42 protein-coding genes (1 of these 42 only partly in view) are annotated in these 57,671 nt (G+C 73.0%); 21 read left to right on the top strand and 21 right to left on the bottom strand.

The features are described 5' to 3' along the window. Positions 1-189: 189 nt before the first annotated feature. Positions 190-1,554 carry a cellulose-binding domain-containing protein gene (locus tag FED44_RS13160; RefSeq protein WP_138460804.1) on the top strand — a complete coding sequence of 455 codons (1,365 nt, stop codon included), beginning with the start codon at positions 190-192 and terminating at the stop codon, positions 1,552-1,554. Positions 1,555-1,696: 142 nt separating this feature from the next. Then, a complete protein-coding gene (locus tag FED44_RS13155; protein ID WP_117410201.1) occupies positions 1,697-2,281 on the top strand; it encodes a hemerythrin domain-containing protein in 585 nt (194 codons plus the stop codon). Between the two features lie 56 nt (positions 2,282-2,337). Here FED44_RS13155 and FED44_RS13150 read toward each other — a convergent pair whose 3' ends face one another. The 3 genes from FED44_RS13150 to FED44_RS13140 all read right to left on the bottom strand — a co-directional run bounded on the left by FED44_RS13150 (position 2,338) and on the right by FED44_RS13140 (position 4,788). Next, entirely contained in the window at positions 2,338-3,537 is a 1,200-nt protein-coding gene (locus tag FED44_RS13150) for a hypothetical protein (protein ID WP_138460803.1), read from the bottom strand. A 111-nt stretch (positions 3,538-3,648) separates the two neighbouring features. Continuing rightward, entirely contained in the window at positions 3,649-4,323 is a 675-nt protein-coding gene (locus FED44_RS13145; protein WP_138460802.1) for a DUF6766 family protein, read from the bottom strand. Positions 4,324-4,416: 93 nt separating this feature from the next. Further along, on the bottom strand, positions 4,417-4,788 hold the full coding sequence (locus tag FED44_RS13140; RefSeq protein ID WP_133306123.1) for a hypothetical protein: 372 nt from the start codon (positions 4,786-4,788) through the stop codon (positions 4,417-4,419). Positions 4,789-4,929: 141 nt separating this feature from the next. Here FED44_RS13140 and FED44_RS13135 point away from each other — a divergent pair, with 141 nt between their 5' ends. Further along, entirely contained in the window at positions 4,930-5,304 is a 375-nt protein-coding gene (locus tag FED44_RS13135; RefSeq protein WP_165900860.1) for an STAS domain-containing protein, read from the top strand. 277 nt (positions 5,305-5,581) lie between these two features. On the opposite strand, the gene FED44_RS13130 is transcribed toward FED44_RS13135, so the two are convergent. Beyond that, complete coding sequence (locus FED44_RS13130) at positions 5,582-6,706, bottom strand: MBL fold metallo-hydrolase (RefSeq protein ID WP_222867934.1); 1,125 nt, start codon at positions 6,704-6,706, stop codon at positions 5,582-5,584. Positions 6,707-7,099: 393 nt separating this feature from the next. Between FED44_RS13130 and hutU the strand changes: the two genes are divergently transcribed. Together hutU and FED44_RS13120 are read left to right on the top strand one after the other, a co-directional pair. Then, positions 7,100-8,776: a urocanate hydratase gene (gene hutU / locus FED44_RS13125; protein ID WP_138460944.1), complete on the top strand. Its 1,677-nt coding sequence runs from the start codon at positions 7,100-7,102 to the stop codon at positions 8,774-8,776. A gap of 106 nt (positions 8,777-8,882) precedes the next feature. Beyond that, complete coding sequence (locus FED44_RS13120) at positions 8,883-10,115, top strand: allantoate amidohydrolase (RefSeq protein WP_138460943.1); 1,233 nt, start codon at positions 8,883-8,885, stop codon at positions 10,113-10,115. 583 nt (positions 10,116-10,698) lie between these two features. On the opposite strand, the gene FED44_RS13115 is transcribed toward FED44_RS13120, so the two are convergent. Continuing rightward, entirely contained in the window at positions 10,699-13,116 is a 2,418-nt protein-coding gene (locus FED44_RS13115; protein WP_244301887.1) for a Tex family protein, read from the bottom strand. A gap of 228 nt (positions 13,117-13,344) precedes the next feature. On the opposite strand from FED44_RS13115, the gene FED44_RS13110 reads away from it, so the two are divergent. Next, positions 13,345-15,270 (top strand): APC family permease, encoded by a 1,926-nt coding sequence (locus FED44_RS13110; protein ID WP_138460799.1) that lies wholly within the window; start codon positions 13,345-13,347, stop codon positions 15,268-15,270. Positions 15,271-15,291: 21 nt separating this feature from the next. Here the strand turns inward: FED44_RS13110 and FED44_RS13105 are convergent, their stop codons facing one another. Further along, positions 15,292-15,546 carry a hypothetical protein gene (locus tag FED44_RS13105; RefSeq protein WP_138460798.1) on the bottom strand — a complete coding sequence of 85 codons (255 nt, stop codon included), beginning with the start codon at positions 15,544-15,546 and terminating at the stop codon, positions 15,292-15,294. 138 nt (positions 15,547-15,684) lie between these two features. Then, positions 15,685-17,433, bottom strand: coding sequence for a RecQ family ATP-dependent DNA helicase (locus FED44_RS13100; protein ID WP_138460797.1), 1,749 nt, complete (start codon positions 17,431-17,433; stop codon positions 15,685-15,687). 275 nt (positions 17,434-17,708) lie between these two features. Here FED44_RS13100 and FED44_RS13095 point away from each other — a divergent pair, with 275 nt between their 5' ends. Together FED44_RS13095 and FED44_RS13090 are read left to right on the top strand one after the other, a co-directional pair. Then, the gene (locus tag FED44_RS13095) at positions 17,709-18,662 is read left to right on the top strand and encodes a Ppx/GppA family phosphatase (RefSeq protein ID WP_117409324.1); all 954 of its coding nucleotides are present in this window, start codon (positions 17,709-17,711) and stop codon (positions 18,660-18,662) included. 129 nt (positions 18,663-18,791) lie between these two features. Then, positions 18,792-19,160, top strand: a complete 369-nt coding sequence (locus FED44_RS13090) for a hypothetical protein (protein WP_138460796.1) — start codon at positions 18,792-18,794, stop codon at positions 19,158-19,160. Positions 19,161-19,268: 108 nt separating this feature from the next. Here FED44_RS13090 and FED44_RS35755 read toward each other — a convergent pair whose 3' ends face one another. Next, positions 19,269-19,409, bottom strand: coding sequence for a hypothetical protein (locus FED44_RS35755; RefSeq protein WP_165900859.1), 141 nt, complete (start codon positions 19,407-19,409; stop codon positions 19,269-19,271). A 127-nt stretch (positions 19,410-19,536) separates the two neighbouring features. Between FED44_RS35755 and FED44_RS13085 the strand changes: the two genes are divergently transcribed. From FED44_RS13085 to FED44_RS13070, 4 genes are all read left to right on the top strand, one after another. Beyond that, positions 19,537-20,028 (top strand): metallophosphoesterase family protein, encoded by a 492-nt coding sequence (locus FED44_RS13085; RefSeq protein ID WP_138460795.1) that lies wholly within the window; start codon positions 19,537-19,539, stop codon positions 20,026-20,028. 73 nt (positions 20,029-20,101) lie between these two features. Beyond that, positions 20,102-20,659, top strand: a complete 558-nt coding sequence (locus FED44_RS13080) for a DUF5709 domain-containing protein (RefSeq protein ID WP_138460794.1) — start codon at positions 20,102-20,104, stop codon at positions 20,657-20,659. Positions 20,660-20,919: 260 nt separating this feature from the next. After that, positions 20,920-21,333, top strand: coding sequence for a PH domain-containing protein (locus FED44_RS13075; protein ID WP_208758954.1), 414 nt, complete (start codon positions 20,920-20,922; stop codon positions 21,331-21,333). 84 nt (positions 21,334-21,417) lie between these two features. Further along, positions 21,418-21,834, top strand: coding sequence for a DUF3592 domain-containing protein (locus FED44_RS13070; RefSeq protein ID WP_138460793.1), 417 nt, complete (start codon positions 21,418-21,420; stop codon positions 21,832-21,834). 126 nt (positions 21,835-21,960) lie between these two features. Here FED44_RS13070 and FED44_RS13065 read toward each other — a convergent pair whose 3' ends face one another. Further along, a complete protein-coding gene (locus FED44_RS13065) occupies positions 21,961-24,255 on the bottom strand; it encodes a glycoside hydrolase family 3 N-terminal domain-containing protein (RefSeq protein WP_138460792.1) in 2,295 nt (764 codons plus the stop codon). A gap of 120 nt (positions 24,256-24,375) precedes the next feature. Beyond that, entirely contained in the window at positions 24,376-24,711 is a 336-nt protein-coding gene (locus tag FED44_RS13060; protein ID WP_117409318.1) for a putative quinol monooxygenase, read from the bottom strand. A gap of 148 nt (positions 24,712-24,859) precedes the next feature. Here FED44_RS13060 and FED44_RS13055 point away from each other — a divergent pair, with 148 nt between their 5' ends. The 5 genes from FED44_RS13055 (at position 24,860) to FED44_RS13035 (ending at position 33,218) form a co-directional block, all read left to right on the top strand. Beyond that, positions 24,860-29,278: a glycoside hydrolase family 38 N-terminal domain-containing protein gene (locus tag FED44_RS13055; RefSeq protein WP_138460791.1), complete on the top strand. Its 4,419-nt coding sequence runs from the start codon at positions 24,860-24,862 to the stop codon at positions 29,276-29,278. A 196-nt stretch (positions 29,279-29,474) separates the two neighbouring features. After that, a complete protein-coding gene (locus tag FED44_RS13050; protein ID WP_138460790.1) occupies positions 29,475-30,407 on the top strand; it encodes a peptidylprolyl isomerase in 933 nt (310 codons plus the stop codon). Between the two features lie 130 nt (positions 30,408-30,537). Further along, complete coding sequence (locus tag FED44_RS13045; RefSeq protein ID WP_117409315.1) at positions 30,538-30,915, top strand: hypothetical protein; 378 nt, start codon at positions 30,538-30,540, stop codon at positions 30,913-30,915. Then, positions 30,912-31,373, top strand: coding sequence for a MerR family transcriptional regulator (locus tag FED44_RS13040; RefSeq protein ID WP_244301886.1), 462 nt, complete (start codon positions 30,912-30,914; stop codon positions 31,371-31,373). Before FED44_RS13045 ends, FED44_RS13040 begins: the two co-directional genes overlap by 4 nt. 210 nt (positions 31,374-31,583) lie before the next feature. Beyond that, positions 31,584-33,218: a WS/DGAT/MGAT family O-acyltransferase gene (locus tag FED44_RS13035; RefSeq protein ID WP_138460789.1), complete on the top strand. Its 1,635-nt coding sequence runs from the start codon at positions 31,584-31,586 to the stop codon at positions 33,216-33,218. 124 nt (positions 33,219-33,342) lie between these two features. On the opposite strand, the gene FED44_RS13030 is transcribed toward FED44_RS13035, so the two are convergent. After that, entirely contained in the window at positions 33,343-34,794 is a 1,452-nt protein-coding gene (locus FED44_RS13030) for a serine/threonine-protein kinase (RefSeq protein WP_208758953.1), read from the bottom strand. A gap of 162 nt (positions 34,795-34,956) precedes the next feature. Here FED44_RS13030 and FED44_RS13025 point away from each other — a divergent pair, with 162 nt between their 5' ends. After that, on the top strand, positions 34,957-35,556 hold the full coding sequence (locus FED44_RS13025) for a TetR family transcriptional regulator (RefSeq protein WP_138460788.1): 600 nt from the start codon (positions 34,957-34,959) through the stop codon (positions 35,554-35,556). 140 nt (positions 35,557-35,696) lie between these two features. Further along, positions 35,697-37,535, top strand: a complete 1,839-nt coding sequence (locus tag FED44_RS13020; protein WP_244301885.1) for an MFS transporter — start codon at positions 35,697-35,699, stop codon at positions 37,533-37,535. Between the two features lie 131 nt (positions 37,536-37,666). Here the strand turns inward: FED44_RS13020 and FED44_RS13015 are convergent, their stop codons facing one another. The 6 genes from FED44_RS13015 to FED44_RS12990 form a co-directional block, all read right to left on the bottom strand. Beyond that, positions 37,667-38,122, bottom strand: a complete 456-nt coding sequence (locus FED44_RS13015; protein WP_138460787.1) for a nitroreductase/quinone reductase family protein — start codon at positions 38,120-38,122, stop codon at positions 37,667-37,669. 5 nt (positions 38,123-38,127) lie between these two features. Continuing rightward, positions 38,128-38,766, bottom strand: coding sequence for a hemerythrin domain-containing protein (locus FED44_RS13010; protein WP_244301884.1), 639 nt, complete (start codon positions 38,764-38,766; stop codon positions 38,128-38,130). A 53-nt stretch (positions 38,767-38,819) separates the two neighbouring features. Then, the gene (locus FED44_RS13005) at positions 38,820-42,158 is read right to left on the bottom strand and encodes a BTAD domain-containing putative transcriptional regulator (protein ID WP_138460786.1); all 3,339 of its coding nucleotides are present in this window, start codon (positions 42,156-42,158) and stop codon (positions 38,820-38,822) included. Between the two features lie 76 nt (positions 42,159-42,234). Further along, complete coding sequence (locus tag FED44_RS13000) at positions 42,235-42,891, bottom strand: hemerythrin domain-containing protein (RefSeq protein WP_111698696.1); 657 nt, start codon at positions 42,889-42,891, stop codon at positions 42,235-42,237. 66 nt (positions 42,892-42,957) lie between these two features. Further along, entirely contained in the window at positions 42,958-46,299 is a 3,342-nt protein-coding gene (locus tag FED44_RS12995) for a BTAD domain-containing putative transcriptional regulator (protein ID WP_138460785.1), read from the bottom strand. Between the two features lie 168 nt (positions 46,300-46,467). Next, entirely contained in the window at positions 46,468-48,801 is a 2,334-nt protein-coding gene (locus FED44_RS12990) for a beta-L-arabinofuranosidase domain-containing protein (protein WP_138460784.1), read from the bottom strand. An 833-nt stretch (positions 48,802-49,634) separates the two neighbouring features. Here FED44_RS12990 and FED44_RS12985 point away from each other — a divergent pair. After that, positions 49,635-50,471, top strand: a complete 837-nt coding sequence (locus FED44_RS12985; protein WP_244301883.1) for a hypothetical protein — start codon at positions 49,635-49,637, stop codon at positions 50,469-50,471. 50 nt (positions 50,472-50,521) lie between these two features. Here the strand turns inward: FED44_RS12985 and FED44_RS12980 are convergent, their stop codons facing one another. From FED44_RS12980 to FED44_RS12965, 4 genes are all read right to left on the bottom strand, one after another. Then, positions 50,522-51,826, bottom strand: coding sequence for an amidohydrolase family protein (locus FED44_RS12980; protein ID WP_111698688.1), 1,305 nt, complete (start codon positions 51,824-51,826; stop codon positions 50,522-50,524). A gap of 112 nt (positions 51,827-51,938) precedes the next feature. Continuing rightward, the gene (gene mctP, locus FED44_RS12975; protein ID WP_111698686.1) at positions 51,939-53,531 is read right to left on the bottom strand and encodes a monocarboxylate uptake permease MctP; all 1,593 of its coding nucleotides are present in this window, start codon (positions 53,529-53,531) and stop codon (positions 51,939-51,941) included. Beyond that, on the bottom strand, positions 53,528-53,752 hold the full coding sequence (locus tag FED44_RS12970; protein WP_208758952.1) for a DUF3311 domain-containing protein: 225 nt from the start codon (positions 53,750-53,752) through the stop codon (positions 53,528-53,530). The genes mctP and FED44_RS12970 overlap by 4 nt, the downstream gene beginning before the upstream one ends. Before the next feature lie 184 nt (positions 53,753-53,936). After that, a complete protein-coding gene (locus FED44_RS12965) occupies positions 53,937-55,595 on the bottom strand; it encodes a CocE/NonD family hydrolase (RefSeq protein WP_187406091.1) in 1,659 nt (552 codons plus the stop codon). A 230-nt stretch (positions 55,596-55,825) separates the two neighbouring features. Between FED44_RS12965 and FED44_RS12960 the strand changes: the two genes are divergently transcribed. Beyond that, positions 55,826-57,671, top strand: partial view of an anthranilate synthase component I gene (locus tag FED44_RS12960; RefSeq protein WP_396700307.1) — the 5' portion only. Its footprint extends 323 nt past the window's final position; 1,846 of the gene's 2,169 nt are visible here — the first part of the coding sequence; the start codon lies at positions 55,826-55,828; the stop codon falls past the right edge of the window.

The raw sequence follows: 57,671 nt of genomic DNA, 5'->3' as shown, positions 1-57,671 counted from the left end.
AGCGTCGCGACCCGTGCGCCCGGCCAGGCCGGCCGGCGCCGCTCCCGTCGTCGCGCACGCGCGGCGTCCGCCCTGCCGCCGCCTCCGGCCGGCCCGGTCCGATCCGGGCTGATCCGCCGACCCGGGCGAGGCGGGCCGACGCGGCCGCGCCAAGCGCCACACGACAGATGCGCAGGAAGCGAGGTACGCATGAAGCAGTTCCGTCCCGCACCCGGTGACCGGCGTGCGGGCATCCGGAGGGGTGCGCGCGCCGGTCGCGGCCTGCCCGGCTCCCCGGCGGCGCGCCTGGTCGCGGCCCTGGCCGCGCTGGTGGCCGGGCTCGTGGTCGTGCTGGTGCCCACCGTCGCCTCCGCGGCCCCGGTCTGCAAGGTGGACTACACGGTCAACCAGTGGCAGGGCGGCTTCACCGCCTCGGTGCGGCTCACCAACCTCGGCTCCGCGGTGAGCTCGTGGACGCTGCGCTGGACGGCGGGCACCAGCCAGCAGATCACCAACGCCTGGAGCGCGCAGGTCAGCCAGTCGGGCACGACGGTGACCGCCACCAACGCCTCCTACAACGGGTCGCTGGCCACGGGCGCCACGGCGGACTTCGGCTTCCAGGGCACCTGGTCGGGCAGCCTCACACCGCCGTCGGACTACTACCTGAACGGCGTGCCGTGCGGAGGCACGTCCTCGCCGTCGCCCTCGCCGTCCCCGTCCCCTTCGGCGTCTCCGTCGGCGTCCCCCTCGCCGTCCCCGTCCCCGTCCCCGTCGCCCTCGCCGTCTCCTTCGGCCTCCCCGTCCGCGTCTCCGTCCCCGTCCCCGTCCCCGTCACCGTCCCCGTCACCGTCCCCGTCTCCGTCGCCCTCGACGACGCCTTCGACCGGCTGCTCCGGAAGCGGCCTGGTGGTCTGCTCGGGGTTCGAGGACCAGTCGGGCACGCCGTCGGGTGAATGGCAGGTCAGCACGCCGAACTGCTCGGGCAGCGGCACCGCCACGATCGACACCTCCACCGCGCACAGCGGCGGCAAGTCCCTGCGGGTCAACGGCGGCGGCAACTACTGCAACCACATGTTCGTCGGGACCACCAAGAACGTCTCGGCGATCGGGCCCGTGGTGTACGGCCGGATGTGGGTGCGGCACACGACCGCGCTCCCGGCCAACCACGTCACCATGATCACCATGGCGGACTCCCGGGACGGCGGCAAGGACCTGCGGATCGGCGGCCAGGGCAACGCGCTCCAGTGGAACCGGGAGTCCGACGACGCCACACTGCCCGAGCAGAGCCCGGCCGGCATCGCGCTGAGCGCCCCGCTGCCCACCAACCGCTGGGTCTGCCTGCGCTTCCAGATCGACACCAGCCAGCAGGCGATGCGTACGTACCTGGACGACCAGGAGATCGCCGGCCTGCGGGTGGACGGCACGCCCACCCAGAACGTGGACGCCCAGTGGCTGCGGCGCACCACGGCGCCGCGGCCCACGACCTTCCGCCTGGGCTGGGAGAGCTACGGCAGCGACTCGGACACGCTCTGGTACGACGACGTGGCTCTCGGCTCCAGCCCCGTCGGCTGCTGAACGAAGCCCTTGGTGACGGACGGTGACCGAAAAGGGTAAGTAGCTGAGTGCCCGCCGTGGTGCGGGACGGCTGACGGTCCCGTTCGTCCCGGCGTCCGGCCTCTTCCGGGAGGCCGGACGCCGCATCCGAGGGGAGAGATACATGACCGACGTGCACCCGGTGCCCGAACTGATGAAGGAGGGCGACGTCGTCGACCTCCTCGTCCACCAGCACGCCGTGATCAGGGACATGTTCGAGGAGGTGGAGCGGGCGGCGCCCGGCGAGCGTCACGAGCCCTTCCGGCGGCTGGTGCGGATGCTGGCCGTGCACGAGACGGCGGAGGAGGAGATCGTCCACCCCTACACCCGGCTGCGGGTCGACGGGGGAGGAGAGATCGTCGCCGACCGGCTCAAGGAGGAGCACGAGGCCAAACGCATGCTGGCCATGCTGGACGACCTGGGCCCCGAGCACTCCGAGTTCATGCCCAACCTCGACAGGCTGCGTACGGCCGTGCTCGCGCACGCGCGGGCCGAGGAGCGTTACGAGTTCACCCGGCTCCGCGCCGAGACGACGGCGGCCGAACGGCGTGCGATGGCCCTGGGAGTGCGGGCGGCGCTGGCGATGGCCCCCACACGGCCGCATCCCGGGGTGGAGTCGATGACGAGGAACCTGCTGTTCGGCCCGCCCGCGGCGATCGTCGACCGGGCCCGCGACCTGATCCGCCAGGCGCTGGGCCGGAAGGGCTGACGCCGGCCCGGCCCGGGTCCGTACGCGGTGCGTGCGGACCCGGGCCGGGCGCCCTGTCAGTGGGAGCGCAGGCTGTAGAGAGGGTGCCCGCCCTCGATCTCCAGGCGGTACTCCTCGCCCGACCTGGCGCGGTTGTCGTCGATGACCCGCTCGCTGGCCGGCTCGACGTCGTCGTGGACCTGCTCCTGCCAGCGCTGGAACCGTTCGTGGGCCTCCTGGACGTAGCCGGTGCCCAGGGTCGTGTGGTCGATCTGCGTGGAGATGAGCTCGCGCAGGTAGCCCTTGTTCGGCTCGAAGGTGACCGGCGTGGGCAGCGTGGGGGCCAGCACCTGCTCCGGGTCCCGGCCGTCGTGCTCGCGGAACAGCTCCGCGGCGATCCGCAGGTGTTCCAGCTCCATGTTCAGGTGCAGCTCCCAGATCGCCTTCACCTTGGGGTCCGACTCGGTCTCCATGAACGAGTGGTACAGGTAGCACTCGTTGTACTCGTGGTTGAGCCACTGCTCCCACCACGTCTCCCGCGGGTCGAGCAGCGACTCGTAGTGGGTGACGTGCTCCTCCTCGATGAGCCCGATCTCCTGGTACAGCTGCCGCGCGATCGGCTCCATGTACGTCGGGCCGACGTTCATGTAGAAGTTCATCGTCTGCTGCTCGGCGGACATGATCGTCAGCGCGTGCAGCTTCGAGACCGGCTTCGCCTTCTCCCGGTCGTAGTGCTCGCGGACGTTGTCGACGGGGTGGCGGTGGTGCATCTTCGTCGGCCGGCCCGGCATGACCTCGGTCAGCTGGTCGACGATCTTCTCGGCCTTGCGGTGCTCGATCATCTCGTACAGGTTGGCGTACCGGTACAGGTGGTCGAAGTCCTCCAGCACGCCGAACTCGTAGGCCTTCCTGAGGTAGGGGTCGGGCTCCATCCGCGCCACCCACGCCGTCAGGTCAACCGCGACCTGCTCGTAGGCGATGGTCGTCTCCAGCACCGAGGCGAGCCCCGGCAGCAGCCAGTTGACCGCCTTCTGCTGCTGCTGCTCGACGTAGCGCACCTCCGCGAGGCGCTGCCGGACGCCGAGGTCCGGGCAGCGGCGGGCGAAGTGGTGGCTGAACATGATCGATTCGATCTCGATGCCGTTCATCGTGATGATCCGGCACCGCGTGTAGGGGTCGGCATGGTCGGGGTCGATCGGCGTGACGTCCAGCTCACGCCAGTTCCGCACCTGCCGGTCCAGCGGGATTCCGCGCTCACGCAGTGGATTGAACGTCATCTCGGTGCTCCTCCCCACGATTCGCGCTGGGCGTACCCAGGCCATGGAATGCGACAAACGTGGCTATTTGGAGCTTTTGGCCGAGATTGGCATCCGGTGGCGTGCGGGGGATCAGCCGGACGGCGCCGTCGCGGAGTGCGGGTCGCCGACCTTCTTCGACTGCGGGGAGCCGCGCTCCCGAAGGAAGATCGCCAGCAGGACCATCGAGGCGACGGCCAGGAACTCCGACTGCCAGTTCTGCAGCGTGCGGTTCCAGAACTCGGCCGACATGACGTACCCGCCCCAGCCCACCGGGTCCTCCAACCGGGCCAGTCGCTCCTCGTCGTACGCGGCGAGCCCGGCGACCGACTGGGCCAGCCAGGACAGCAGGAAGATCAGGCCCATCGCGAGGCCGAGGGAGTGGCTGAAGAGCGTCCGGCGCCAACCGCCTGCCGCCGCCCACGCGGGGGACCCGGCGCCGGCGAACCGGCCGACCTTCTGCTCGGCGTCGGACTCCAGGCCCTCCTCGCCCCTCTTCTTCGACTCCGGCGAGCCGCGCTGGATCAGCCACACGGTGATGAGGATGTAGAGGAAGAACTGCAGATACTCCGACTGCCAGTTCTCGGCCACGTCCACGGCGAAGGTCGAGGAGGTGACGTACTGGAGCCACGTGACGGGGGCCCCGCCCTCCGCGACCTGGTCCTCGTTGTAGGCCGCCGTGCCCGCGACCGACTGCCCGGCCAGGCTGAGCAGGAACAGCAGCAGGAAGCACGCCGCGAGGGCGTTGTCGCGAACCAGGCGCCGCACCCCGCTACCTCCCCGCCAGCCCGATGAAGATCACGTATCCGAGGACCAGCGCGATCATCACCAGGAGCGCCCAATAGAGCGTGCGCGCGCCGTTCACGCCTCCACCTCGCATTCGTACGGCCGGCCCGGCCGGGGGTCGCAGCCCGCGGCCCGGATTCGCCAGCCTTCGGGGAACCGGTGCAGAAAGAGGGTGTCGCCGTCCAGCCGCACCCGCGCCTCGTCGCCCCAGACGTCGACCTCGCGTACGGCGGCGGGCCGCAGGCCGACGGAGACGATCTGCTTCTCACAGTCGTCCAGGGACCGCGCGGCCTTCGGCGCCAGGAGCCCGCAGGCCGGCCCGCCCTGGCCCTGGCCGGCGGCGGACAGGAACCGCTCGGCCGTCGAGACGACCGGGTCCTTCTCGGCGGACGCGCAGCCCGCGGTGATCAGTGCGAGGCAGACGACCACCATTGCTCGTGCAGCCATGGACCGGCACTACCCTGGAGACGGGTGTGAAACGAAGGCCGCGATTGGAACGGTCATATGGGATTAATCGCCTACAAAGCGTAATATGAGCGAGTCCCGAAGGTTCTCCTGAGGGTCGTCACTCCGACGGAGGTGGGACCCTTGCACGATTTCCAGGTCACGGTGACGCAGTCGCCACCGTTCACCGTGGTCACACTAAGCGGGGAACTCGACGTACTCACCGTGTCCAGGCTGCGGGACCACGTGGCCCCCCTGCTGGCCCGGCCCGCGACGCGCATCCTGTTCGACCTCGAGAAGCTGCGCTTCATCGACAGCGCGGGCATAAGAGTGCTCATCGACGCCTGCGTCCGGACGCCTCCGGAGGGCGGCGACGGGGCCGTGTGCGGTCTCAGCGATCACCTGCGGCATCTGTTCGGGATGCTCGGCCTCACCGAGCGGTTCACCATGTATCCGGCCCTCGCCGACGCCCTGAACCGCCCCGTGACCATCACGCGCCACGCCGCCCCTCTCCGCTGAGCAGCGCCTGCCGCTGAGCTGCGCCTGTCACTGGGCTGGGCCTGCCATTGAGCTGGGCCTGTCACTGGGCTGCGCCTCCCACACCGCTCGCCCGCGGCGCCCGCCCTGCGCCCGGCGGGCGGGGCCGCCGGGGCAGGGACGATGGACCAAGGCGCTGGGCCGAGGTGGTGGGTCGTGCCGCCGGGCAGGGACGGTGCGCCGATAGGGGGCTGAGGCGGTGGGCAGGGCCACCGGGGAGGGGCGGGAGGCAGGGGCGGTCGGCCGCGGGGCGCGGCCCTCACACGATCGTCTGCCACCACCCGTCGACCGCCGGCGGGTCGTCGACGGAGACCCGCTCGCCCGGTCGAGGGACCACCAGCCGCACGTCGCGCTCCTTCGCCTCCCGCCACAACTGGTCGATCGGCTCGCTCCACGCGTGCGGGGCGAGGGAGAAGGTGCCCCAGTGCACCGGCAGCAGCACCCGGGCGCGCACGTCCAGGTGGGTGAGGACGGCCTCTTCGGGCGTCATGTGGATGTCCGGCCAGCCCTTGCTGTAGGCGCCGATCTGGACCACCGAAAGGTCGAAGGGCCCGTGCGCCGCGCCGATCGCGGCGTACCCGTCGAAGTAACCGGAGTCACCGGTGTAGAAGACCTTCCTGCGCTCGCCCGCGATGACCCACGACGCCCAGAGGGTCTGGTCGCGGCGGAGGGCGCGGCCCGAGAAATGGCGCCCGGCGGTCGCGACGAAGCGGATGCCGGACACCGTGGTCTCCTCGTCCCAGTCCAGCTCGACGATCCGCGACGCCGGCACCTTCCACCGCTCCAGGTGGGCGCCCACGCCCAGCGGCACGAGGAACGGCGCGGTCTGCGTCCGGGTCAGCAGGCGCACCGTGGCCATGTCGAGATGGTCGTAGTGGTCGTGCGAGATGACGATCGCGTCGAGTTCGGGCAGTTCGTACACCGGCACCGGCGGAGGATGCAGACGACGGGGCCCGGTGAACGACGCCGGCGAGCAGCGCTCGCTCCACACCGGGTCGAGCAGCACCCGCCGGCCCTCGATCTCGATCAGAGCCGAGGAGTGGCCGTACCAGATCGCGTCGAGGTCTCCTCCGGCGGACGCACCCGGGGTCACCAGCGGCACCGGCAGCCGGGGCTTGCGCGGGGCCTTGCCGAACAGCAGGTCACGCACGACCTGCCGGGACGTCCCGGGCGGGAGGATCGACGTGGGCGCCGTGTTGCGGAACGCGCCGTCGCTGAACTGCTTGGAGCGGCGCACCCGCTGAGCCCGCTCGCCCGACGGTCGCGCCCCCAGCGCGGCGGGAACCTCCCGCAACGTCCATCCGACGGCCGCCAGGGCCGCCGCTCCCGCGAGCAGGCCCACACGACGGCCCCACGCACCGTTCTTCTGTCCACCGGTCTTCAACGGCAATCTCCTTGCTGGGTTCTGCCGATCAGCCTAGGCAATTCCGGCGCCCGCGCGCGCACCGCGTCTCCCGTCTGTGGACGACCACGCCATGAACGAGACCGTACGGACCGGTCCGCCGCAGAGACGTGACCGGCCGCGCGAGCGGGCGTCGGCCGGGGCGGCCGGCCTTGGAATGTCTCCCCCGTTGTGTTTCGCGCCGTCCCGCTCACCGCACAACAAGGGGAACGGGGCAGGGTAGGGAGGACCGAGAGCGTGAGACCGGACCCGCCGGACAGGACAGGCGAGGCCGGCGCGCAGGCGGAAGGAGCACTCGTGACCGACGACGACAGCACCTCGCCCCGGACCACAGGCCGGACCTTCACGCCGGCCCCCGATCCGGCCCCCGATCCGGTGGCCGGCCGTGGCCCCGTCCGGGCTCCCCGCGGCGCCACCCTGAACGCGCGCGGCTGGCCGCAGGAGGCGGCCCTGCGGATGCTGATGAACAACCTCGACCCCGAGGTCGCCGAGCATCCGGAACGGCTCGTCGTCTACGGCGGCAGTGGCAGGGCGGCCCGCGACTGGCCCTCCTTCGACGCGATCGTGCGGGAGCTCACCGCTCTGCGCGCCGACGAGACGCTGCTGGTGCAGTCGGGCCGCCCCGTCGGGGTGATGACCACCCACGAGTGGGCTCCCCGGGTGCTCATCGCCAACTCCAACCTGGTCGGCGACTGGGCGACGTGGCCCGAGTTCCGGCGGCTGGAACAGCTCGGGCTCACGATGTACGGCCAGATGACCGCCGGTTCGTGGATCTACATCGGCACCCAGGGGATCCTGCAGGGCACGTACGAGACATTCGCCGCGGTCGCGGCCAAGAGGTTCGGCGGCAGCCTCGCGGGGACGATCACCCTCACCGCCGGGCTGGGCGGCATGGGCGGCGCGCAGCCGCTGGCCGTGACCATGAACGGCGGCGTGGCCCTCTGCGTCGACTGCGACCCGCGCGGCGTCGAGCGCCGCATCGGCCACGGCTACCTGGACGTGCGCGCCGACGGCCTGGACGAGGCGCTACGCCTGGCGTACGAGGCCAGGGACGCGCGGCGCCCGCTGTCGATCGGCGTGGTGGCCAACGCGGCCGAGGCCGTGCCCGCCCTGCTGGCGCGCGGCGCGGAGATCGACGTCGTCACCGACCAGACCAGCGCCCACGACCCCCTGGCGTACCTGCCGCTGGGCGTCGCGTTCGAGGACATGGCGGCGATGGCGCGGAAAGACCCCGAGGGCTTCACCCGGCGGGCCCGGGAGTCGATGGCCCGGCACGTCGAGGCGATGGTCGGCTTCCAGGACGCCGGCGCGGAGGTCTTCGACTACGGCAACTCGATCAGGGGGGAGGCGAGCCTCGCCGGGTACACGCGGGCGTTCGACTTCCCCGGGTTCGTGCCCGCCTACATCCGGCCGCTGTTCTGCGAGGGCAAGGGCCCGTTCCGCTGGGCGGCGCTGTCCGGAGATCCGGCCGACATCGCCGCGACCGACCGCGCCGTTCTCGATCTTTTCCCGGACAACGAACCACTGGCGCGGTGGATCCGGATGGCGGGGGAGCGGGTGCGCTACCAGGGCCTGCCCGCGCGCATCTGCTGGCTGGGGTACGGCGAGCGCGACCGCGCGGGGGAGCGGTTCAACGACCTCGTCGCCTCCGGGAAGGTCTCGGCTCCCCTCGTCATCGGCCGCGACCACCTCGACTGCGGGTCGGTCGCCTCGCCGTACCGGGAGACGGAGGGGATGCTGGACGGCTCCGACGCGATCGCCGACTGGCCGCTGCTGAACGCCATGGTCAACGTGGCCTCGGGCGCGTCCTGGGTGTCGATCCACCACGGCGGCGGGGTCGGCATTGGCCGTTCCATCCACGCCGGGCAGGTCACCGTCGCCGACGGCACACCGCTGGCCGGCGAGAAGATCCGGCGGGTGCTGACCAACGACCCCGGCATGGGCGTGATCCGGCACGTGGACGCCGGGTACGACCGGGCCGCGGAGGTCGCGCGTGAGCGCGGCGTGCGGGTCCCGATGGCGGAGACGGAGCACCCCGATGCCCGCGCCTGACCAAGCCGCGGGCCCGGGCGGCGTCGACGACCCCGCGTGGCGGCACGGAGGGCAGGCGGCATGGCAGGCGGAGATCGCGGAGGAGGCCGGGGACGGGTTCCGCGCGATGTGGCGTGACCTGCTGCCCATCGGGCTGGACGCCGGGACCGGTGGCTACCGACGGCACGGGTGGACGGCGGCCGACGCCGACTGCCGTGCCTGGTTCGCCGGGCAGGCCCGGGCGCGAGGGCTGGCGTACGAGACCGACCGCAACGGCAACCAGTGGGCCTGGCTGGGCGACCCGGCGGCGGGCGACGCCGTGGTCACCGGGTCGCACCTCGACTCGGTGCCCGACGGAGGAGCGTACGACGGCCCGCTGGGGGTGGTGGGGGCCTTCGCGGCGCTCGACGCGCTGCGGGCCCGCGGCCTTCGTCCGCGGCGGCCGCTGGCCCTGGTGAACTTCACCGAGGAGGAGGGCGCCCGGTTCGGCCTGGCCTGCCTGGGATCGCGGCTGATGACCGGGGCCGTCGCGCCGGATGCCGCCCTGGCGCTGCGCGACGCGGACGGCGTCTCCCTCGCGGCGGCCATGGAGCGGGCCGGGCGCGATCCGGAGGCCGTGGGGCGCGACGACGAGCGCCTCGCCCGCGTCGGCGTGTTCGTGGAGTTGCACGTGGAGCAGGGCCGTCACCTCGCCGGCACCCCGCACCGGGTGGGCGTCGCCTCCGCCATCTGGCCGCACGGCCGCTGGCGCTTCGACTTCCGCGGCGAGGCCAACCACGCGGGGACCACCAGGATGGAGGACCGGCGTGATCCCATGCCGTCCTACGCGGCGGCCGTGCTGGCGGCTCGCGCCGAGGCCGGGCGCCTGGGAGCCCTGGCCACCTTCGGCCGGATCAGGGTGGAGCCCAACGGAACCAACGCCATCCCCTCGCGGGTGACCGCCTGGCTCGACGGCCGGGCGCCCGACCCGGATGTCCTGGACAGGCTCGTCGAGGAGACGGCGCGGGCGGCGACGGGGGCCGAGGTGACCCGGGAGTCCTACACCCCGGTCGTGACGTTCGACGGAGCGCTGCGCGAGCGTGCCGTCCGCGTCCTCGGCGGCGCGCCCACGCTGCCCACGGGCGCGGGACACGACTCGGGCATCCTCTCCGCCGAGGTCCCGGCCGCGCTGTTGTTCGTCCGCAACCCCACCGGCGTCTCCCACTCGCCGCGGGAGCACGCGGAGGAGTCCGACTGCCTCGCCGGTGTCGCGGCCCTCGCCGCCGTGCTCGCGGACCTGCTCACGACCCCGCCGACCCCGGCGGCGTCTCCCGCGCGGACCGCCGGGAGCCCGGCCGACGGTGCCCCCCGCGGCCGTTGACCCCCGCTGGTGTCTCCCGCGCGGACCGCCGGGAGCCCGGCCGACGGCACCCCCCGCGGCCGTTGATCCCCGCTGGTGTCTCCCGCGCGGACCGCCGGGAGCCCGGCCGATGGCACCCCCCCGCCACCGTTGACGCCCGACAGCGCCTCCCGCGCGGACCGCCGGGAGCCCGGCCGATGGCACCCCCCCGCCACCGTTGACGCCCGACAGCGCCTCCCGCGCGGACCTCCAGGAGCCTGGACGATGGCACCCCCGCCGCCGGCGCGACGCCGAACCCTCGTCACCTCCTCCCGCACCACCACAAGTGGCGAGCGGGGAAGGGGGAGGCTCCCGTGTGTGGGGCCGGACGGGCAGCGGAGGTGCGGCAGCCGTTCGTCGGCAGGGCGCCGCCGCTGCTGAGAGCGGCCTGCCGCTCTCAGCGCGAACGGCGTTCGTCAGTAGGGGCGCCGCTCGTGAGGCGGAGTGCCCTCGTCAGCGGGAGCGGCGCCGGTCAGTGACAGCGCCGCTCAGGAGTGGGAGACCCGTCGTCAGTGAGAGCGGCGCTGGTCAGTGAATGCGCCACTCGTGGGCGGGGATGCCCTCGTCAGCGGGAGCGGCGGTCGCCGCCGGAGTCGCCGAGACCGGCCCGGCGGAGGGCCTCGGCCATGGCTCCGCCGGCCGGTGCCCCGCCCGAACCACGGCCTCCACCCTGGCCTCCACCTTGGCCCGACCCACCTCGGCCGCCGCCCTGGCGGGGCTGGCCCTGGCGGGACTGGTTCTGCCCGCCCTGGCCGCGGCGGCCGTTCGGCCGGTCGTCGCGTGAGCCGTCGCGGGACTCGCCGCCGGGGCCGCCCCTGCGGCCGTTGCCCGCCGTCTCGTCGTCCAGGCGCAGCGTCAGGGAGATGCGCTTGCGCTGGAGATCCACATCGAGCACCTTGACCCGCACGATGTCGCCGGGCTTGACCACCTCGCGCGGGTCCTTCACGAACGAGTTGGACATGGCGGACACGTGGACGAGGCCGTCCTGGTGCACGCCGACGTCCACGAACGCCCCGAACGCGGCGACGTTGGTGACGACGCCCTCCAGGATCATCCCGGGAGACAGGTCGGACGGCTTCTCGACGCCCTCCTTGAACGTGGCGGTCTTGAACGCGGGCCGGGGGTCGCGGCCGGGCTTCTCCAGCTCTTTGAGGATGTCGGTGACGGTGGGCAGACCGAAGGTGTCGTCGACGAAGTCGGACGGCTTCAGCGTGCGGAGCGCCGAGGTGTTGCCGATCAGCGTGCGCAGGTCGCTCTTCGAGAAGTCGAGGATGCGGCGCACCACCGGGTACGCCTCGGGGTGCACGCTGGAGGCGTCGAGCGGGTCGTCCCCGCCAGGGATGCGGAGGAAGCCCGCGCACTGCTCGAACGCCTTCGGGCCGAGCCGCGGCACCCCTTTCAGCCCCGTGCGGGAGCGGAACGGGCCGTTGGCATCCCGGTGGGCGACGATGTTCTCCGCGAGCCCGGCGCCGATGCCGGAGACCCGGGTCAGCAGGGGAGCGGAGGCGGTGTTGACGTCCACCCCCACGGCGTTCACGCAGTCCTCCACCACCGCGTCGAGCGAACGCGACAGCTTCACCTCGGACACGTCGTGCTGGTACTGCCCGACGCCGATCGACTTGGGGTCGATCTTGACCAGTTCGGCCAGCGGGTCCTGCAGCCGCCGCGCGATCGAGACCGCGCCGCGCAGCGAGACGTCGAGACCGGGAAGTTCCTGCGAGGCGTAGGCCGAGGCGGAGTACACCGAGGCCCCGGCCTCGGAGACCACGATCTTGGTGAGCTGCGGCAGGTGCCTGACGAGCTCCCCGGCGAGCTTGTCGGTCTCCCGCGAGGCCGTGCCGTTGCCGATGGCCACCAGCTCCACGTTGTGCTCGGTCGCCAGCCGGGCGAGCACGGCGAGCGACTGGTCCCACTGCCGCCTGGGCTCGTGCGGGTAGATGGTCTCGGTCGCCACGACCTTGCCGGTGCCGTCGACCACCGCGACCTTCACGCCGGTGCGCAGCCCGGGGTCGAGGCCCATCGTGGGCCGGGCCCCGGCGGGGGCGGCCAGCAGCAGGTCGCGCAGGTTGGCCGCGAACACGCGCACGGCCTCCTCCTCGGCCGCCTGCCACAGGCGGGTGCGCAGGTCGATGCCGAGGTGCACCAGGACCCGCGTCCGCCAGGCCCAGCGGACGGTGTCGAGCAGCCACCTGTCGGCGGGGCGGCCCAGGTCGGCGACGCCGAACCGCCGCGCGATCCGCGCCTCGTAGTCGTTCGGCTCCTCGGCCTCCGGGTCGAGCGTGAGGGTGAGGACCTCCTCCTTCTCCCCCCGGAACATCGCGAGGATCCGGTGGGAGGGCAGCCGCGTGAACGGCTCGGAGAAGTCGAAGTAGTCGGAGAACTTGGCCCCCGCCTCCTGCTTGTCCTCCCGGACCTGCGAGACCAGCCGGCCCCGGCTCCACATGCGCTCGCGCAGGTCGCCGATCAGGTCGGCGTCCTCGGCGAAGCGCTCGACCAGGATCGCCCTGGCCCCCTCCAGCGCCGCGGCGGCGTCGGCCACGCCCTCGCGCACGTACGCCCCGGCGGTCGCCTGGGGGTCGAGCGAGGGATCGGCGAGCAGCGCGTCGGCCAGCGGCTCCAGCCCGAGCTCCCTGGCGATCTGCGCCTTGGTCCGGCGCTTGGGCTTGAAGGGCAGGTAGATGTCCTCCAGCCGGGCCTTCGAGTCGGCCTCCATGATGCGGGCTTCCAGGGCCTCGTCGAGCTTGCCCTGGGACCGGATCGACTCGAGGATGGCCGCGCGCCGCTCCTCCAGCTCGCGCAGGTAGCGCAGGCGCTCCTCCAGCGCGCGCAGCTGGGCGTCGTCCAGCGCACCGGTCGCCTCCTTGCGGTAGCGGGCGATGAACGGCACGGTGGCACCGCCGTCGAGCAGGTCGACCGCCGAGGCCACCTGGCTCTCGCGCACACCGAGCTCTTCGGCGATCCGCCGCTGAATGGACGTCGTCACGATCCTGATCCGCCTTCTTCCGGGCTCGCCCTCCCCGGGCCGGCCCTGTCCGGGGAGCTTCATTCTGCCGGATCCGGCCGACACTCTCGGTCCTCCTGTGGACGACCGGCACAGCGGCGTCCGGCCCGGCCGCCGCTGTGGACAACTCCGCGCGGACGCGCACGGGCCCCGCTATCGTCTGTCCCGCCGCTCCCGAATCCCCGGGGGCCGACGAGAAGGTGAGCCGGAGTGGCGACGTCCGCGCGGCAGGAGACGGAGGGCGGGAGCGGGCCGCTCCGCGCCTGGTTACTGGAGGGCCTTCAGCACGACCAGGGGACGGCGGGCTCCCATGCCGGGCAGCCGGGCAGCCGCCACCCGTGGTGGCAGGTGATGTGCCTCACCGGGGTCGACTACTTCTCCACGCTCGGCTATCAGCCGGGCATCGCCGCCCTGGCGGCGGGGGCGCTGTCGCCGATCGCGACGGCGTTGCTGGTGGCACTCACCCTGTTCGGCGCCCTGCCCACCTACCGTGCGGTCGCCGAGCACAGCCCGCACGGCATGGGGTCCATCGCGATGCTGGAGCGGCTGCTGCCGAGGTGGTGGGGCAAGCTCCTCGTGCTCGTGCTGCTGGGCTTCGTCGCCACCGCGTTCGTGTTCACCATCACGCTGTCGGCGTCTGACGCGACCGCGCACCTGATCGAGAACCCGTTCTTTCCCAAGGCCCTCGCCGGGCAGCGGGTCGTCATCACGCTGGTGCTGATCGCCATCCTCGGCGGGATCTTCCTGCGTGGCTTCAGTGAGGCCATCGGGCTGGCGGTGGTCCTCGTGGGGGCGTATCTCGTGCTGAACACGGTGGTCGTGGCGGTCGCGCTGCGCGAGGTGGTCACCCACCCGGACCTGGTGGCGGACTGGCACGGCGCGCTGACGGCCGAGCACGCGGGCCCGCTCGCGATGGTCGGCATGTCGCTGCTCGTGCTGCCGAAGCTGGCCCTCGGCCTGTCGGGGTTCGAGACCGGCGTCGCGGTGATGCCGCAGATCGACGGCGACCTGCGGCAGCGGATCGCCGGCGCCCGCCGCCTGCTGACGACCGCCGCGCTGGTCATGAGCGTGTTCCTGCTCGCCAGCAGCGTCGCGACCACCGTCCTCATCCCGGCCGCCGAGTTCCGGGAGGGCGGCAAGGCCGGCGGGCGTGCGCTCGCCTACCTGGCCCATCGTCTCCTGGGCGACTGGTTCGGCACGGCCTACGACCTCAGCACGATCGCGATCCTGTGGTTCGCGGGCGCGTCGGCGCTCACCGGGCTGCTCAACATCGTCCCCCGCTACCTGCCCAGATACGGCATGGCGCCCGACTGGGCCCGTGCCGTACGGCCCCTGGTGCTGGTGTTCACCGCTGTCGCGTTCGGCATCACGCTCCTGTTCGGCGCCCAGGTGGAGGCCCAGGGCGGCGCGTACGCCACCGGGGTGCTGGCGCTGATCCTCTCGGCCGCGGCGGCCGTGACCATCACCGCCTACCGGGAGAGCCGTCCGGTCGCCGCGGCCGCCTACGGCCTGATCTCGCTCGTCCTGGGCTACGCGACCGTGGAGAACATCAGGGAGCGGCCGGACGGACTGAAGATCGCCCTGCTGTTCGTCGTCGCGATCGTCGCGACGTCCTTGATCTCGCGGGCCACCCGGTCGACCGAGCTGCGCGCCACCCGGGTCGAGCTCGACGAGACGGCGAGGAGGTTCGTGCTGGGCGTCGGCGGGGAGCTGCGGCTGATCGCCAACGAGCCGGACGCCCGCGACCCGGCCGAGTACGAGGACAAGGACCGCGAGACGCGCGAGTACCACCACCTGCCCGAGGACGAGTGCATGATCTTCCTGGAGGTCACGCTCAGCGACGCCTCGGAGTTCGAGTCGGAACTGCGCGTCGCGGGGGAGGAGCGGCACGGCTACCAGGTGCTCAAGGTGGAGAGCCCCGCCGTGGCCAACACGATCGCCGCGGTCCTGTTCCACCTGCGGGACCTGACCGGCAAGCGGCCGCACGTGTACTTCCACTGGGCGGAGGGCAACCCCGTCGGCGCCCTGCTGCGCTATCTGATCTTCGGCGGCGGGGACGTGCCGCCGCTCACCCGGGAGGTCATCCGCAAGGCCGAGCCCGACCTCTCCCGCCGCCCCCAGGTCCACGTCGGCTAGAGACGCCGCCGTACGGCGCTCTCAGCGGGTCAGGTAGCCGGTGGGGAAGGTGGTCACGGTGCCGCATCCGCACCGGGGGCAGGTCGTCCCGGACCAGGGCGGCTGGACGGCGACGCCCTCCCGGGTCCACACCGCGACGTCGTCCACGTGCTTGTCCCCGTGCTCGCCGCCTTGCCCGTCGCCGGTGCGGCGGACGACGTACTCCACCTCCCAGACCAGCAGGCAGCGCAGGCACCTGAACGGCCACGTCTCGCCGGAGCCGATCGTCTCCCGCACCGGTACCACCCCCCACTGCCTCCGTCTTCGAGTCTCGGCAGGCGGCGAAACCACCGCAAGTGGCGGTGTGGACACGGGGAGTAATGTTTGCGCCGTGCGGCACCGTGCCCTGCCGTGCGCTGCCGGGCCGGGGGCGGATCAGAGCACTTCGAGCAGCTCGTCGACGACCCCGAGCGCCAGCGTCTTGTAGCCCACCGAGTCGAACAGCACCGTGATCCGGTCCTGCTCCCGGCTCATCACGATGCCGTGTCCCCATTCGGCGTGCCGGACGTTCGCGTGCATGGGGAACGGGCCGTCGCCGGCCGCCGGCGCGGCCACCGTCCCGGACCGGCAGGTGTCGCAGTCGCCGCACGCCCGCTCGTACGGCTCGCCGAAGTACTCCAGCAGGAAACGGCGGCGGCATCCGGTCGTCTCGGCGTAGCCGCGCATCATCTCCAGCCGGGAGTCCTCCATCCGGTGCCTGAGGTCGTCGAGCTCCACCGCGCGGGCGGCGGCCTCGTCCGGCGGCGGGCCGCCGGGGACGTACCGCAGCGCGCCGCCGTGGGCGACCTCGACCGCGCCGGTCCGCTCCAGCAGGTTGACCTGCGAGGCGAGCTTGGCGGCTCCCACGCTGAGCAGCTCGCGCAGCTCCGCGGCGTCCACCTCGCCGCCGTGCTCGCGGACCAGCGTCGCGACGCGCCGGATCAGGTCGCCGTCCGCCCGGCCGCCCGCGAAGAACCTGCGCAACCCGAGGTCCTCCGGCCGGTAGAACAGCACGACCTCGGCCGGGTTGCCGTCCCGCCCGGCCCGCCCGATCTCCTGGTAGTAGGAGTCGATCGACTCGGGCGGCGCCGCGTGCAGCACGTAACGCACGTCGGGCTTGTCGATCCCCATCCCGAACGCCGACGTCGCCACGACGGTGTCCAGGTCGTCGTCCTGGAACCGCTCGTGGATGCTTCGGCGTTCGGTGGTCTTCATCCCCGCGTGGTAGGCCTCGGCCCGGCGGCCCCGCTCCTTCAGCAGGTCGGCGTACTCCTCAGCCTGCCGCCGCGTCGCCACGTAGACCAGCCCGACCCCCTCCAGCCCGGCGGCGTGGTCGGCCAGGGCGGTGCGCTTGTCGTCCTCGCCGACGAACCGCCGCACCTCCAGATGGAGATTCGGGCGGTCGAAACCCCGGACGATCTGCTGCGCCCCGGTCAGGCCCAGCGACTCGACGATCTCCTCGCGGACCGTGGGCGCGGCGGTGGCCGTCATCGCGATGACCGGAGGGTGACCCAGACGCTCGATGACCTTGGCCAGGCGCAGGTACTCCGGCCGGAAGTCGTGCCCCCAGGAGGAGACGCAGTGCGCCTCGTCCACCGCGATCAGCGAGGGCCGGGCCGCGGCCAGGCGCTCCACCACCTCGGGCTTGGCGAGCTGCTCGGGCGACAGGAACACGTACTCGGCGTTCCCGGCGGTGACCTGATCGAGGCCCGCCTCCACGGAACCGGCCGAGTTGACCGCCACCGCGCCCGCGGCCCCCGCCTTGAGCAGGCTCATGACCTGGTCGCGCTGCAGGGCGATGAGCGGTGAGACGACGATCGTCGGGCCGTCGAGCAGCAGGCCGGGCACCTGGTAGACGGCGGACTTGCCGCCGCCGGTCGGCATCACGAGCAGCACGTCCCGCCCGGCGAGCAGGTGCTCCATCGCCTCCTGCTGTCCCGGGCGCAGCTGTTCCCAGCCGAATGCCTCTCTCGCCGTCGCGCGCAGCCGCCTGCCCCTGCGCCCGAAGCGGCGGCCGAAGCGGCCGCCCGCCCACCCCCTGGCCCAGCCGCCGGACCAGTCCCTCGACCAGCCGCCCGACGTCCCGCCGAGCCGGTCACCGGGCCTGCCGCCGGACAGGCCGCCGTACCGCTGCCTGACGCTCATGCCGCCGCTCCCTCGCCGATCGGGCTCCGTCGCCCGATCGGCGTGCCACTACCCGCCGCACATGGGTCGAACCGGAATGGCCCACGCCGCTCACGGAGGGCGCGCCGCGGGTGGGTGAGGAGGCCGGGCCGCCCCTTCGCCACCTCCCGCCGGAGCGCACGGCCGGGGGGCACGACGCGGTGCGGTCCGGAGTGATCGGAAAGGTGCCGCCGGCGTCGCCGCCGAATGATCAGCCGTGCGCGGGCGCGGCCGGGAGCAGGCTGTACGGTCAGGGCATGCGACTCGGAGTCCTGGACGTCGGTTCCAACACGGTGCACCTGCTGGTCATGGACGCGCACCAGGGAGCAAGGCCACTGCCCGCCTTCTCGCACAAGGAGGAGCTGCGCCTGGCCGAGCACCTCGTCGACGGGAACAGGCTCGGTGAGGAGGGGGCCGCGCGGCTGCGGGCCTTCGTGCGGGAGGCCGCCCGCATCGCGGAGGACAAGGGCGTGGAGGACCTCGTGGCCTTCGCCACCTCCGCCGTGCGCGACGCGGTCAACGGCGTGGACGTGCTGGCCCGCATCAAGGCCGAGACCAGGGTGGACGTCCAGGTGCTGTCGGGCGACGACGAGGCCCGGCTGACCTTCCTGGCCGTGCGCCGCTGGTTCGGCTGGTCCTCGGGACGGCTGCTGGTCACCGACATCGGGGGCGGTTCGCTGGAGATCGCCTCCGGCATCGACGAGGAGCCGGACGTCGCCGTGTCGCTCCCGCTCGGCGCGGGACGGCTCACCCGCGACTGGTTCACCGCCGACCCGCCCGGCCCCGAGGAGGTACGGACGCTGCGGCGGCACGTCCGCACGGAGATCGCCCGGACCGTCGGAACGGTGACCAAGTACGGCAGGCCGGACCACGCGGTCGCGACTTCCAAGACGTTCCGCCAGCTCGCCCGGATCGCGGGGGCGGCGTCCTCGACCGAGGGGCCGTACGTCAGGCGGACGCTGACGCACGAGCACCTGGTGGAGTGGACGGCCCGGCTGGCCGGGATGCCGGCGGCCCGGCGCGCGGAGCTGCCCGGCGTGTCCGAAGGGCGGGCCGGGCAGCTGCTCGCCGGGGCGATCGTCGCGGACGCCGCGATGGACCTCTTCGAGCTGCCGGTCCTGGAGATCTGCCCGTGGGCCTTACGAGAGGGGGTCATCCTGCGCAGGCTCGACAACCTGCCCATGGGGCGCTCCCCGGTGACCGATCAGTAAGGTATGAGCGCCCTCCAAACGGGGCAAGGCACCAATACTCGGCAATTTTTCCGCTCCTACCGCATGGCCGGTGATTGGACCGCCGGTCACTGGAGTGCCGTATCGGGGTCGACCTCTGGAGGAATCGGAATGGTGGAGCTGCTGGGAGCCGTGGTCTCCCTGGCGGCGGTGGCGGTGCTCGCGCTCGGTGCGTTGGTGACGATCGCGGTCGTGACCCTCGTCGCGCTGGGCGTGCTGGCGGCGAGCACCGGGCGCGAGAACTACGGCCGGGTGCCGCCCGTCCCGGCCGGTGAGGGCTCGGGAGAGCCGGCGCGCGGCGCGGTCTCGCGGGACGGCGCCGCGAGCGGTGCCGAACGTGGTGCCGAACGTGGTACTACGAGTGGCGCCGTTCGTGGCGCGAACAGCGCCGCGAGCGGAGCCGTGCGCGGCGCGAAGGGCGGTGCGGCGGTGCGTGAGCACCGCGTCCGTGCGAGTGCCGCCTCCGTACGCGGCGCGTGACACCGCGTCTGGCGCATAACTCACCCCTGCGTCCCCGTCAGGCCCCGCCTGGCGGGGACGCCTCGTTTCCCGGGGTCTCCGCGGAGCTTCGCGCGGCCCTTCGTCGGCTCAGCGGGTGTCGCCGCTCTGCCCGGACAGCTCCTTGACCAGCTGGGTGAGGCGGGCGACCTGGCTTTCCAGCCCGCGCACGCGCGCCTCCAGCTCGGTCAGCGTGGGGGCTTGGAAGCCGTCGGCGATCTGCCTGCTCATATGTCCTCCCGAACGGCGCCGGCGGGGAACCGGCATTGGGGGTGCGGGCCGAGGGTTGTCGGGGACCTGCCTTTCTATTCCCGGAATACGTCGCTTGGCACCTCTTCTCGCGGGTGAAGATGGAGAGATGAAGGTCGTCGTGCTGGCGGACACCCACGCTCCCCGGCGCTGGAAGTCGTGCCCGCCCGCCGTCGCGCGGCACCTGCGGGGGGCGGACCTGATCCTGCACGCCGGCGACGTCTGCACGGCGGAGGTGCTGGTGGAGCTGTCGGCCTACGCGCCGGTACGCGCGGTGCTGGGCAACAACGACAGCCCGGACGTGGCGGCCTGGGGGGCTCCCGAGACGCTCGAACTCGACCTCGGCGGCCTGCGGGTGGGGATGATCCACGACAGCGGCCAGACCACCGGGCGGACCGCCCGGATGCGGCGCCGCTTCCCCGGCGCGAATCTCGTCGTCTACGGCCACTCCCACATCCCGATGGACCTGACCGGCGACGGGGTGCGGGTGTTCAACCCCGGCTCGCCCACCGACCGCCGCCGCCAGCCGCACGGCACGATCGGCCTGCTCGACATCGCCGGGGGCGAGCTGCGGCGGGCCGAGATCGTGCCCGTCACCTGACGGACCGGCGGACCGCCCGGGCGGACTGCCGGGAGACCTGCCTAAGGACCGTACGGCGGGGCATGGGGCCGGTATGAGAGAGAACAGACCACAGCCCGATCCGCGGTCGCGGTTCGAGGATGAAGGCATTCCGGACCTGCAGGAGGGCACACCCGAGCAGCAGTGGGCGGCCGACCCGCAGGAGATGCCGCTGCCCGGCGACCGGCCCCTTGGCCTCGACGAGTACGGCACCACCCCGAACGAGATGCGCGAGGGTGAGTCCCTCGACCTCCGCCTGTCCCGCGAGGTCCCGGACACCGACGTGCGCTTCGGCCCCGATGACGGCCCTGATGCGGGCAGTGAAACGGGCGCCGAGGGCGGCGAGCGGCCGTACGACGAGTACGAGGAGCTGACCGGGGACGAGGCCGGCGGGTACGGGTCGGAGGACCCCGACGGCTACGCCACCGTTGACCTGGCCCAGGCGGGCAGGTACGGCACCGACGAGCCGGGCCGGGCCGGGCGGCTCGTCGACCCCGACGGCGGCATGGGCGTGGACACCGAGAAGGACATGATCGCCGAGGACGTGGGGCCGGACTTCGGCGGATACACCGCCGAGGAGCAGGCGATGCACGTGGAGGACGAGGGCCCCTGAGCCGCGCCGCCCCGGAACGATCGGCCCTGGGTGGCACGGAGCGTGTCGTGGCCCGGAGCGGGACCCGGTCTCGCGAATCGATCCGAGGCCGAGACCGAGACCGAGACCGGGGGCTATGCCTCGGGCCAAGGCCTCCGCCTCGCGGGCCTCGCCCGAGACCGGGGCCCGGAGTCGTGGCCCGGGGCCGTGCCTCGCCCCGGGCCCCGGGGTCGTGTCCGGTGGGGGCGGCGAGAGGACCCCTGATTCGTTACGCTGCCCCGATGGCGGATGTTCAGGAGACGCGGCACGAGTGGCGGGTGCCCCGGGGGATCGTCGCGCTGAAGGCCGCCGGCGCCGTGCTGTGCGCCGTGCTGGCGCTCACCGGCGACGGCTGGCTGCTGTTCCTCGCCGGTGTGGCCGCCCTGGGCTTCGCCGTGCTGGCCGGACGCGACCTGGTGGCACCCGTACGGCTCACGGCGGGGGAGGACGGGCTGGTCGTCAGCGGGCTCGGCGGCAGGGAGCGGATCTCCTGGAACGACGTCGACCGCATCCGGGTGAACACCAACCGCAGGTACGGCCTGACCACGGAACTGCTGGAGATCGACGCGGGGGAGCAGATCCACCTGTTCAGCCGGTTCGACCTCGGCGAGCCCGTGGTCGCCGTGGCCGAGGCGCTCATGCGGCTGCGCCCCTGACCCGGCCGCCCCGGGCGGTGCCCGGGGAAGGCGGGCGAAAGGGGTGCAAGCGGATGTCAAGCCAGGCGTCCTAGAGTCCGGTGCGTGTCACAAACCGCTCTTATCACTCTGATCCTGTCCGGCCTCGGACTCGTCTTCGGCCTCATCGGCGGAGGGATCACGGTCAACGCCCGGGAGTTCCGCCGCCGGGCGCATCGCGCCAGCGGCCTCGTCGTGGGGCTGCGGGCGAGCCATTCCGACGACGGCACCGTCTACTACCCGACCATTCGCTTCGTCACCCTGTACGGCCAGCAGGTCGAGGCCGAGAGCACGTACGGGAGCAACCCGCCGCCCGCGCGGCCCGGCGAGGAGGTGCCGGTGCTGTACGACCCGGCGAAGCCCACCCGGATCCGCATCGACAGCGCGGTGGGGAGCGGCACGCTGCTCGGCGGGATCTTCCTCGCGCTGGGCGTCGTCCTGTTCACCGTGGGAGCGGGCATCGCCCTCGGGCAGACGTTCTGAACACCCCGGAAGGCCGCGCCACACGGTCGTGCCCGACGGATCATGGCCTGCTGGCCGGGGCCCAGGGGGATGTCTCCTCCTGGACCCCGAGCGGCGGGCGGTCGGACTACGGCGCGGCGCGGCCGGTCACCCGGTGGCGCAGGCCGCGCCGTTCAGCGTGAACGCGGCGGGGGTGGCGTTGGCACCGCTGTAGGTGCCCTGGAAGCCGAAGCTCGCGGTGCCGCCGTTCGCGCCGATCGTCCCGTTGTAGGAGGCGTTCGACGCCGTGACCTGCTGGCCCGACTGGGTGACGACCGCGTTCCAGTAGCCGGTGATCTTCTGGTTCCCCGCGTACGTCCACTGGAGCCGCCAGCCGTTCACGGCGCTGGACGACCTGTTCGTGATCGTGACGTCCGCGGTGAATCCGCCGCCCCAGTCGTTCGTCCGGTAGGTCACCACGCATCCGCCGGCCGACGGGCTGACGCTCGGCGACGGCGACGGGCTGGGCGACAGGGACGGAGAAGGGGACGGGGACGGGCTGGGCGAAGGGCTGGGCGACGGTGACGGGGACGGGGACGGGGACGGGGAGTGCGGCGGCGGGACCGTGTAGTCGAGCCCGTAGCCGTACTTGAACAGGGCGTCCTTGCCGTCCCCGTCGTTGATCGGCTCCTGGTCGGCACTGCGCGGCCAGGTCATCGGCAGCCGCCCGCTCGGGGCGGAGTCGCCGAACAGCATGTCGGCCACGCCGCGCCCCTCGGTGCCCGGCAGCCAGGCCGCCACCAGCGCGTTCCACTGGTCGATCTGGCCCGCGATGTCCAGCGGGCGGCCGGAGACGAGCACCACGACCAGCGGCACGCCCGACGCCTTGAGCCGCTGCAGCGTCGCGAGGTCGGTGGAGTCGAGGCCCATCGACCCCGTCCGGTCGCCCTGGCCCTCGGCGTACGGCGTCTCGCCGACGACGGCGATCGCCGCGCGGTAGGACGAGTCGATGCCGCTGCCGTCGCGGTTGTAGGTGACCTGGGCGCCCGAGCCGACGAGGTCGCGGATGCCCTGCAGGATCGTGGTGCCGCCGGTGATGTTCCCGGACGAGCCCTGCCAGCTGATCGTCCAGCCGCCGCTCTGGTTGCCGATGTCGTCGGCGCTCTTGCCGGCCACGAAGATCTTGCCGCCGGTCTTCGCCAGCGGGAGCACGTCCCCCGCGTTCTTCAGCAGCACCAGCGACTTGCGCACGGCCTCGCGGGCGACGGCCCGGTGCGCGGCGCTGCCCACGGTGGAGGTGTAGGAGCGGTCGGTCAGCGGCTTCTCGAACAGCCCGAGCTCGAACTTCTTGGTCAGGATGCGCCGGTTGGCGTCGTCGATCCGCGACGTCGGGATGCGGCCCGCCTGCACCTCCTGCTTCAGGAGCGAGACGAACTTCTTGTAGTCGTTCGGCACCATCACCATGTCGACGCCCGCGTTGATCGCGGTGGTGATCTCGTTCGCGGTGAACCCGGTCTGGCCGTCGAGCTGGTCGATGCCCGCCCAGTCGGTCACCACGAAGCCCTTGAAGCCCAGCTCGCCCTTCAGCACGTCCGTGATCAGGTACTTGTTGCCGTGCATCCTGGCGCCGTTCCAGCTGCTGTAGCTGACCATCACGCTACCCACGCCGCGCTGTACGGCCGCCTTGAACGGCGCGAGGTGGATGGCCCGCAGGTCGGCCTCGCTCAGCTCGGTGTTGCCCTGGTCCCTGCCTCCCGTGGTGCCGCCGTCGCCCACGTAGTGCTTGGCGGTGGCGAGGATGGAGGCGTTCCCGGCCTTCTGGAACCCGTCCACGATCGTGGTCATCTGCGTGACCAGCTGGGGGTCCTCGCTGAACGACTCGTACGTGCGGCCCCAGCGGTCGTTGCGGGCCACGCACAGGCAGGGGGCGAAGGTCCAGTCGATTCCGGTGCCGGAGACCTCCTCGGCGGTCGCCCGGCCGACCCGTTCGACCAGGTCGGGGTCGCGGGTCGCGCCCAGCCCGATGTTGTGCGGGAAGATCGTCGCGCCCACGACGTTGTTGTGCCCGTGCACGGCGTCGATTCCGTAGATCATCGGGATGCCGAGCGGGGTGGACAACGCCTGCCGCTGGAAGTTGTCGTACATGTCGGCCCAGGACGACGGGGTGTTGGGAGAGGGAGCCGAGCCGCCGCCGGACAGGATCGAGCCGAGCCGGTACGCCGCCACGTCGGACACCGTGGTCAGGGCGCCCCGGTCGGCCTGGGTCATCTGGCCGGCCTTGTCGTCGAGGGACATCCGGGACAGCAGGTCGGCCACCCGGGTGGCCACGGGCAGGCTCGGATCCTTGTAGGGAGCGTCCGCCGCCCGTGCGACGCCGCGGCCGGCGGCCGGGACGGCGCCCAGCGCCGCGGCGAGCAGCGTCACGAGCGCGATGATCCACGGGGATCTCAGCCGGGATGTCATGGGTCCTCCCTCACATTCCTGCTGACCGTAGGAATCAAGGGATTTTCGGGTCAAACAACGTCGGCTACGGACACGCGCCACCAGCCGTGCGCCGGGAAACTTTCACGCCCGCGGCCCGCCTCACCGGGTGAAGCCGCCCAGCTCCTCGGCGAACTCGATCTGCGGCTCGGCCACGAGCAGCTCTCCGAACCGGGCCACGAATCCCGAGACGTACGGCGTGCCGAAGTGGGCGTCGCGCGCGGCGTCGTCCGCGTACTTCTCGTAGACGATGAACCTGTCCGCACCCTGCCGGTGGATCACGAAGGTCAGGGCGCCCTTCTCGTCCCGGGTGGCGTCGACGATGTCGCGGAGCGTCGCCTCCACCTCCTCCGCGTGCTCGGGCTTGGCCTGCAGGATCGCCACGCACACCGACACCGTCCGGTCTCCTCTCGGCAGGGCCTCTGAGTCGTTGATCATGGTCAGCGTACGGCGCGGCGCGGCCAAGCGCCACCGGGGCGGGACGACCGGCCGGGACGGCAGGGGTGAGGCCGGCGCGGACGGGGGATGTCCCGACCGTCACCTGTCCCCCAGAGGCCGCCCTGAGAGGCCGCGGTTAGGGGTGCGCATGCGCGTCACCGCCGTCGAGTCCACCGAACTGTTCGTCCGCGGCCCCCGCCAGGTCGTGCGCGTCACCCTCGCCGGGGTGCCGTACGGATCCTCCCTGGTGGTCGAGGCCGGCGGCCCGGGAGCGCGCGGGCGGCGGACGGCCGGCGTCAGCGAGACCACGGAGCCGGGGCCCGCGACGGTGCTGGTGGAGGTGCCCGTCGAGACGGAGGGGCCGGCGCGGGCGCCGGGAGCCCGCGTCCCGATCACCGTGCGGGCGACCGCGGGCGGCGAACGGTGCGCGGCGGACGGCGAACTGGTCGTCGCCGAGCCGGGCTGGACGGTCTGGATGATCCCCCACTTCCACTACGACCCCGTCTGGTGGAACACCCAGGCCGCCTACACCGCCACCTGGGACCGGGCGGGCGGCCTCGCGCAGGCCCACCGGCAGGAGTTCCAGCACGCGGGCTTCGACCTCGTCCGGCTCCACCTGGACACGGCCCGCAGGGAGCCGGAGTACCGGTTCGTGCTGGCGGAGGTCGACTACCTCAAGCCCTACTGGAACGCCCACCCCGAAGACCGGGCCTACCTGCGCCGCCTGCTGGCCGAGGGCCGGCTGGAGATCGTCGGCGGGACGTACAACGAGCCGAACACCAACCTGACCGGCCCGGAGGCGACGATCCGCAACATGGTCCACGGGATCGGCTTCCAGCGCGACGTGCTCGGCGGCGACCCGGCGACGGCCTGGCAGCTCGACGCGTTCGGGCACGACCCGCAGTTCCCGGGCCTCGCCGCCGACGCCGGGCTCACCTCCAGTTCATGGGCGCGCGGGCCGTACCACCAGTGGGGCCCGATGCTCCGCGGCGGAGGGTGGGGCGACCCGTCGGTGATGCAGTTCCCGTCGGAGTTCGAGTGGCTGTCGCCGTCAGGCCGGGGCGTGCCGACCCACTACATGCCCGCCCACTACAGCGCCGGGTGGTGGATGGACTCGGCGCCGTCCCTGGAGGAGGCCGAGGCCGCCGTCTACGAACTGTTCCTGCGGCTGAAGAAGGTCGCGGCGACCCGCAACGTGCTGCTGCCCGTCGGCACCGACTACACCCCGCCCAACAAGTGGGTCACGGAGATCCACCGCGACTGGAACCGGCGCTACGTCTCGCCCCGGTTCGTCTGCGGGCTGCCGAAGGACTTCTTCGCGGCGGTGCGCGCCGCGGGCGTCCGGCTGACACCGCAGACCCGGGACATGAACCCGATCTACACCGGCAAGGACGTGTCGTACGCCGACACCAAGCAGGCCCAGCGGCACGCCGAGACGCGCCTCGCCGACGCCGAGAAGTTCGCCGCCGTCGCCACCGCCGTCCTCGGCGCGCCCTACCCGCACGCCGCCCTCGACAAGGCCTGGCGACAGATCGCGTACGGCGCGCACCACGACGCCGTCACCGGCTCGGAGTCCGACCAGGTGTACCTGGACCTGATGACCGGCTGGCGGGAGGCGTACGACCTGGGCGGGCGGGTCCTCGACGCGTCGCTGCGCCGCCTGGGGGAGGGCCTGACCGGTGTCGTCGTCTGGAATCCCTCCTCCTGGCCGAGGACCGACCTCGTGCGCGTGCGGCTGACGCTGCCCGAGCCGGGGGCGTACGGTGTCGTGCTCGACCCGCCCGCGCCGGGGCTGCTGCTGGAGCACCCCGAGCGTCACCCGGACGGCAGCCTGGCCGCCGTGGACGCGGTCTTCGTCGCCCGCGACGTGCCCGCGCTCGGCTACCGGACGTTCCGCCTGGCGCCGACCGGCGACCCCGTCCCTATCGGCTGGGCCGTACGGGAGGGGAACCGCATCGCGAACGCCACCCACGCGGTGGAGGTCGACCCCGAGCGCGGCGGGACGGTGTCGAGCCTCGTCGTGGAGGGCCGCGAACTGCTGCAGGAGGGGCGGGTGGGCAACGAACTGCTCGTCTACGACGAGCACCCGGCGCACCCGCGCTTCGGGGAGGGCCCCTGGCACCTGCTGCCCAACGGCGAGGTGACCGGTTCTGCCGGAGCGCACGCGGAGGTCGCCGTCGCCGAGTGCCCGGCGGGCCGGCGGATCACGGTGTCGGGGAAAGTAGGGTCGAAGAAGGCGGGATCGGTCGCCTACACGCAGGAGATCACCCTCTGGGACGGGCTGCCCCGGGTCGATCTCACCACGCACGTGGACGACTTCCACGGCTCCGACGTGCTGCTGCGGCTGCGCTGGCCGGTGCGCGTGCCGGGGGCGCTGCCGGTCGCCGAGGTCGCCGGCGCGGTCGTCGGCCGCGGGTTCGCCCTGATCGACGTCGACTCGGCCGAGCACCCGTGGACGCTGGACAACCCCGCGCACAACTGGTTCGCGCTGTCGTCCACCGCCCGCGTCGTGCTGCGCACGCGCGCGGGCCGCGTCCTCGGCACGCGGGCCGTCGGCGTCGCCGAGATCATCGCACCGTCGGAGGCGCCATTGGAGGCGCGGGCGGAGGCGTCGTCGAAGGCGTCGGCGGGCGGGGCCGGGGACGGGCTCGGGGACGGGCTCAGGGAGCTGGCCGTCGCGTTGGTGCGGCAGGGCGTCACCTCGACGTGCTCCACCGCCCCCGGCCCCCGGTACGGGAACCTGGCCGTCGACTCGAACCTGCCCGACGTGCGGATCGCCGTCGGCACGCCGGAGGAGAACCCGTTCGTCGCCGCGCTGCTGGACGACGAGGAGGCGGCGGAGCTACGCGCGCGGCTCGGCGCCGAGGGCCGGGCGCGGCTGTGGGTCCCGGCCGCCGAGCCGCTGGAGAAGGTCTGGGTGCCGAGCGCGGACCTCACCGGAGCCCGTGACCTTCCCGTCCTCGTGGTCTGTGGCGAGGGCGCCGTAGAAGAACTGGTCGCCGACCTCGCCGACGCCGTGGTGGAGGTGGTGACCGGTGCCGAATCCGACGGCGGTGTGTTTGACGACGCTGTACTTGACGACGCTGTGCCGGACGACGCCGTGTTGGCCGGCTACACGGTCGGGCTGGTCAACCGGGGCGTCCCGGGTTTCGCGGTCGATCCGTCGGGGGCGCTGCACATGTCGCTGATGCGCTCGTGCACGGGCTGGCCGTCCGGCGTGTGGATCGACCCGCCCCGCCGCACCGCGCCCGACGGCTCCAACTTCCAGCTCCAGCACTGGACCCACGCGTTCGAGTGCTGCCTGGTGGCCGCCCCGGGCGACTGGCGCGACGCCGGGCTCGTCCGGATCGGCCACGACGTCAACCATCCGCTGATCGCGACGGTGGGAGCCGACGGGCCCGCGGGCGAGTCGCGGTCGTTCCTGGAGACCGGTCCCGGCCTGGTCCTCACCGCGCTCAAGGCCGCCGGCAACCCGATCGCCGAGGGCCGGACGCCCGGCCCGGTGACCGCGCTGACCGCCCGCGTGTACGAGACGGGCGGCGGGACCATCCCGCTGTCGATCGCCACCACGCTGCCGCTCGGCGCGTGGCGGCGGGCCGGGCTGCTGGAGAACGTCACCGGGGAAGCCCCCGGCACGCTCGACGGCATGGAGATCGTCACGCTCGTCGCCCCGCTGCTCGCCGGGCCCACCGACAGACCCGAAAAGGCGGCCGCGGGCGGCGGCCAGGCCGGGGGCACTGCGGCTCACAGCATCGGGGCTGACAACCTCGGGGCTCACAGCACTGGGGCTGACAGCACTGGAGGCGGGGGCGCCGAGCCCGGCGGCGTGCCGGAGGTCGAACCGCACCAGCCGGTCTTCACGCGGTACTGGCTCAACGACACCGGGCCCGCGCCCATCGGCGACCTGCCCGTCGCGGTGCACCTGTCCGAGCCGGACGTCGACGTCGCCGGGCCGGTGGACCTCATGCTGACCATCGCCTCCTGCCTTACCGAGGACCGGGCGGAGGGCGTGGTCACGCTCACCGCCCCCGGCGGCTGGACGGTGACGCCCGCCGTCCGGCCGTACGTGCTGCCGCCGGGCGGTCACGCGACGGTGCCGGTGCGGCTGACGCCGCCGCCCGGCGCCGAACCCGGCCTCTACCTGCTCACGGCGAGCACGGAGTTCGGCGGCCAGGCGTACGAGGACGTGACCCGGCTCCATCTGGCCCGGCCCGGCGAGGGAGGGCGGCGGTCGCCGGGCCTGGAGGTGACGGTCGAGGGCCTGGGTCACCCTCCCGGCCTCCGGCTACGGCCCGGTGGCCGGGCGGAGGTCGTGGTCCGGCTGCAGTCCGGCGCGCGGTCGCCGATGCCGGCGCAGGTTCAGCTGGTCAGCCCATGGCAGACGTTCGAGATGTTCCCGGAGTGGAACGGCGGCACGGTCGTGCCGCCCGGGGACGAGGCACGGGTGCGCTTCCCCGTCCGGGTGCCGCCCGGCACCCGGCCCGGCCGGTGGTGGGCACTCGTGAAGATCGCCTGTGCTGGATGGGTCCACTACACCGACACGATCGAGATCGAGGTCGAGCCGTGAGACCGGGCACTCCGGCCGGCGGCGGAAGAGATCGCGGCGGTCAGGCCGTGGGACCTGGCGGTCCGGCGGGTGGCGGAGAGGTCGCGGCGGTGTGCCATGAAACCTGACGTTCCGGCCGGCGGCGGAAGAGATCGCGGCGGTCGGGCCGTGGGGCCTGGTGGTCCGGCGGGTGGCGGAGAGGTCGCGGCGGTGTGCCATGAGACGTGACGTTCCGGCCTGCGACGCCGAGATCGCGGCGGTGGTGGGGGAGCGGGCGATGACGGTCGCCGAGGTGGACCACCGGCTCCGCCTGCTGCGAAGCGGGCCGCTCGCGGCCCGGCTGCCGGCCCCGGACACCGCCGAGGGCCGCAACCTGCGCCGCTGGCTGGTGCAGGTCATGGTGGCCGAAATTTTGGCCGGGCAGGAGGCGGCCCGGCTCGGCCTGCCACCCGAGCCCTCCGAGCCGCCCGAGCCGCCCGAGCCGCCTGAGCCCTCCGAGCCGCCTGAGCCCGAGCCGTCTGAGCCCTCCGAGTCACCCGAGCCGCCCGCGTCCACGACCTCCGCCCGGCCCACCGAGCCCTCGGCGTCCCCCGCACGTTCCGGCCGTCGGGCGCCGCATCGGGTGGCGGAGGACGCCGCCCGGGCCGTGCTCACCCTGGCGGGCGCGCTGCGGACCGGCGGGGTCGCGGCGGCGGTGCTGGCGACGGCCCCGGCCGCGAGGGCGGTGTGCCGGGCGCTGACGGCGGAGAGCACGCCCTCCGAGGAGGACGCGCGCGACTACTACCGGCGCAACCTCGACCGTTTCACCACCCCCGAGACGCGCTGGGTCAGGCCGTTCGGGCCCGTACGGCGAGGGGACATGACCGGGCCGCTGGAGGATGCTGTCTTCGCCGCCCGCGAGGGGGAGACGGTCGGGCCGATCGAGGGCCCCGGCGGTCCGTGGACGCTGGTGGTGGAGCGCATCGAGGCGGCGCGGCGCGAGCCGTACGAGGCCGTGCGCGCGCTCATCCGCGCGGAACTGGCGGAGCGTGAGGGGGAACGCGCGTTCGCCCGCTGGCTGGACGCCCGGCAGGCCGGGTGTGTGCGGCTCACGCCGGGTCACGAGCATCCCGCCGACCCGGCGCAGCCCGACGCCGGGCACCGCCACTGACCGGCCCTCGGAGCGCCGCACGGCTGCGCGACTCTTCGGCGGTCCGGGTGCCTGAACCGCACGCCCGGTCCGGTGACGTGGAGGATTGGGGGTTGCATCCGGTACCTGGGTACAGGCTTACCGTCGAGGCATGACCCAAGACATCGTCCTCGATCAGGGATGGGCTCCTCCGGCGTGCACGCTGCCCACCGCCGACCAGCCGCTGCGGGTGGCCGAGTTCGACGCGTTGTTCGCCGAGACGGTCCAGGGGGTGCGGCGCGAAGAGCGTGAGCGCCTGCGGCTGGAGCTCGCCTTCGGTCCGGAGCACGCCGCGCGGGCGGCCGAGCTGACGGCGCGGGAGAGCGGCTGCTGCTCCTTCTTCACCTTCATCCTCACCGTCGCCGGAGGCAGCCTGACGCTGGACGTGGCGGTCCCGCCCGAGCACGCCGAGGTGCTGGACGTGCTGCAGGCCCGGGCCGGCGCGGCCGGCCGATCCACGGCGTCCGCCGAGGCGGGGCGGCCGGCGTGAGGCAGGACGTCGTGCTGCGGGGCCCGGGCGGGCCCTACCTGCGCACCGGGCAGGTGGCCGAGCAGGCCGGGGTCAACGTCCAGACCCTGCGCTACTACGAGCGGCGCGGCCTGATCGCCGAACCGGCGCGCAGCCCCGGCGGGCACCGTTCCTACCCGCCCGAGACCGTCGCCCTGCTGACGGTGATCAAAGCCGCGCAGCGGCTCGGCTTCACCCTTGAGGAGGTGGCCGAGCTGCTCGACACCGGCCGGCGTGGCCACCCCACCCCCGACCTGCGGGCCCGCGCCCAAGCCAAGATCCTCGAAGTGGACGCGAAGATCGCCGATCTGACCACCATCCGCCACGCGCTGGCCCAGGTGGTCAGCGCCGGGTGCGACAGCCTGACCCACTGCACCTGCCCGGACTGCCCGCTGCCCTTCGCCGACCTGGCCGAAGGCCGCTCCCTAATGCAGGGCTGACCCGTGAGCACCCACGAGGAACACCGCACCCCGGCCGCGCCCGCACCGGACCGCCCGCCGACTAATCTCCAGAAGGGGGGCATCCCGACCAGGCTCGAATCGAGCACCGGCCGGGCGGTGGATCGGACACCGCGGATCGGACACCGCCGGAGCACGGCAGCCGATCGCGCCGGTGGTCGGACCAGGACGTTTCGGGGCAGGTGAGTAGACATGGCACAGCAAGTCAGCGCCTTCGACGCGCAGTTCCTCAACTTCGAGACGCCCACGAATCTCGCGCACATCGCGGCGCTCACGATTCTCGACCCGTCGGACAGGCCGGGCGGCGCGCCCGCCCGTGAGGAGCTGATCGAGCTGCTCCGGCGGAGGCTCCACCTCGCGCCGCCGCTGCGCAGGCGGCTGGTCGAGGTGCCCTTCGGGCTCGACCACCCGTACTGGGCGGAGGACCGGGAGGTCGACTTCGACTACCACGTGCGGGAGCTGGCGCTGCCGCCTCCGGGCGACGAGCACAAGCTGGCCGAGCAGGTCGCCCGGCTGCACGGGAGGCGGCTCGACCGGGGGCGGCCGCTGTGGGAGCTCTACCTGATACACGGCCTCGCCGAGGGCCGGATGGCGATCTACACGAAGGTTCATCACGCCGCCGTGGACGGGGTCACCGGAGCGGAGGTGCTGGCGGCGCTGATGGACTTCGGGCCGCAGGTGTCCGACACGCCTCCCCCGGGGGACGCGGCGGAGCCGCAGCGGGCCCCCGACGTGCTGGAGATGGTGGTCAGGGGCGTCGCGCGGGTGCTGGACAACCCGCTGGCCCTGCTGCGTTTCGTCGCCGAGGCGGTGCCCCGCCTGGATGAGGTGCCGTTCGTCGCCCAGCTTCCGGGGGTGGGGCGGGTCTCGCGGTTCGTCCGGGGCATCGGCCCCGACACCGATGTGAACCTGCCGGAGCTGCCCCGGATGGTGGTGCCGCGCACGCCGTTCTCCGGGCCGATCTCGGAGCATCGCCGCTTCGCCTTCGGCGAGCTGCCGCTCGACGAGGTCAAGCGGATCAAGAACGCCTTCGGCGTGACCGTCAACGACGTCGTCATGGCGATGTGCGCGACGGCGTTGCGGCGCTGGCTGGTCAGCCGGGACGAGCTGCCCCGCCAGCCGCTGGTGGCGGGGATCCCGGTCTCCACCCGGGGTCAGGCGTTCAACGGTTCGGCCGCCAACGAGGTCATGCTGACCATGACCACCCTGCCCACCAACGTGGCCGACCCGGGCGAGCGGCTGCGCTCGGTGAACCGCTCGATGAGACTGGTCAAGGAACGGCTCGCCGCCGCGCCGGCGGCCTGGCTCCTGGAGTTCAGCCAGGCGATGCCGGCCGCGCTGAGCGCGCTGGCCGCCAGGTCGGCCTTCCGGATCGCCTCGCGCCGGGCTCCCGCGATGAACCTGATGATCTCCAACGTGCCGGGGCCGCAGTCGCCGTTGTACGTGTGCGGGGCGCGGGTCGTCGCGCTCCATCCGATGTCGGTGATCACGGATGTCAGCGGCGGCGTGAACATCACCGTGTTCTCCTACGACGGCCGTCTTGACTTCGGCATCGTCGCCGACCGCGAGATGGTGCCCGACGTCTGGAACCTCATCGACTACCTGCGGGACTCTCTCGCCGAGTACGGCGCGATGGCCGGCCCCGCCGAACCGCCCGCCCCCGAGCCACGCCGGCGGGGGAAGAAGGCCGCGGGGAAAGCCACAGAGGAAGTCACGGAGAAGGCCACCGGGAAGAGCACTGAGAAGGCCGCCGGGAAGAGCACCGAGAAGACCGAGAGGCCCCCGAAGGCCGGCAGGAGCACCAGGGCAGGGAGACCGGCCGGCTGACCCGCCGCACGCCGCCAGGGCGACCCTCCTGGCGACCTTCCCGGCGACCGTCGCGCACCGTCGCGGCCGTGGCTCCGCCGCGTCGCCCGCCGCCGTCGCCCGCTGCCGTCGGCCACGGTGTGGCTCACTGCGCCGCCGGGACGCTCCGGACTGGGGCGCCACCGAGGTGCGAGGAGGTCCCGGGGTCCTGCCCGCCCTCCAGCAGCAGGACCACGAGCCCGGCTGCCAGCAGCAGGGCGAAGACGGCGGCGACCATCGCGAACACCATCGACTGCCGGGACACGCCCGGCGCCGGGCGCGGCGGCAGCGTGGGAGCCTGGCGGAGGCCGCGTGGCGCCGGCCTCTGCGGGGTGCCCGGCCGGGCGCCGGGCGGCTGGGTGGGTGTGCGGGCCAGCGCGTGCGGAGGCGCGACGTGGCCCGGCCCGCCATAGGCCGAGTGCCCGTCCCCGGGGTGCCTGTTCCCGGCCTGCACGTTCCCGGGGTGGGTGTTCCCCGAATGGACGTTGCCGGGGTAGGGGTCTGCGGTCTGCGCGTTCCCCGGGTGGGCATCCATGGGCCGGGCGCTCCCGATGCGGCTGTTCCCGGTCTGCGCAATCCCGGTCTGCGCGTTCCCTGGGTGACCGCTCCCCGGGTGGACGTTGCCGGGGTAGGGGTTTCCGGTCTGCGCGTTTCCGGGGTGGCCGCTCCCGTTCTGGCCGTTCCCCGGGTGGGCGTTCCCTGAGTGGGGGCTTCCGGGGGAGCCGTCGGGGGCGAGGGCCGCCAACGCGTCGCGCAGTTCGGCGGCGGTCCTGATCCGCTGGGCCGGATCGCTCGCCATGCCGTGGCGCAGGACGGCGGTGAGCGCGGCCGGCACGCCGGGGATGTCGGGGACGGGCAGCCGGTGCAGGGCCATGACGACCGCGATGTTCACCACGCCGTGCTCGGGGAACCGCGGCGGCCTGCCGTGCAGCAGGGCGTACAGCGTGGCGGCGAGCGAGTACACGTCTCCCGCGGCCGTCGGCTCCGTCAGGTCGAACGCCTCCGGAGGGGCGTACGCCGGGGTGAGCGACTCACGCGTCACCGACACCTCGCCCGGGACCGCCCCGCCCGCCCCCGGCATGGTGGCCAGTCCGAAGTCCGAGAGCGCGACCATGCCGTACGAGTTGACCAGGATGTTGGCGGGCTTGACGTCCCGGTGCAGCACGCCCAGGGCGTGGGCGGCGGCCAGCGCGTCGGCGATCCGGACGCCGATGTCGCGCACCTCCCGCGGGCCGAGCGGCCCGCCGTCGCGCAGCCGGTCGGCGAGCGACCCGTTCGGGCACAGCTCCAGCACCATGTACGGCCTGCCGTCGCCGAGCACCCCGGCGTCGTACACGTCGGCCACGTGCGGATGGCCCGACAGCGCCCCGGCGGAGGTGACCTCCCGCATGAACCTGCGCCGGTCGCGGTCGGAGACGAGCACCCTGTTGTCGACCTTGAGCGCGACCTCCCGGCCCACCGCCAGCTGCCTGGCCCGGTACACGACGCCGAAGCCGCCCTGGCCCAGGATGCCGAGCATCTCGTAGCCCGGCACCAGCGGCCCGCCCGCCTCGCCCACCCGACACCTCCAGACCCGGCATCTCCAGACCCGCACCTCCGGACCCGGCCGGAGCCCGGCCGCGGAGCCCGCGTGCGGCAGACTACCGGAGCGATCGCCCGCCGGTCCGCCTCGTGATCAGGACGCGGCCCGAGCGTGACCGGCCGCCCTATCCTGGTCCTCATGACGGGCGGCAGGGCGGGCGGCACAGGGGAGCGCGGCCGGAGTTCGGAGCGGCGCAGGGACCTGCTCGACGCGGCCGACCGCGTGATCCGCCGGGAGGGCCCGCAGGCGTCGATGGCCGCGATCGCGGCGGAGGCGGGCATCACCAAGCCGATCCTCTACCGGCACTTCGGCGACAAGAGCGGCCTCTACCAGGCGCTCGCGGAGCGCCACACCCGCGTCGTGCTCGACCTGCTGCGCCCGGAGTTCGCCTCGGCCGTGGCCGATCCCCGCGTACGGGCCAGGGCCACGGTCGACGCCTACCTGGAGACCATCTCGGCCAACCCCAACCTCTACCGGTTCCTCTTCCACCGGGCGAGCGCGGAGGACAGCCGCACCCACTCGCGGATGGCCGCCATCGTGCGCGGCGTCGGCGAGGAACTGGGCACGGTGCTCGCCGAGGCGGGAGTGGCCGGTCCGGAGCGGGCACGGGTGCTCGGGCACGCGTTCGTCGGCATGGTCCAGGCGATCGGCGACTGGTGGCTGGAGAACCCCGGGCTCGACCGCGACACGGTCGTGGACGGCCTCGTCGACGTCATCGCCGGCGCCCTCAAGGCCTGATCTCACAGTAGGGGTCGCACCCCGGTTACGCATGTCGCCCATGCCGGGAAACATCAAGTACATCCGGTGGGGGTAATTTAGTTCCTCTAACTAACTGTTCCGCCGTGCGCGCGCGGGAACACGAGGAGGGGAACCAGTCCGTGGCCGTAGCGAACCAGTCCCGGGCGGGGGCGCCGCAGCAGCCGGCGTCGTCCTCGCGGTACAGGTGGATCGCGCTGTCCAACACCACCCTCGGCGTCCTGATGGTGACGATCAACCAGTCCATCGTCCTGATCGCCCTCCCGGACGTCTTCCGGGGCATCCACCTCAACCCGCTCGACCCCGGCAACACGGGTTACCTGCTGTGGATGATGATGGGCTTCATGGTCGTCACGGCCGTCCTGGTCGTGATGTTCGGCCGCCTGGGCGACATGTTCGGCCGGGTCCGCATGTACAACCTGGGTTTCGCGGTCTTCAGCCTGTGCTCGATCATGCTGTCGCTGACCTGGATGGACGGCGACGCCGGGGCCATGTGGCTCATCGGCTGGCGAATCGTGCAGGGCGTCGGCGGCGCGCTGCTGTTCGCCAACTCGACGGCGATCCTGACCGACGCCTTCCCCGTCCGCCAGCGCGGCACCGCGCTCGGCATCAACTCCATCGCCGCCATCGCTGGCTCCTTTCTCGGCCTGGTCGTCGGGGGTGTCCTCGCGCCGGTCAACTGGAAGGCGATCTTCCTGGTCTCCGTGCCGTTCGGGGTGTTCGGCACGGTCTGGGCGTACCTGAAACTGCGTGACAACGGGGTGCGGCGCCGGGCGCGGATGGACTGGTGGGGCAACGCGACCTTCGCCGTCGGCCTGATCTCGCTGCTGGTCGGCATCACCTACGGCATCCAGCCGTACGGGACCGGTGTGATGGGCTGGGGCAACCCGTGGGTGATCGCCGCGCTCGCCGGAGGCGTGCTGCTGCTCGCGCTGTTCGCCTGGATCGAGACCAGGGTGGCCGAGCCGCTGTTCCGGCTCGCGCTGTTCCGGCAGCGCGCGTTCCTCGCGGGCAACATCGCCAGCCTGCTCACGGCGCTCGGACGCGGCGGCCTGCAGTTCATGCTGATCATCTGGCTGCAGGGCATCTGGCTGCCGCTGCACGGCTACAGCTTCGAGGAGACGCCCCTGTGGGCGGGCATCTACATGATCCCGCTGACCGTGGGCTTCCTGCTGTCGGCGCCGGTCTCCGGCTGGCTGTCGGACCGGTTCGGCCCGCGCATGTTCACCGTGGGCGGCGCGCTGGTGACGGCGGCGAGCTTCTACGCGCTGATGACCCTGCCGACCGACTTCGGCTACGGCGTGTTCGCGCTGCTGATCCTCATCAACGGGGTGGGCTCCGGCCTGTTCTCCTCGCCCAACCGGGCGGAGATCATGAACGCGGTCCCGGCGGAGTCGCGCGGCGTCGGCGCGGGCATGACCGCGACCTTCCAGAACTCCTCGATGGTGCTGTCGATCGGCGTCTTCTTCAGCCTGATGATCGCCGGTCTGGCGCAGTCGCTGCCGCACACGATGCACGACGAGCTCGTCGCCCAGGGCGTGCCGGCGGCGCAGGCCGAGGGCATCGCGCAGTTGCCGCCCATCGCCGTGCTGTTCGCGGCGTTCCTCGGCTACAACCCGTTCCGCGAGCTCCTCGGCGGCGTCCTGAACCGGCTGCCCGACGGCGGCGCCCACCTGACCGGCAAGGAGTTCTTCCCGCACCTCATCGCGGGCCCCTTCCACCAGGGCCTGGTCATCGCCTTCTGGTTCGCCGTGGCCGCGTGCCTGGTGGCCGCGCTGTCGTCGCTGCTGACCGACCGGCTCGGCCGCGGCCACCAGGCCGCCGCGCACGAGACGCTCGGCTCGGAGCTGGCCGCCGTCTCCGGCGAGGCCGGGCTGGCCGGCAACGAGCTGGTGGTCCCGGACGAGGAGTTCGACGCCCGCCGGGCGGCGGCCCCGGACGCGCGGGGGCCCCGGCCCTGACGCGTGTGCGGGGCCGCGCGGGGGCCGGGCACGCCCCCGCGCCCGGCCCGTCCTGTCTCCCGCTCCGCCCCCGGGCGCGCCCTTCCGGCTCGCTCGTGGCATCCGCCGGGCGGATCCCGCCTCCGTGGAGATCACGGCGGCGGAGCGTCGAACGGTTCGAGCACCACGACCGGGATACGGCGCCGGGTCATCTCCACATACCTGAGGTAGACGGGGTGGCGCCGGCTCATCATCCGCCAGAGGCGGTCGTACTCCTCGCCGACGGCCTCGCTCGCGCGGACCTTGACCACGCTGAGCCCGCCCACCTCCAGCTCGGCCACGGGGTCGTCGCGGAGGTTGAGCCACCAGGCGGGAGTCGCGTCGTCGCCGCCGTTCGAGGCGATCACGACGAATCGGCGGCCGTCCCTGCCGTACCCGACCGGCCGCGTGCGGAGCAGGCCGGTTCTGCGGCCCCGGGTCGTGAGGAGCAGGACGGGGATGCCGCGCATCGTGGCGGGCCTGCGCCCGCCGGTCCGGCGGTAGGTGCGTACCTGCCAGTCGCAGATGCCCCGGATGACCCTGTTGAACAGGCGGGATCGCCTGGCCATCGCGCTCAGCTCCCGAAGACGAGCCGCTGACGGCGCCGTTGGCCGGGGCGCACCAGGATCAGCAGCAGACTGAGGACCGGCCCGGCGAGCCGGCGAATGTGCGCCATCTCGTCCGGGGTCGCGTACCGGTCGGCCCAGGCGAGCTCGAAACGCGGGTCGCCGCCCCTGAGCGACTTCTCCATCGCCTTCCAGTCGGCCGCCGCGACGTACTTCTCGATCACCGGGAAGATCCTCCGCTCCTCCTCCTCGATGTGCTCGTCGACGAGGTCGGAGAGCGTCCGGAGCGCGGCCGCCAGCTCGGTGGCGCCCCCGGCGCCCCCGGTGCCGGCGAAGGCCCGCGCCGCCACGCGGACCCGTTCGAGCAGCGGGTCGAGCTCGGAGTGGTCGTCGGACAGGTCGGTGAGGTCCACGGCGGCGCCCGCCGACCGTTCGATGACCGGCCAGACGATCTCGTCCTCCCTGCTGTGGTGATGGTGGATCGCCGCGCAGACGTCCTCCGCGTAGCGGGCGAGGGCCGTGGCGCGGGCGGCGTCCGCCCGCCGGCGTCCCGCGTCGAGGTCCTCGGCCACGGTGCGGAGCCGGTGCAGGTCGCCGCGCATGGCGCGGTGGATGATGCGGATCCCGGTGAGATCGGGGGTGTCCAAGGTGAACCTCCGTGATGTCCGAATCTGTCGCGGAACCACGGTGGCCCCGGCCGCTAAACGGTGGTTTGGCGGCCACTTGGCGGGTTCGGCCTCAGCGTGCCGAGCGCCCGCAGCGCCTCCTCGCGCCAGTGCGGCGACCCCAGTCGTTCCGCGACCCCGGCGGCCGTGGCGTAGTGCCCGGCCGCCTCGGCGGGGTCGCCCAGGAACTCCGCCAGCCGCCCGAGCACGAGCCCGCCGGGGCCGAGTGTGATGGCCACGGTGTGCAGGCCGATCATCTCCTCCCGGAACGGGAGGAGAAGGCGGTGGCACTCCCCGGCCACCTCCCGGGCGCCGAGGGCCATCGCGGTGCCGGCGCGGAGCGCCATGTTGATCGTGTGATAGACCCAGCGGGTGGGCGGCCGGTCCACCGGCCAGGCGGCCCGGGCCTCCTCCAGGCGCCCGGCGGCCAGCAGCGCGCTGACGTAGAACTCGTCGACCTCTCCGGGAATCTGGTCGCGGGCGGCGGCGAGCTCGGCCACCGACTCGTGCGCCCGGCCGCAGGCGAGGCGTACGGCGAAGCGGGCCAGGCTGCCGAAGACGGCCGCGTTGGCTCCCCCCGCCTCGCCCATCCGGTCGGACAGGATCGTGTAGGCCGACTCGGCCTGCTCGAACTCCCCCTTGACCAGCAGGCGGAGGGCGTCGAGGAACGCGATGGTGGCCAGGACCAGGCCCAGCTGGCCGCTGGTGGAGTACTCCACCGCCCGCCCGGTGTGCCACTCGGCCGTGGCCCAGTCGTTGCGCCCGAGCGCGACCATGCACAGCGCGTGGTGGCCGACCGTCTGGTAGCCGAGCAGCCCGGCGCGGGCGGAGACCTCCAGCAACTCGTGCCCGAGCGGCTCCAGCTCGTCGCGGCGCCCCGGCACGAAGAGCGACCAGTAGCGAGCGCCGAGCGCCAGGCACAGCAGGCGGGGGTCGCCGATGCCGCGGGCGATCTCGACGGCCTCGGCGCTCGCCCTGTCGACGACCTCCTCGTCGTGGCCGCCCATCTCCTGCGCCAGGGCCGCGAGCAGCCGGCACCGCAGCTCACCCGTCGCGGTGGGCAGGCAGGCGTGGATCGCCTCCACGACGTCGACGTCGAGCACCGGGTCGTTCTGCCAGATCATGGGAGCGTCGAGCGCGGTCGCCGCGCGGGCGAGGGCCCCGAGGTCGCCGAGCCGCCTTGCCACCGCCAGGGCGCGTCCGCGGGTGGCCGTCGCCCGGATGACGTCGCCCGCGCTCGCCTGGGCGGAGACCAGGCGGCACAGCAGGTCGAGCCGGACGTCGTCCGCGGGCTCGGCCGCCCCGCCCCGGGCGAGGTCCAGGGCGTCGAGGGCGCCCTCCAGCAGGGTGGCGGCCTCCCTGTGGGCGTACACGGCGGACGCCTGCTCGGCCGCTCGGCGCGCGTACCGCGCCGCCTCGCGGGCGGTGGCCGCCGTGGCGGCGGCCAGCGCGTGGTACCCGAGCGCGCCGACGTCACCGGGGCGCAGCCGCTCCAGCGCGGCGAGGACCCTCGCGTGCAGCCGCGTACGGCGCAGCCGGGGGATGTCCTCGTACAGCGTCTCGCGGACGAGGACGTGCGTGAAGCGGACCGTGCCGGGACCCGGCTCGGTGAGCAGCCCGGCGAGCACCCCCGCCTCGAGGCCGTCGAGCACGGTCTCCTCGTCGGCGTCCTGGACGGCGACCAGCACGTCGACGTCCGCGTCCCGGCCCATCAGGGCGGCGTTGCGCAGGGCCGTGCGGGCCGTCGCGGGGAGGCGGGCGACCCGCCTGCGGATGAGGTCGCGCACCCCGGGCGGCAGCGACCGGGCCGCCGACGCCCCCTCGGTCGCGAGCAGCCGGGCGGTCTCGGCCACGAACAGCGGATTGCCGCCGGTCCGTTCGGCGACCGTGCGGGCGACCGCGGCGTTCACCTCCACACCCGAGCGGTCCGCCAGCAGCCGCCGGACGTCGTCCTCGCCGAGCCCCTGGAGGGTCACGTTCTCGGCCGTCCGCACGGCCAGGGCGGCCCGCGCCGCGACCAGGTCGTCGCCCGCCTCGGCGGGGCGGAGCGTCAGGACCACCAGGATCGGGGTCCGCGCCAGCCTGGCCGCCAGGTGCCGCAGGATCTCCAGCGTCGCGTCGTCGGCGCGATGCACGTCCTCCAGCACGAGCAGCAGCGGCCCCGGCACGCTCTCCAGATAGTCGCCCACGGCCTGCGCCAGCCAGAACTGGCCGGGGCCGGAGAAGCCCTCCCGCAGCAGCGGAGCGAGCCGCGCCTCGACGCCGGGGGCCGGGGGATGCGCGGCGAACAGGCCGCGCAGGATCTCGCTCCAGGCCCACGCGGGCGGCACGCCGCCGAGCGTCTCGGGGCACCGGCCGACCGCGGTGCGCAGGCCCTCGTCGCCCGCGTGGCGGAGCAGGGCGTCGGCCAGCGTGCTCTTGCCCGCGCCGGGATCGCCGCCGAGCCAGGCCACCCGGAACCCGCGCGCGGCCTGTTCCGCGGCGGAGACCAGCCGGGCGAGCTCCGCCGTACGGCCGATCATCCGGGCGGGTGGTGGAGCGGCAGGGGCGGGCGGCGCGCCGGCCGCCGCGCGGGCGGGAACGACGAGCGCGGCGGCGGCCACTGACGCGCCGAGGGTGTCGCTGTGCGCGAGGATGTCCGCTTCGAGCGTCTTCAGGGCCGGGCCCGGGTCGACGCCCAGCTCCTCGGCGAGCAGGTTCCGGGTGCGGCGCAACGCCGCCAGCGCGTCGGCCTGCCGCCCCGAGCGGTAGTAGGCGAGGGCCAGCAGCCGCACCGCGTTCTCCCGCAACGGGTTGGCGACGACGTGGCGCTCCAGTTCGGGCGCGATCTCCGCGTGCCTGCCGAGCGCCAGCCCCGCCTCCGCGCGGTACTCCACGGCCGTGATCCTCAGCTCCTCCAGCCGCGACGCCTCGGGGACCGCCCAGTCCTGGTCGGCGAACTCGGCGAAGGCGGGCCCCTTCCACAGGGACAGGGCCTCGTCGGTCGCGCGCAGCGCCTCGCCGGGCTCGCCCCGGCCGAGCAGGTCCGCCGCCGCGTCGACCAGCGCCGGGAACCGCCACGCGTCGACGGCGCCGGCGTCGAGTTGCAGCAGGTAGCCGGGCGGGGCGGTCACCAGGACGCCCGCCGGGGTGCGCGGCGCCCGGCCCGGTTCGAGGAGCCGGCGGAGGTTGGAGACGTACACCTGCAACGCCCCCAGAGCCTTCGGCGGGGGCTGGCCCTGCCACAGGTCCTCGATGAACCGGTCCGTCGACACCACGTGCCCGCCGGCGCAGACCAGCCTCGCGATCACCGCTCGCTGGAGCGGCGGCCCCAGATCGACCGGACGTCCTTCGACCTCGGCCCGGAACCGGCCGAGCACCCATAAGCGCACCATCGTCAGGAGAGCATAGGACCGTTCCCACGCCCGGCCCAGTCTCCGCCGGCGCCGGTTCGGGTCCGGCGGACACTCGTCAGCCGTACACCTGGGACATCCGGCGCTCGTAGGCACGGCGCCAGGAGAGGCGGTAGAGGATCCGCATGACGGCCGGAGCGGTGGTGAGGATGTGGTCGCGGTCGGCGGGCGTCGCCGTGTCGAGAAGCCAGGCGGCGAGCATCGGCAGGTCGCGGCCGTGGCTCTTGATGACCTTCTTGGCGGACTCCTCCCACCAGGCCGCGCTGACGTGTTCCCTGATCAGCGGCACGGCCTCGGCCTCCTCCAGGTCGAGGTGGGTGTTCAGGAGCCGGTCCAGCGCGCGCAGGTCGGTGGTGACCTCGCGGGCCGGCCGTCCGCCGGCCGACAGGCGTCCGATCACGGCGTCCATCTCCTGGTGGTCGGCCTCCAGCCGGTCGAGCACGGGCGCGGCCTCCGGGACCAGGCCCCGCAGGAGCGGCCAGATCGCCTCGTCCTCCTCGGTGTGGTGGTGGTGCAGGACGCGCAGCAGCAGCGCGAGGTGCTCGTCGGCGACCGCGCGGCGCCGCTCGTCGCGGGGGTCGCAGCGGTCGAGGGCATCGGCAAGCCTGGCGAACTCGCGCCGCAGCCCGGCATGGAAGAGGAGGAAGGCGACGAGGTCGGGGGCCGGCTCACCCTGGCGGCGCCGGGTCTGCGTCGGTGTCTTCGGTGTTGTCATGACCCCACCATGCGCGAGGCGTCTTTATCGCGGCTCAACGTCCACTTGTGGCCCGCTTCTCGGCAGTCACCCTGGTACGGCGTCGCGCTCGCTGGTGATCTTGGCGGCCCACCAGCTCAGCCCGCCCGCCGCGCAGCGCTCCGCGGCGGTCTCCAGGTGTGCCCGCGCGGCCTCCGGGCCGGCCGCCTGGCCGAGGTGGGCGAGCCGCCCCAGAAAGTAGCCGACCGGCCCGGCGCAGAACGTCCCCGCACCGAAGGCGATCCTGTCCTCGTACGGCAGGAGCCTGCGGTAGGTGTGCGCGCACGCGTCGTGGTCGCCCGCCACGATCTGGGCCTCGCCCAGTAGGCACAGGCCGGGCAGTTCGCCGAAGTCGCGCGGCAGCGGGCGCCAGCCCTGCTTGCGAGCCGCCAGGGCCGGCCCGCGGTCGCCCCGCCAGCCGCCGACGAGCACGCCGGCGATCTGCCGGTGCGCGGGGAAGGGAGAGTACTGCTCCATCAGTTCCTCGGCGCCGTCGAGGTCCCGCATCGTGAGGTGCCGGATGAACAGCGCCGTGGAGAGCGCGGTGGCGGTGTGCCACAGGTTGAGCCGTTCACCGGCCTCGGCCGCCGCGGCGTACGTGTTCGCCGCGCCCTCGAAGTCGCCGTCGAGCAGACGCCGGGTGCCGGTCCAGATGAGGTGCTGGAACCGGGGCCAGGGGAGATCGAGCCGCTCCACCAGCACGCTCGCCCGCTCGGCTGCCCGGTCGGCGCCCGCCACGTCGAACAGCTCCATCCGGGTCCGCTCCCTGATCATGTGGCCGAGCAGCTCGAACCCGGGCAGCCCGAGCCCGGTGAGCTCCTCGCCGATCGCGTCGAGCTCCGGCATGTGCTCGGGGAGCTGGACGCCCAGATACCGGGCGTTCAGGGTGATGGCGAGCAGCCCCGCGCCGGCCTTCCCCGAGGCGGCCAGACGGCGGGCCATCGCCAGCGCCTCGGCTGTGGCGGTGTCGCACCGGGGGTCGGCGGAGCCGTCGTAACGTTCCATTCCCAGGCAGCCGAGCAGACGGCAGCGCAGCTCGGAGTCCTCCTCCGGCAGCGCGGTGAGGGCCTCCTCGATCCGCCGTACCGTGTGCAGCTCGACGTCGCCGTAGGTGTAGAACTTCCACAGCCCGGGGGCGTCCAGGCTGGTCAGCGCTCGTGCGGCGAGCAGCGGGCCGCCCGACCTGTCGGCCGCGAGCACCGCCTCCGCCCGGGTCTGCCGGGCCGCGAAGCCGTCACCGGCGGCGAGCTGCGCCCGGACCAGCTCCAGCAGCAGTTCGACGTGCTCGCGCGGGTCGGCGCCGGGAAGCGTCCCGTGCGCCTCGACCGCCCGGCGCCACCACTGCGCGGCGTCCTCGTAGGCGTACCGGCCGGCCGCCTGCCGCGCGGTGGCCGACGCCCATCGCACCGCGTCCGCCGCGGCCTCCGGACCCGCCGCCAGCGCGTGCCGGGCCAGCAGCGCGAGATCCGGCCCCGGCCGCCGCTCCAGCGCCCGCAGCGCGGCCAGATGCAGAGCGGCCCGCGCGCGGAGCGGGATGTCGGCGTAGACCGTCTCCCTGACCAGGTCGTGGGTGAACCGCAGGTCCTCGCCGAGGATGCGCATGGCGGTCGCGGCGTCGAGCGCCTCGTCGACCTCCGTCCCGGCGCTCATCCCGGCGACCTCGGCGAGCAGCGACCGGTCCGCGCCCGCGCCGAGCACCGCCGCGGCGTCGACGGCGGGACGGAACGGGGCGGGCAGGTTCAGCAGGCGGCGGCGCAGCACGTCGGCCAGCCCTTCGGGCACTCCGGTGAGCGCCCGTTCGAGGCCCTGGTCCTCGGCCAGGCGGAGGGTCTCGCGGACGAACAGCGGGTTGCCCCGGGTGCGCTCGGCGAGCGCCGCGACGCTCGCCGGGTCGCGCAGGCCCGACAGCTCCGCCACGGCGGCGGGGTCGAGCCCCGCCAGCGGGAGGCGGAGGGCGTCGTGCCGCCCGAGGAGGCCGAGCGTGTCGTGCACGGCGGGGGAGCCCTCGCCGGAGCGCACGGTGACCACGATCGCGATCGCGCCGCGCAGCAGCGGCGCGAGGTCCGACAGCAGGCCCAGTGAGGCCGCGTCGGCCCACTGGAGGTCCTCGATCACGACGAGGAGCGGGCGGCCGGCGGCGACGGTCTCCAGGTACGCCGCCGTGGCCTGGTGCAGCAGGAACCGGGCCTCGCCCGCCTCGGCGGGGGGACCGTCCGGTGCGGCGGAGCCGCCCACAGGGCCGCCGGGGGAGCCGCCGGGGGAGCCGCCGGGGGAGCCGCCGAGCAGCACCCGCAGGGAGGCGGCCCACGCCGCCGGCGGCGGCACCCGCTCGCCGAGGTTCCGGACGACCTGCTGCCAGGGCCACAGGGCGGGGGCGCCCGACGTCTCGTGGCACCGGCCCCAGGCGTCCTGCCAGCCGTCGGCGGCCAGCCGCTCCGCGAACGCCTCCGCGAGCCACGTCTTGCCGATCCCGGCCTCGCCCGATATCACCGCGAGTGCCGGCCCCCGGGTCGCCCCCCGGGCCACGTCGTGCGCCAGGCCGGTCAGCCGGTCGAGCTGGCTCGCCCGGCCGACGGCCCGCCGCTCCGGCGAAGACCCCTCCGCGCGCCCGCCGCCAGGGACCGAATCGGCCCGTAGGGCGGCGGGTCGTACCAGAGCCCGGGGAGGGGTCGCGGCCCGGTCCAGGGCGGGGTCCTGGGTGAGGATCGCCTCCTCCAGCCGCCGCAGCGCGGGGCCGGGATCGAGGCCGAGTTCCCCGGCCAGCCGGGTGCGGGCGGAACGCAGCGCCTCCAGCGCGTCCGCCTGCCGTCCGAGCGCGTAGAGCGTGCGGGCGAGCAGCTCCCACAGCCCCTCCCGGAGGGGATGCTCGGCCACCAGGGCCTCCAGCTCGCCCACCACGTGCGGGTCGCCGACCCGCCCTTCCAGCAGCCGCTCCCGGGTCACCAGGCGGGCCTCGGCCAGCCGCTCGATCTCCGGCCGGAGCCAGGGAACGTCGCCGAACTCCTCGTACGGCGTGCCGCGCCAGAGGGCGAGCGCGCGTTCGGGCTCGCCGGCCCTGGCCAGCCGCAGGAACTCCTCGGCGTCCACCTCGTGCGGGCCGAGGGCGTACCCGGGCGGGCGGCTGATCAGGACCGACGACGGGGTGCGCGGCGCGCGCCCCGGTTCCAGCACCCGGCGCAGGACGGAGACGTAACTGTGGAGAGTGCTCAGGGCGCGCGGCGGAGGGGCGCCGTCGTACAGGTCGTCGAGGATCGCGTCCACCGACACCGTGGCGCCCCCCGCGATCAGCAGGCGCGCCATCAGCAGCCGGGGCCGCGGCCCGCCGAGGTCGACGGGAACGCCGTCGACGTACGCCTCGACCGGGCCGAGCACCCGAAACATGACTGGCATGCCGGGATTGTGCCACGATCACCGCGCCCTGATCGTGGCGTCCCGGTGGCCCCGCGGGTCCTGCCCGGACTGCCGGAGCCGGTCGCGCGCCGGTGCCGGCCCACTGGACCACCAGGCCGCCGTTGCCGGGGGTTCCGCACGCCCCGGCAACGGCCTGCCGGTCGGGTTCTAGTTGTTGGCCACCAGTCGCCACCGGTTGTCGGCGGTTCCGTTGTCGGAGTCCTGGACGGCCTGGGCGCCGTTGGCGGTGGAGTTGTTCTGGATGGCGAGCAGCTTGCCGCTGTTCACGTTGCGGATCTTGTAGGTTCCGTCGCCGTTGTCGACCAGAGTCCACCGGTGGTCGGCGGTGCCGTTGTCGGACCACTGCAGGACGCGGGCGCCGTCAGTGGTGGACATGTTCTCCACGCCCAGCACCTTGCCGCTGTTGACGTTGCGGAACCGCACGGCGTTGCCGTCGGTCACCATCACCCAGTTGTGGTCCGCGGTGCCGTTGTCGGTCCACTGCAGCGCGAGACCGCCGTCCGCCGTGGACATGTTCTGGATGCCGAGGACCAGGCCGCTGGCCGCGTTGACCAGCCGGTAGCTTCCCGTCCCGCCGTTGCCCTGCCCGCTGGTGTTCCAGTAGACCGTGTAGTTGTAGCCGTGCGCGTCGTAGAACGGGCCCAGATTGACCGTCGAGCCGTTGGCCGTCGCGGTGAAGGCGAGCGCCGTGGTGCTGGTCCGGGTGATCGACCCGGTGTTCAGCGAGGGCAGCGCCGTCAGCGAGGTGTTGCCGTAGTTGCCGGACAGCACGACAGGACCGTACGTGACCGCCGCGACGTTCGAGTTGTCGTTGGCGGCCTTCATGACCACGCGCATGGGCAGGCGCACCGTGACGGTGTCGCCGGACGTCCACGACCGGGTGACGACGGCGTACGTGCCGGGCGTGGTGTCCACGCTCTGCTGCGTGCCGTTCACGCTGATCGTGGCGCCCGACGTCCAGGCGGGGATGCGGATCCGCATCGACCACGAGCCGCTCATGCTGCCGGTGACCTGCAACGTCGTGGTGTCGCTCGCGGGGTACGACGTCGTCTGGGTGACCGTGATGCCGCGCTGGGTCCAGTTCAGCGTTGACGGCATGAACATGTTCACCGTCAGCGTGGTGCCGTTGTAGAAGTAGATGGAGTCCATCAGCCTCGTGTTGACCTCCACCCCCGTCCCCTGGCAGCACCAGAACGAGTTGTAGTCGGTGCTCCACGTGCCGCCGCCCCACGCCGGGCCCACCCCGCGGCGGCCGCCCGGCTTGAGCGGGGTGAAGTAGGTGACGTGCCCGTGGCTGTCGCCCGGGTTCTGCGCGCCGATGACGTGGTTGAGCAGCGCCTGCTCGTAGAAGTCCGCGTACGCGACCCGGTCGGGGTTGAGCAGCCACAGCTCGCGGGTCAGGTTGAGCATGTTGACGCTGTTGCAGTGCTCGCAGGTGTCGTTGGTGAGATAACCGGCGATCGCGTTGGGCGCCCGGAAGTGCTCGGCCTGGCTGTTGCCGCCGATCGCGTAGGTGTGCGCGCCGACGGTGATGTTCCAGGCGTTGACGGCGATGTCGCGGTAGCGGGTCGTGCCGGTGGCCTTGTACTCCCGGGCCGCGCCGATCCACTTGGGCACCTGGGTGTTGGCGTGCAGGCCGTTCAGCTGGTCCTGGTTCGAGGCCAGGGGGTTGAACACGGCGGCGTGGTCGAACCGCTGCGCGACGGTGAGCCACCGCGCGTCGCCCGTCTGCTGGTAGATGTCGGTCAGCACCGCGTTCATGCCGCCGAACTCGGTGCCCAGCATGTTCTGCATCTGGCTGCTGCTCAGCCTGCTCGTCCGCCAGTCGACCCAGCCGGCGAACGCCAGCAGCACGTCGCGCGCCTGGGTGCTGCCGATGAGGCGCCACACGTCGAGCAGTCCGGTCAGCGTCTTGTGGACGCAGTAGTACGGGACGTTGCCGTTGCTCAGCGTGCGGGCTTCCAGGGCGGTGAAGTCCGACTCGGGGAAGCCGGACAGGTATCCGGTGTTGAACCCGGCGGCGCCGTTGTTCGCCTGGCACTTGGCCAGTTCGGCGACCATTGTGGTGGCCTTGTCCCGGCAGGTGGTGTCGCCGAGCACGGCGTACGCCTGGGCCCACGCGGTGAGGAAGTGGCCCTGCACGTGGGTGCGGAACGGGAACGACGGGGCGTCCCACCCGCCGTTGGAGGCGGCGCCGTTGGTGGACAGCCTGTGGTTGGCCCGGAAGTTGTACAGCAGCCGGTTGACGTCGACGAACTTGAGATAGGAGAGCGTGCGGTTCTGGTTGTCCAGCCAGCGGCTCGTCGTCAGCCGCACCTGGCCCAGCTCGAAGGGGTACGCCGAGACGCCGATGTCGGGCCGGGCCGGCGCGACCGCGGCGGCCGCCGCCGAGGCGCCGGCGACCCCGCCGGCGGTGGACGCGACTACGGCGACACCGGCCGCCTGCAGCAGTTGCCGGCGGCTGAGCGACGGGGACGGCATGAGGCCTCCTGGAGGTCACGAGAGGGGCGGCCGGCGATTCTCGGTGAGCGACACATCCACCGCCGCGAATCGATCACAAGGGTCTGCGGAGGAAGGTGTTAGCGCTAACACAAAGGCCCGGACAGCCCCTCTGTCGGGTTCTGGTGGTGGTGGCTGGGAGCCAACATGACGCCGTGAGGATCTGTCAATCCCGGGACCAGGCGCGGACGGGCGTGGAGCGCCTGCCGGGCGTCTCCGCCTCGTCGCGGCGGGGCGGTGCTGAAAGTTTCACGGTTTGGCCCAGGCCCGGTGGGCAACCCTTTTCCGCACCGGGTGCGGTCCGGCCGGCTTCGAGATGTCCTGCCAGGTGCCCCGGCCCCGTTGCAGCCGGGCGACGCTGAAAGTTTCACGAGCGGTCGTTCGGCGGGCAATCCTTTTCCGCGCCCGGGCGGCCCGGGCGGCCCGGCCGCTGATTGTGCGGGCCGAAACGAATCGCGGCCGGCATTTCCCCGCGTGCTTTTCACCGGCATTTCGGCGGCGTGATTTCCCGTTCCTCGCCGGGCACCTGCGGAATTTCCCGGCCGGGCGCGGATCACCCTGGAACGGCCGCGTCTCCGGCTGATCGGGCCGCAAACCGTCTTACGGCGGCTGAACGGCGTGCTACCGGCAGATGCCGCGTTCCCGGTTCATCGGCCCGGATTTCCGGCGCGACTTCGGCGACATTGTAAGACCGGTCACGGCGGCACACACTCCAAGCAACAATTCCTCTCCCAATCTCTGGAGCCGCAGTGGACCGAGCCGTAATCCGAATTCCTGGACGCGGAAAAACGACGTTCCGGCGTTTCACGTCGATCGTGCTCGCGGCGCTCGCCGTGGTGTTCCTCAGCGTGCCGCACGCCGGCGCCGCCACGCTGCCGACGCCGAAGAGCCTGACCGCCTACCTCGACCTCGAGTGCTACCGGACCAGCGCCTACCAGCCGCCGGGCGTCCAGCTCACGGTGCGGCACCTCAATCCCGTGCTCATGAACCTGCCGGTCGAGACCGTCACCCTGGGCCAGCGTGAGCAACTGTGCGTACCGGTCGCGAAGAACACGCAGGAGCCGCCGTCGCCCGCGATCGACTTCATCAAGTACATCGACCTGTCCTGCTACAAGATCTCCGGCATCACGGTGAACACGGGTCTCGTGCTCAGCCACCTCAATCCGCTGTTCCAGAATCTGCCGCGCACGCAGATCTCCATGAACACGCCGCAGCAGTTGTGCGTGCCGGTCGTGAAGAACAACGTGATCCCGCCCGCCGACGTGCTGCAGCTCGTCCGTTACATCGACCTCAAGTGCTACGGGATCACCCCCAACACCGCGCTGAACCAGACGGTGTCCCTGCGTCAGCTCAATCCCGTCCTCACGTCGCAGATTCCCACGCACAAAGCGCAGATCCTCTACGCCCGGCAGCTGTGCGTCCCCGTGCAGAAGGCCGGTGACAGCATCCCGAGCGCGGTGCTCGACATCGTGCGGTGGATCGACCTGGAGAAGTTCGACGCGATCACCCCGGCGCTGCCCACCTCGGTCTCGCTGAGCCTGCGGCACATCGACCCCGTCCTCGCCGGTCTCCCGGCCGAGCAGGCCACTCTCCTCGGTGCCGACCAGGTGGCCCTGCCGGTCGCCAAGAACGGCAACCTCCCACCCGGCTGATCCTCCGGCCCGGAGCCCCTCCGCACGCCCCGGCGGAGGGGCTCCGGTGCTCACAGCAGGCCGGGCACGGCGCGGCGCAGGTGGGCGAGGCTCTCGGCCGCGGCCTCCCGGGCCCGCGCGACCGGCCCCGTGAGCACTCCGTCGTGCTTGACGAGCACGCCGTCGCACACCACCGTACGGACCAGCCCGGGATGGGCGGCGAGCACGACGGAGGCGAGGGGGTCGAGCACCGGGGCCATGGCGGGGGTGCCGGTGTCGACCACCACGAGGTCGGCCCGCCTGCCGGGGGTGAGGCTGCCGGTGACCGCCCCGAGACCGGCCACCGCCGCGCCGTCGGCGGTGGCCATCCGCAGCAGGCGGCCCGCGGTCAGCGGCGCGCCGTCCTCGGTGAAGCGGTGGTGGGCCAGCGCGGCCCGCATCTGCGTGAACATGTCCCCCGAGGTGGCGATCTCGGTGTCGGCGCCGAGCCCGGTGACGACGCCCGCCCGCAGGAGGCGTCCGGTGGCGGGCGAGCCGAGCCCGGGCATGGTCGTCTCGATGAACGGCGCCACGCTCGCGGTGGCGCCCGCGTCGGCGGCGAGCTTCAGCTCGTCGTCGCCGACGGCGCTCGCGTGGACCAGGGTGACCGTCTCGTCGAGCAGGCCCTCCTCGTTCAGGTGCCCGACGCTGCCCGCCCTGCCGACGTGCATGGTGACCCGCAGGCCGAGCTCCCGCGCGAGCAGCAGGTCGCGCCGGGTGGCGGTGGGGGCCGACATCTCGGGCCCGCGCGCCGCCAGGGCCATCGTCACGCGGGCGGCGTCGTCGTGGAGCACGTCCCTGATCCGGCGGACGTCGGCGGGCAGCTCCGCGTCGCTGTGCTCGCCCACCCAGCTCAGCGCGTCCGTCTGCGGCCAGCCGTACGCGAACACGCCCCGGATCCCGCTGTCGCGCAGCGCGGCGACGGCGGCGTCGCCGTGCTCGGGGGTGTTCTGGATGTGGGACCAGTCGACCAGGGTGGTGATCCCGGACTCCAGCGCGCCGAGCGCGCCGATCAGGGTGCCCGCGTAGACGTCCTCGGGCCGGAAGTTCGGGCCGAGCCCGAGGAACGCCGCGCCGAGGTAGTCGGTCAGGCTCCAGTCCAGGCCGATGTGGCGCAGCGCCGACTGCCAGGTGTGACGGTGGGTGTCGATCAGCCCCGGCAGCACGACGCAGCCGGTGGCGTCCACGACGCGGGCCCGCGGGGAGGTCTCCGCGGCGGGCCCGACCGAGACGATCACGCCGTCCCGGACGACGACGTCGGCGGGCCCGTCCGGCACGGCCGGGTCCATGCTGAGCACGTGCCCGCCGGTGACCACCAGGTCGGTGTTGAGAGGCATCCTCGTCTCCTTGCTGTTCGCGGTGATGCCTCTTTGTCCCACCGCGTGCTTGGGGCCGGCTTCACGCGGGCGAGCCGCCGCGTCAAGCCGGCCACAAGTCGTACGCGAACGGTCAGGACGCGGGCGCGGTGGTCTCCAGTTCGTGGACGCGCGGGTCGCCCTTGTCGGCGAAGTAGTCCTCCGGCCGGGTCCCGTCGGGGCCGTCGGCGCTCCTGAGCGCGCGGGCCACGAGGGTCCCGAGCACGGCGACCACCAGGTTGACGATCAGCGCGAGGAGCCCGGCGTAGACCGTGATCTTGGTGTCGAACCCGAGTTTCTCCAGCGGGAAGGCAGAGCCGCCGAAGTGCTCGTGCTTGGTGGCGGGGTTGGCGATGTTGTAGAGCAGCAGCATCCCGGCCGTCATGCCCGCGGCCAATCCGGCGATCAGGCCGCCGCGGTGGAACCACCGGGTGTAGAGGCCGAGACCCACCGACGGCAGCGTCTGCAGGATGATCACGCTGCCGATCAGCTGGAGGTCGATGGAGAACTGCGGGTCGATGCCCAGGATGACCAGCACCGCGCCGACCTTCACGACCAACGACGCGATCTTGCTGACCCTGGCCTCCTGGGCCGGGGTGGCGTCCCGGTTGAGGTACTCACGGTAGATGTTGCGGGCGAACAGGTTGGCCGCCGCGATCGACATGATGGCGGCGGGCACGAGTGCGCCGATGCCGATGGCCGCGAAGGCCACCCCCGCGAACCAGTCGGGGAAGAGCTTGTCGAACAGCTGCGGCGTGATCGTGTTGCCGTCCTTGCCGATCGGCGTGACCCCGGCCGCGATCGCCATGTAGCCGAGCAGCGCGATCAGGCCGAGCAGCAGGCTGTAGGCCGGCAGGGCCGACATGTTCCGCTTGATCACGTTCCGGTCGCGCGTGGCGAGGATCCCGGTGACGCTGTGGGGATAGAGGAACAGCGCCAGCGCCGAGCCGAGCGCCAGCGTGACGTACTGAAGCTGGTTGTTCGCGTTGAGAGTGATGCCGTCGCCGGGCGCGGGGGTCGCGTCGAACTTCGCCTTGGCGGCGTCGAAGATCGACGCCCAGCCGCCGAGCTTGGCCGGGATGTAGACGATCGCGACCAGGATCACCAGGTAGATCAGCGAGTCCTTGACGAACGCGATCAGCGCGGGGGCCCGCAGCCCGGACTGGTAGGTGTAGGCCGCGAGGATCGCGAACGCGATGATCAGCGGCAGGTCGCCGGTCACGCCCATCGTCTTCAGCACCGCCTCGATGCCGATGAGCTGCAGCGCGATGTACGGCATCGTCGCGACGATGCCGGTGATCGCGACCAGCAGGGCCAGCGTGGGGGAGCCGAAGCGGAGCCGGACGAAGTCGGCCGGGGTGACCAGGTTGTGCACGTGCGAGACCGACCACAGCCGCACCAGCACGAGCATGACCATGGGATAGACGACCACGGTGTACGGCACGGCGTAGAACCCCATGGCGCCCGCGCCGAAGATCAGGGCGGGCACGGCCACGAACGTGTAGGCCGTGTAGAGGTCGCCGCCGACCAGGAACCAGGTGATCCAGCCGCCGAAGCCGCGCCCGCCGAGGCCCCACTCGTTCAGGGTGGCGAGGTCGCCCGGACGGCGCCAGCGGGCGGCCACGAAACCCAGGCCGCTGACGAGCAGGAACAGCAGCGCGAAGATGACGATCTCGGTGGTCTTCACCGGTTCCTCCTCCTCGTCGCGCGGTAGACGAGGGTGGTCGTGGTGACGCCGAGCACGATGAAGGCGAGTTGCAGCCAGTAGAACAGCGGGATCCCGAACAGGCGCGGTTCCACGGCGTTGAACAGGGGTGGGAGGAGCGGGATCGCGATGGGGAGCGGCAACAGCCAGTTCAGCGGGCTGCGGTCGTCGCTGCGGCCATCGCTGCGATCAGGAGTCGTCAAGACGTTCTCCAATCGGACACGGACCAGGCGTGCCCGGCAGATCCGCGCGACGGCCGGTCACGGGATCAGCGGGACGGTTACTCGGCCGCAGATTAGGGACGCGGGAGTAACAGGAGGATCACCGATCGGTGAACGGTCGTGTCGGCGCGCCCAGCGACAACCGGTCAAGCGCGTCGTCAGGCGGTCAGGTGGGGGCGACGGCGGGGAGGATCACCGCGGAGGGATGGGCGGGATCGTGCAGCACCTCCTGGTCGGAGGCGACCATCGGGCTGCCCGCCGTGAGAGGCGCCCCGGTGCCGGGGTTGCGGGCGATGCGCGGATAGGCCCCGCTCGCCACCTGCACCCGGATCCGGTGCCCGCGGCGGAACCGGTGGCCCATCGGCCACAGGTCGATCTCCACCCGCCGCACGCCGTCCTCGTCGCCGCGGTCGGCGGGGGTCAGGCGGCGCACCCCCTCGCAGACGTTCATCGACGCGCCGCCGGGATGGACGTCGCACACCCGCACGACGAAGTCCGTGTGCTCCCTGCCGGTGCGGACGAACAGCTCGGCGCGTACCGGGCCGATCATCTCGGTGTCCCGGCCGAGCGGGGCGGAGGTGTAGACGAGCACGTCCCGCCGGGCCTCCAGCCGCCGGTTGTCCCTGGGCTCGGAGTTGCCGATCAGCACCGGGCCGCCGATCACCGGCGTGGGGTGCGCCGGGTCGTAGCGGTAGCGGTCCGGCTCGCCGCCCGCCGGGTTCGCGGTGGACAGGGCGGAACCCGGCTGCAGGTGCCAGCGCTCGGGCCGCATGCCCGGCGGCGGCCAGTCCGGCTCGTCCCGCCACTCGCCGGCGCCGGTGACGAACAGCCGGACGGGGGACGGGCGCAGCCCCGACGAGTCGCCGAGCAGGTGGGCGCGGAACCAGGCGAGGGCGTCGGCGTTGGCCGCCCGGCCGTGCCGGATGTCGGCGTGGTACCACGGCCCGATCGTCAGGTGCGGCCGCCGCCCGGCCGCCCGCAGCGCCGCGTAGTCCTTGAGCTGCCAGGGCAGGAACACGTCGTACCAGCCGCCGGTCATCGTGATCTCCGCGCCGACCTGGCCCACCGACGCCGAGAAGTCCCTCTTCTCCCAGTAGGCGCAGAGGGCCTCGCCGTGATGGGCCAGCAGGTCGCGGAAGAACGGCAGCGGGCGGCCCGCCGACAGCAGGTCGAGCTCCGGCAGCGAGTGGCCCGCCAGGCCCGACAGCACGGCCCGCCGTGTGCGCCGGGGCGCGATGAGCGCGGCCGCGCCTCCCAGCCTGCCCTCCAGGTGGGCGGTGAGGGTCGTCCAGATCAGGGTGGACTCCAGGGCGAACGACCCCCCGACGTACGCCGCGTCGCGGAAGCACGAGGCGGTCACCTGGACGGACATCGCCCGCAGGTCCGGCGTCTCGGCGGCGATGGCCCACTGCGTGTACCCGAGGTAGGAGGGCCCGTGCATGGCGAACGAGCCGCCGTACCACGACTGCGCCCGCATCCACTCGACCGTCGCCAGCCCGTCCGCCTGCTCGTGGACGAGGGGGTCGAGCACGCCGCCGGAGCCGAAGCCGCCCCGGCAGCTCTGCAGCAGGACCTGGAAGCCGTGCCGGGCGAAGGTCCAGCCGTACATCCAGCCGACCACCCCGGCCCGCCCGTACGGCGTGCGGATCAGGATCGTCGGCGGCCGGGCCGCGCCCACCGGGGCGTAGTGGTCGGCCAGGAGGGTCACGCCGTCCGGCATCGGCACGGGCACGTCGCGGCGGACCCGGACCCGCAGGCCGGGCGGCCCGTACGGGCCTGCGGGAGCGCGACGGCCCACCGGTATCCGCACCGGCACCCGGACCATGCCGACCTCCCTTCCCGGCGGAGCCGAGAGCGGGTTTCCTGCTCAGTAACAGAATATCTATCCGGTGGCCGTGCTTCCAGCCATGTCGCGTTGCATGATCGCGGCCCTCGCCGCTACGCTTTTCCCATGCGAACTCCTGCACCCTCCCAGTGGTGGCGCCGCTAGCTGGCGGCGTTTTCGCATTCTTCGCATCGAGGAGACCGGCCGCCCCGTGAGTGGCGGCCTTCTGTATGTCCGCCCCGGGGCATACGAAAAAAGGGGCGTGGACAGTGGAGATCAGCGGATATACCACCGCGGGCGGCATCGCGGTCGAGCGGGCCGTGCGCGAGGTGCCCGAGGAGGCGCTGGAGGAGATCGTCACGTCGCTCGCCGAGCGGCGCGGCGGAGCCTTCTCCTCCGGCATGGACTACCCCGGGCGCTACAGCCGATGGGCCTTCGGCTACGTCGACCCCTGCCTGGAGATCGTCGCGCGGGGGCGCCGGATCTCCGCGCGGGCGCTCAACGAGCGCGGCCAGGTCGTGCTGCCCGTCGTCGCCTCCTGCCTGCTGGCGGCGGGCAAGCCGGTGTCGGAGCCGACGCCCGGCTTCGTCGAGGTGCACGTCGCCGAGTCCGAGGACCTGTTCCCGGAGGAGATGCGCAGCCGCCGGCCCACCGTCTTCACCGCCATCCGCGAGGTCATCGCCGCCTTCCGCGGCGACGACCCGCACCTCGGCCTGTACGGCGCCTTCGGCTACGACCTCGCGTTCCAGTTCGAGCCCATCCGCTACCGCCTGACCCGCCCCGGCGACCAGCGCGACCTGGTGCTCCACCTCCCGGACCGGCTCGTCGTGATCGACCGGGTCCGGGAGACCAGCACGGAGTACCGCTACGAGTTCACCGTGGACGGCGCCTCCACCCACGGCATGGAGCGCTCCGGCGAGACGACGCCCCTCGTCACGCCCGGCGCGGTCCCGCCCGACCCGGTCAGGGGCACCTACTCCCGCGTCGTCGCCGAGGCCAAGGAGAAGTTCCAGCGCGGCGACCTGTTCGAGGTCGTCCCCGGCCAGGTCTTCCACTCGGTCTGCACCGACCCCGCCGCCTTCTACCGCTCCCTGCGCGCCGCCAACCCCGCGCCGTACGAGTTCCTGCTGAACCTCGGCGACGGTGAGCACCTCGTCGGCGCCTCGCCCGAGATGTACGTGCGGGTGACCGGCGACCGGATCGAGACCTGCCCGATCTCCGGCACCATCGCCCGCGGTGCCGACCCGGTCGAGGACGCCGAGGCGATCCGCACCCTCCTGTCCAGCGTGAAGGAGGAGTCGGAGCTGACCATGTGCACGGACGTGGACCGCAACGACAAGTCGCGCATCTGCGTCCCCGGCAGCGTCCGGGTGATCGGGCGGCGGCAGATCGAGATGTACTCCCGGCTGATCCACACCGTCGACCACATCGAGGGCCGCCTGCGCCCTGAGTTCGACGCGCTCGACGCGTTCCTCACCCACATGTGGGCGGTCACCGTCACCGGCGCCCCCAAGACGTGGGCCATGCAGTTCATCGAGGACCACGAGGAGACCACCCGGCGCTGGTACGGCGGCGCCGTCGGCTTCATCGGCTTCGACGGCTCGATGAACACCGGCCTGACCCTGCGCACCGCGCAGATCCGCGACGGCGTGGCCACCGTGCGCGCCGGGGCCACGCTGCTCTACGACTCCGACCCCGAGGCCGAGGAGCGGGAGACCGAGCTCAAGGCCAGCGCCCTGCTCGGCGCGCTCGCCGCGGCCACCCGCCCGCGGGAGGACGCCCCGGCGGCGCCCCCCGCGGACCTGCCGGGGGAGGGTCACCGGGTGCTGCTCGTCGACCACGAGGACTCCTTCGTCAACACCCTCGCCGACTACTTCCGGCAGCAGGGCGCGTCGGTGGTCACGCTGCGGCACGGCTTCCCGATGGAGAAGCTCGACGAGATCGCGCCCACGCTCGTGGTGCTGTCGCCCGGCCCCGGCTGGCCGTCCGACTTCGGCTGCGCCGCCCTGCTGGAGGCGCTGTACGCCCGGAGGCTGCCGGTCTTCGGGGTGTGCCTCGGCCTGCAGGCGATGGTCG

It is taken from the genome of Microbispora triticiradicis (assembly GCF_005864065.1).
GTDB lineage: Bacteria > Actinomycetota > Actinomycetes > Streptosporangiales > Streptosporangiaceae > Microbispora > Microbispora triticiradicis.
Note: the sequence above shows the minus strand (reverse complement) of the source record. Positions and strands in the feature narration are given on the sequence as shown.

Coding starts and splice junctions, on each gene's coding strand:
- FED44_RS13160 (WP_138460804.1), top strand. CDS start 190: ATGAAGCAGTTCCGTCCCGCACCCGGTGACCGGCGTGCGGGCATCCGG.
- FED44_RS13155 (WP_117410201.1), top strand. CDS start 1,697: ATGACCGACGTGCACCCGGTGCCCGAACTGATGAAGGAGGGCGACGTC.
- FED44_RS13150 (WP_138460803.1), bottom strand. CDS start 3,537: ATGACGTTCAATCCACTGCGTGAGCGCGGAATCCCGCTGGACCGGCAG.
- FED44_RS13140 (WP_133306123.1), bottom strand. CDS start 4,788: ATGGCTGCACGAGCAATGGTGGTCGTCTGCCTCGCACTGATCACCGCG.
- FED44_RS13120 (WP_138460943.1), top strand. CDS start 8,883: ATGTGGCGTGACCTGCTGCCCATCGGGCTGGACGCCGGGACCGGTGGC.
- FED44_RS13100 (WP_138460797.1), bottom strand. CDS start 17,433: ATGAGCGTCAGGCAGCGGTACGGCGGCCTGTCCGGCGGCAGGCCCGGT.
- FED44_RS13095 (WP_117409324.1), top strand. CDS start 17,709: ATGCGACTCGGAGTCCTGGACGTCGGTTCCAACACGGTGCACCTGCTG.
- FED44_RS13090 (WP_138460796.1), top strand. CDS start 18,792: ATGGTGGAGCTGCTGGGAGCCGTGGTCTCCCTGGCGGCGGTGGCGGTG.
- FED44_RS35755 (WP_165900859.1), bottom strand. CDS start 19,409: ATGAGCAGGCAGATCGCCGACGGCTTCCAAGCCCCCACGCTGACCGAG.
- FED44_RS13085 (WP_138460795.1), top strand. CDS start 19,537: ATGAAGGTCGTCGTGCTGGCGGACACCCACGCTCCCCGGCGCTGGAAG.
- FED44_RS13080 (WP_138460794.1), top strand. CDS start 20,102: ATGAGAGAGAACAGACCACAGCCCGATCCGCGGTCGCGGTTCGAGGAT.
- FED44_RS13075 (WP_208758954.1), top strand. CDS start 20,920: ATGGCGGATGTTCAGGAGACGCGGCACGAGTGGCGGGTGCCCCGGGGG.
- FED44_RS13065 (WP_138460792.1), bottom strand. CDS start 24,255: ATGACATCCCGGCTGAGATCCCCGTGGATCATCGCGCTCGTGACGCTG.
- FED44_RS13060 (WP_117409318.1), bottom strand. CDS start 24,711: ATGATCAACGACTCAGAGGCCCTGCCGAGAGGAGACCGGACGGTGTCG.
- FED44_RS13055 (WP_138460791.1), top strand. CDS start 24,860: ATGCGCGTCACCGCCGTCGAGTCCACCGAACTGTTCGTCCGCGGCCCC.
- FED44_RS13050 (WP_138460790.1), top strand. CDS start 29,475: ATGAGACGTGACGTTCCGGCCTGCGACGCCGAGATCGCGGCGGTGGTG.
- FED44_RS13045 (WP_117409315.1), top strand. CDS start 30,538: ATGACCCAAGACATCGTCCTCGATCAGGGATGGGCTCCTCCGGCGTGC.
- FED44_RS13035 (WP_138460789.1), top strand. CDS start 31,584: ATGGCACAGCAAGTCAGCGCCTTCGACGCGCAGTTCCTCAACTTCGAG.
- FED44_RS13025 (WP_138460788.1), top strand. CDS start 34,957: ATGACGGGCGGCAGGGCGGGCGGCACAGGGGAGCGCGGCCGGAGTTCG.
- FED44_RS13015 (WP_138460787.1), bottom strand. CDS start 38,122: ATGGCCAGGCGATCCCGCCTGTTCAACAGGGTCATCCGGGGCATCTGC.
- FED44_RS13005 (WP_138460786.1), bottom strand. CDS start 42,158: ATGGTGCGCTTATGGGTGCTCGGCCGGTTCCGGGCCGAGGTCGAAGGA.
- FED44_RS13000 (WP_111698696.1), bottom strand. CDS start 42,891: ATGACAACACCGAAGACACCGACGCAGACCCGGCGCCGCCAGGGTGAG.
- FED44_RS12995 (WP_138460785.1), bottom strand. CDS start 46,299: ATGCCAGTCATGTTTCGGGTGCTCGGCCCGGTCGAGGCGTACGTCGAC.
- FED44_RS12990 (WP_138460784.1), bottom strand. CDS start 48,801: ATGCCGTCCCCGTCGCTCAGCCGCCGGCAACTGCTGCAGGCGGCCGGT.
- FED44_RS12980 (WP_111698688.1), bottom strand. CDS start 51,826: ATGCCTCTCAACACCGACCTGGTGGTCACCGGCGGGCACGTGCTCAGC.
- FED44_RS12965 (WP_187406091.1), bottom strand. CDS start 55,595: ATGGTCCGGGTGCCGGTGCGGATACCGGTGGGCCGTCGCGCTCCCGCA.